This window comes from Streptomyces sp. NPDC054932 (assembly GCF_053610205.1).
The window spans coordinates 1-57671 of record NZ_JBSGXU010000033.1; the positions used below are offsets into that span (position 1 = coordinate 1).

Annotated in this window: 46 protein-coding genes and 1 riboswitch (1 of these 47 running past the window's edge); of the genes, 21 read left to right on the forward strand and 25 right to left on the reverse strand. The window is 73.5% G+C overall.

Features of this window, described 5'->3' with window-relative positions:
• Positions 1-91 precede the first annotated feature (91 nt).
• The gene (locus ACWGE1_RS12205) at positions 92-469 is read right to left on the reverse strand and encodes a hypothetical protein (RefSeq protein ID WP_453420421.1); all 378 of its coding nucleotides are present in this window, start codon (positions 467-469) and stop codon (positions 92-94) included.
• Between the two features lie 114 nt (positions 470-583).
• A complete protein-coding gene (locus ACWGE1_RS12210; RefSeq protein ID WP_453420422.1) occupies positions 584-1339 on the reverse strand; it encodes a hypothetical protein in 756 nt (251 codons plus the stop codon).
• A gap of 156 nt (positions 1340-1495) precedes the next feature.
• On the opposite strand from ACWGE1_RS12210, the gene ACWGE1_RS12215 reads away from it, so the two are divergent.
• Positions 1496-2341: an alpha/beta hydrolase family protein gene (locus tag ACWGE1_RS12215; protein WP_453420423.1), complete on the forward strand. Its 846-nt coding sequence runs from the start codon at positions 1496-1498 to the stop codon at positions 2339-2341.
• A gap of 54 nt (positions 2342-2395) precedes the next feature.
• Here ACWGE1_RS12215 and ACWGE1_RS12220 read toward each other — a convergent pair whose 3' ends face one another.
• From ACWGE1_RS12220 to ACWGE1_RS12230, 3 genes are all read right to left on the reverse strand, one after another.
• Positions 2396-3409, reverse strand: a complete 1014-nt coding sequence (locus tag ACWGE1_RS12220) for a TolB family protein (RefSeq protein ID WP_453420465.1) — start codon at positions 3407-3409, stop codon at positions 2396-2398.
• 2 nt (positions 3410-3411) lie between these two features.
• Positions 3412-4782, reverse strand: coding sequence for an MFS transporter (locus ACWGE1_RS12225; RefSeq protein WP_453420466.1), 1371 nt, complete (start codon positions 4780-4782; stop codon positions 3412-3414).
• Positions 4783-4916: 134 nt separating this feature from the next.
• Positions 4917-5819: a glycosyltransferase gene (locus ACWGE1_RS12230; RefSeq protein ID WP_453420424.1), complete on the reverse strand. Its 903-nt coding sequence runs from the start codon at positions 5817-5819 to the stop codon at positions 4917-4919.
• A 370-nt stretch (positions 5820-6189) separates the two neighbouring features.
• Here ACWGE1_RS12230 and ACWGE1_RS12235 point away from each other — a divergent pair, with 370 nt between their 5' ends.
• From ACWGE1_RS12235 to ACWGE1_RS12265, 7 genes are read left to right on the forward strand one after another with little or no spacing between them, the layout of a single operon-like run.
• On the forward strand, positions 6190-7290 hold the full coding sequence (locus ACWGE1_RS12235; RefSeq protein ID WP_453420425.1) for a Gfo/Idh/MocA family protein: 1101 nt from the start codon (positions 6190-6192) through the stop codon (positions 7288-7290).
• Positions 7291-7345: 55 nt separating this feature from the next.
• Positions 7346-8347, forward strand: a complete 1002-nt coding sequence (locus tag ACWGE1_RS12240) for an NAD-dependent epimerase/dehydratase family protein (protein ID WP_453420426.1) — start codon at positions 7346-7348, stop codon at positions 8345-8347.
• Positions 8344-9498 carry a DegT/DnrJ/EryC1/StrS family aminotransferase gene (locus ACWGE1_RS12245; protein ID WP_453420427.1) on the forward strand — a complete coding sequence of 385 codons (1155 nt, stop codon included), beginning with the start codon at positions 8344-8346 and terminating at the stop codon, positions 9496-9498. The genes ACWGE1_RS12240 and ACWGE1_RS12245 overlap by 4 nt, the downstream gene beginning before the upstream one ends.
• Entirely contained in the window at positions 9495-10262 is a 768-nt protein-coding gene (locus ACWGE1_RS12250; protein ID WP_453420428.1) for a NeuD/PglB/VioB family sugar acetyltransferase, read from the forward strand. Before ACWGE1_RS12245 ends, ACWGE1_RS12250 begins: the two co-directional genes overlap by 4 nt.
• Positions 10259-11374 (forward strand): DegT/DnrJ/EryC1/StrS family aminotransferase, encoded by a 1116-nt coding sequence (locus tag ACWGE1_RS12255; protein ID WP_453420429.1) that lies wholly within the window; start codon positions 10259-10261, stop codon positions 11372-11374. The genes ACWGE1_RS12250 and ACWGE1_RS12255 overlap by 4 nt, the downstream gene beginning before the upstream one ends.
• Positions 11375-11413: 39 nt before the next feature.
• Positions 11414-14713 carry a DUF4082 domain-containing protein gene (locus ACWGE1_RS12260; protein ID WP_453420430.1) on the forward strand — a complete coding sequence of 1100 codons (3300 nt, stop codon included), beginning with the start codon at positions 11414-11416 and terminating at the stop codon, positions 14711-14713.
• Entirely contained in the window at positions 14710-15759 is a 1050-nt protein-coding gene (locus ACWGE1_RS12265) for a glycosyltransferase (RefSeq protein WP_453420431.1), read from the forward strand. The genes ACWGE1_RS12260 and ACWGE1_RS12265 overlap by 4 nt, the downstream gene beginning before the upstream one ends.
• 17 nt (positions 15760-15776) lie before the next feature.
• On the opposite strand, the gene ACWGE1_RS12270 is transcribed toward ACWGE1_RS12265, so the two are convergent.
• Positions 15777-16472 (reverse strand): hypothetical protein, encoded by a 696-nt coding sequence (locus ACWGE1_RS12270; RefSeq protein WP_453420432.1) that lies wholly within the window; start codon positions 16470-16472, stop codon positions 15777-15779.
• 82 nt (positions 16473-16554) lie between these two features.
• Here ACWGE1_RS12270 and ACWGE1_RS12275 point away from each other — a divergent pair, with 82 nt between their 5' ends.
• Together ACWGE1_RS12275 and ACWGE1_RS12280 are read left to right on the forward strand one after the other, a co-directional pair.
• Positions 16555-18567 (forward strand): O-antigen ligase family protein, encoded by a 2013-nt coding sequence (locus ACWGE1_RS12275; RefSeq protein ID WP_453420433.1) that lies wholly within the window; start codon positions 16555-16557, stop codon positions 18565-18567.
• Positions 18513-19484 carry a glycosyltransferase family 2 protein gene (locus tag ACWGE1_RS12280; RefSeq protein ID WP_453420434.1) on the forward strand — a complete coding sequence of 324 codons (972 nt, stop codon included), beginning with the start codon at positions 18513-18515 and terminating at the stop codon, positions 19482-19484. The genes ACWGE1_RS12275 and ACWGE1_RS12280 overlap by 55 nt, the downstream gene beginning before the upstream one ends.
• A 16-nt stretch (positions 19485-19500) precedes the next feature.
• Here ACWGE1_RS12280 and ACWGE1_RS12285 read toward each other — a convergent pair whose 3' ends face one another.
• Positions 19501-20433, reverse strand: a complete 933-nt coding sequence (locus tag ACWGE1_RS12285; RefSeq protein WP_453420435.1) for a sigma-70 family RNA polymerase sigma factor — start codon at positions 20431-20433, stop codon at positions 19501-19503.
• A gap of 180 nt (positions 20434-20613) precedes the next feature.
• On the opposite strand from ACWGE1_RS12285, the gene ACWGE1_RS12290 reads away from it, so the two are divergent.
• Both ACWGE1_RS12290 and ACWGE1_RS12295 read left to right on the forward strand, forming a co-directional pair.
• Positions 20614-21765, forward strand: coding sequence for an amidohydrolase family protein (locus tag ACWGE1_RS12290; protein ID WP_453420436.1), 1152 nt, complete (start codon positions 20614-20616; stop codon positions 21763-21765).
• Positions 21766-21829: 64 nt separating this feature from the next.
• Positions 21830-22309, forward strand: coding sequence for a cupin domain-containing protein (locus ACWGE1_RS12295; protein WP_453420437.1), 480 nt, complete (start codon positions 21830-21832; stop codon positions 22307-22309).
• Here ACWGE1_RS12295 and ACWGE1_RS12300 read toward each other — a convergent pair.
• From ACWGE1_RS12300 to ACWGE1_RS12345, 10 genes are all read right to left on the reverse strand, one after another.
• A complete protein-coding gene (locus ACWGE1_RS12300) occupies positions 22306-23103 on the reverse strand; it encodes a glycosyltransferase family 2 protein (RefSeq protein WP_453420438.1) in 798 nt (265 codons plus the stop codon). The two genes, ACWGE1_RS12295 and ACWGE1_RS12300, sit on opposite strands and share 4 nt — an antisense overlap.
• Before the next feature lie 22 nt (positions 23104-23125).
• Positions 23126-24190, reverse strand: a complete 1065-nt coding sequence (locus ACWGE1_RS12305; protein ID WP_453420439.1) for a hypothetical protein — start codon at positions 24188-24190, stop codon at positions 23126-23128.
• A gap of 6 nt (positions 24191-24196) precedes the next feature.
• Positions 24197-25651 (reverse strand): oligosaccharide flippase family protein, encoded by a 1455-nt coding sequence (locus ACWGE1_RS12310; RefSeq protein WP_453420440.1) that lies wholly within the window; start codon positions 25649-25651, stop codon positions 24197-24199.
• Positions 25648-26415, reverse strand: coding sequence for a chain length determinant protein (locus ACWGE1_RS12315; RefSeq protein WP_453420441.1), 768 nt, complete (start codon positions 26413-26415; stop codon positions 25648-25650). Before ACWGE1_RS12315 ends, ACWGE1_RS12310 begins: the two co-directional genes overlap by 4 nt.
• Positions 26416-26437: 22 nt before the next feature.
• The gene (gene wecB, locus ACWGE1_RS12320) at positions 26438-27580 is read right to left on the reverse strand and encodes a non-hydrolyzing UDP-N-acetylglucosamine 2-epimerase (RefSeq protein ID WP_453420442.1); all 1143 of its coding nucleotides are present in this window, start codon (positions 27578-27580) and stop codon (positions 26438-26440) included.
• A 4-nt stretch (positions 27581-27584) separates the two neighbouring features.
• Complete coding sequence (locus ACWGE1_RS12325; protein ID WP_453420443.1) at positions 27585-28841, reverse strand: nucleotide sugar dehydrogenase; 1257 nt, start codon at positions 28839-28841, stop codon at positions 27585-27587.
• A complete protein-coding gene (locus tag ACWGE1_RS12330; protein ID WP_453420444.1) occupies positions 28841-29617 on the reverse strand; it encodes a WecB/TagA/CpsF family glycosyltransferase in 777 nt (258 codons plus the stop codon). Before ACWGE1_RS12330 ends, ACWGE1_RS12325 begins: the two co-directional genes overlap by 1 nt.
• Positions 29614-30783 (reverse strand): hypothetical protein, encoded by a 1170-nt coding sequence (locus tag ACWGE1_RS12335; protein ID WP_453420445.1) that lies wholly within the window; start codon positions 30781-30783, stop codon positions 29614-29616. Before ACWGE1_RS12335 ends, ACWGE1_RS12330 begins: the two co-directional genes overlap by 4 nt.
• A 435-nt stretch (positions 30784-31218) precedes the next feature.
• Complete coding sequence (locus ACWGE1_RS12340) at positions 31219-31818, reverse strand: acyltransferase (protein WP_453420446.1); 600 nt, start codon at positions 31816-31818, stop codon at positions 31219-31221.
• 174 nt (positions 31819-31992) lie between these two features.
• Entirely contained in the window at positions 31993-32808 is an 816-nt protein-coding gene (locus tag ACWGE1_RS12345) for an AfsR/SARP family transcriptional regulator (protein ID WP_453420447.1), read from the reverse strand.
• Positions 32809-32971: 163 nt separating this feature from the next.
• Between ACWGE1_RS12345 and ACWGE1_RS12350 the strand changes: the two genes are divergently transcribed.
• Together ACWGE1_RS12350 and ACWGE1_RS12355 are read left to right on the forward strand one after the other, a co-directional pair.
• Positions 32972-35230, forward strand: coding sequence for an MMPL family transporter (locus ACWGE1_RS12350; protein WP_453420448.1), 2259 nt, complete (start codon positions 32972-32974; stop codon positions 35228-35230).
• Positions 35231-35282: 52 nt separating this feature from the next.
• The gene (locus ACWGE1_RS12355; protein WP_453420449.1) at positions 35283-36176 is read left to right on the forward strand and encodes an ion transporter; all 894 of its coding nucleotides are present in this window, start codon (positions 35283-35285) and stop codon (positions 36174-36176) included.
• A 34-nt stretch (positions 36177-36210) separates the two neighbouring features.
• Here the strand turns inward: ACWGE1_RS12355 and ACWGE1_RS12360 are convergent, their stop codons facing one another.
• The 4 genes from ACWGE1_RS12360 to ACWGE1_RS12375 are packed head-to-tail and all read right to left on the reverse strand — an operon-like array spanning position 36211 to position 44237.
• Positions 36211-39780: an SAV_2336 N-terminal domain-related protein gene (locus ACWGE1_RS12360; RefSeq protein ID WP_453420450.1), complete on the reverse strand. Its 3570-nt coding sequence runs from the start codon at positions 39778-39780 to the stop codon at positions 36211-36213.
• Positions 39777-40871: an AAA family ATPase gene (locus ACWGE1_RS12365; RefSeq protein ID WP_453420451.1), complete on the reverse strand. Its 1095-nt coding sequence runs from the start codon at positions 40869-40871 to the stop codon at positions 39777-39779. Before ACWGE1_RS12365 ends, ACWGE1_RS12360 begins: the two co-directional genes overlap by 4 nt.
• Before the next feature lie 46 nt (positions 40872-40917).
• On the reverse strand, positions 40918-42981 hold the full coding sequence (locus ACWGE1_RS12370; RefSeq protein ID WP_453420452.1) for a VMAP-C domain-containing protein: 2064 nt from the start codon (positions 42979-42981) through the stop codon (positions 40918-40920).
• Positions 42978-44237 carry a hypothetical protein gene (locus ACWGE1_RS12375; protein ID WP_453420453.1) on the reverse strand — a complete coding sequence of 420 codons (1260 nt, stop codon included), beginning with the start codon at positions 44235-44237 and terminating at the stop codon, positions 42978-42980. Before ACWGE1_RS12375 ends, ACWGE1_RS12370 begins: the two co-directional genes overlap by 4 nt.
• Before the next feature lie 228 nt (positions 44238-44465).
• On the opposite strand from ACWGE1_RS12375, the gene ACWGE1_RS12380 reads away from it, so the two are divergent.
• On the forward strand, positions 44466-45431 hold the full coding sequence (locus ACWGE1_RS12380; RefSeq protein ID WP_453420454.1) for a trypsin-like serine peptidase: 966 nt from the start codon (positions 44466-44468) through the stop codon (positions 45429-45431).
• A gap of 114 nt (positions 45432-45545) precedes the next feature.
• Entirely contained in the window at positions 45546-46148 is a 603-nt protein-coding gene (locus ACWGE1_RS12385; RefSeq protein ID WP_453420455.1) for a TetR/AcrR family transcriptional regulator, read from the forward strand.
• 246 nt (positions 46149-46394) lie between these two features.
• Here ACWGE1_RS12385 and ACWGE1_RS12390 read toward each other — a convergent pair whose 3' ends face one another.
• Positions 46395-47342 (reverse strand): oxidoreductase, encoded by a 948-nt coding sequence (locus tag ACWGE1_RS12390; protein WP_453420456.1) that lies wholly within the window; start codon positions 47340-47342, stop codon positions 46395-46397.
• Between the two features lie 156 nt (positions 47343-47498).
• On the opposite strand from ACWGE1_RS12390, the gene cbiE reads away from it, so the two are divergent.
• Genes cbiE through ACWGE1_RS12410 form a run of 4 tightly spaced genes read left to right on the forward strand, consistent with a single transcriptional unit; the run spans position 47499 to position 50879 of the window.
• The gene (gene cbiE / locus ACWGE1_RS12395; protein ID WP_453420457.1) at positions 47499-48776 is read left to right on the forward strand and encodes a precorrin-6y C5,15-methyltransferase (decarboxylating) subunit CbiE; all 1278 of its coding nucleotides are present in this window, start codon (positions 47499-47501) and stop codon (positions 48774-48776) included.
• Positions 48773-49522: a precorrin-4 C(11)-methyltransferase gene (gene cobM / locus ACWGE1_RS12400; protein WP_453420458.1), complete on the forward strand. Its 750-nt coding sequence runs from the start codon at positions 48773-48775 to the stop codon at positions 49520-49522. The genes cbiE and cobM overlap by 4 nt, the downstream gene beginning before the upstream one ends.
• Positions 49512-50279 carry a cobalt-precorrin-6A reductase gene (locus tag ACWGE1_RS12405; protein ID WP_453420459.1) on the forward strand — a complete coding sequence of 256 codons (768 nt, stop codon included), beginning with the start codon at positions 49512-49514 and terminating at the stop codon, positions 50277-50279. Before cobM ends, ACWGE1_RS12405 begins: the two co-directional genes overlap by 11 nt.
• 36 nt (positions 50280-50315) lie before the next feature.
• Positions 50316-50879 carry a GNAT family N-acetyltransferase gene (locus ACWGE1_RS12410; RefSeq protein WP_453420460.1) on the forward strand — a complete coding sequence of 188 codons (564 nt, stop codon included), beginning with the start codon at positions 50316-50318 and terminating at the stop codon, positions 50877-50879.
• A gap of 95 nt (positions 50880-50974) precedes the next feature.
• Here ACWGE1_RS12410 and ACWGE1_RS12415 read toward each other — a convergent pair whose 3' ends face one another.
• From ACWGE1_RS12415 to ACWGE1_RS12425, 3 genes are read right to left on the reverse strand one after another with little or no spacing between them, the layout of a single operon-like run.
• Complete coding sequence (locus tag ACWGE1_RS12415) at positions 50975-52474, reverse strand: precorrin-2 C(20)-methyltransferase (protein WP_453420461.1); 1500 nt, start codon at positions 52472-52474, stop codon at positions 50975-50977.
• The gene (locus ACWGE1_RS12420; RefSeq protein WP_453420462.1) at positions 52471-53118 is read right to left on the reverse strand and encodes a precorrin-8X methylmutase; all 648 of its coding nucleotides are present in this window, start codon (positions 53116-53118) and stop codon (positions 52471-52473) included. The genes ACWGE1_RS12415 and ACWGE1_RS12420 overlap by 4 nt, the downstream gene beginning before the upstream one ends.
• Positions 53115-54461: a cobalamin biosynthesis protein CobG gene (locus ACWGE1_RS12425; protein WP_453420463.1), complete on the reverse strand. Its 1347-nt coding sequence runs from the start codon at positions 54459-54461 to the stop codon at positions 53115-53117. Before ACWGE1_RS12425 ends, ACWGE1_RS12420 begins: the two co-directional genes overlap by 4 nt.
• A gap of 265 nt (positions 54462-54726) precedes the next feature.
• Positions 54727-54858, forward strand: a riboswitch (cobalamin riboswitch).
• Between the two features lie 42 nt (positions 54859-54900).
• Between ACWGE1_RS12425 and cobN the strand changes: the two genes are divergently transcribed.
• Positions 54901-57671 carry the 5' portion of a cobaltochelatase subunit CobN gene (gene cobN, locus ACWGE1_RS12430; protein ID WP_453420464.1) on the forward strand. It continues 847 nt past the right edge of the window, so the window shows 2771 of its 3618 coding nt (coding positions 1-2771); the start codon lies at positions 54901-54903; its stop codon lies beyond the right edge, outside the window.

Below are 57671 nucleotides of genomic sequence, written 5' to 3' on the forward strand. Positions count from 1 at the left end.
GCCGTTGTACTGGACGTACTGCGGTGCTCCGACAACGCGGCGAGGTGCGGTGCCGGGCGGCGCGGGCCCGGCAAGATCCGAAAGAGACGGCCTAGTCGCCTTCCTCGATCCCGATGGACTCGGCCAGGTTCTTGTGGGCCCGGCCCGTCTCGCCCTGGCGCTCGCCCTGTTCCAGGAGAACGGCGGCGATCGCGTCGAGTTTGCGTTGGATCGCGTGCTCGGCCCGGCGTTCGGAGTTCTTCAGCAGGGCCAGGAGCAGCAGGGCGATCGCGCCCATCGCGTCGCCGAACAGGTGCTGCCAGCTCGTGTCCAGGTGGGCGAGGTGGGCGGCGACGAAGGCGGCCACCAGCAGGGCGCAGAACACGGAGAAGGCGGGCGAGCTGGTGAAGTTCGAGGCCAGCTCCGCCAGCTTCTCGAATGGTCCGAGCCGCCCCTGGCCGCCCTTCTTCGCGGGATGTTCGAAGGCCATGGTGTGCACGTGCCCGCTCGGGCCGCACCCCATCCCCTTCTGGCCGGTCAAGCACCCGACCGGCCCAGATCGGGGGCTGACCGTACGGTCACCTGGCCCACCCGGCCCCTACGGTCACTTCGCCCGTACCGGCGCCCACAGGCTGACGCTCCACACGTCCCCGTGCCCCACATGAGAGCCCCGCTCCTCTTCCTCGTCGTCCACGACGATCACCGAGACGTTGGACGCGGCCGCCCGGTATTCGAGGAAGCCGCCCTGGTCACCGACCGTCAGTTCCGGGGCTCCGGGGACGCGCCCGAGCTCCTCCCGCACGTCCGCCCAAGCGACGTGGCGGGGGAACCCGACCCCCGTCGTGCGCGCCCATTCCCGCGCCATGCCCCGGCCGGACGCGAGCCGGTGCAGCTCGATGGAGCCGCCGGACATGACCCACTCGTCGCCGGGGTTGAAGTAGAACTCGACGAATCCGTAGTCGCGGCGCAGCGACTCCCCTTCCTCGTCGACCACGTCGACGAAACGGTGGCGAATCGCCCGGTCGACCTCGCCGAGCGTGGAGCCGATGCCGATCCCGTGCAGACGGCCGGTCCTGAGGAACGAGGCGAGGAAGTCGATGCCGGTCACGGCCAGTTCTCCGATGTGTCGTGCAGGGCTTTGCTCCATTGTGTCCGGCGCACCGGCGACCGGGGTCGAGGGCTCGGCCAGGTCCTCCCGGTAGAGGCGCGCCTCCGGAAGCAGCAGGCGGACTCCTCGGTGGATCACCACGGAGAAGGCCGCCGCTTCGCCCGGTGGCACGATGCGTGCCGAGAGGTCCGCGGCCAGTTGGCCGAGCGGGCTCCTGAGCCGGTATCTGAACGTTCGTATCACTGCACTCACTTGACGAGCCTTCTGGACTGCGGGGTTCCGCCTTGGCTCTCCCCGCTCATTGCCGCGGCAGGCCGACGGGGCCGGAGACCGGAAACCGTTGAATGTGATCCGCGAAGTACGCAGGATGGCCCTGAGCGAGGGAGGTCCGTCATCACGTCCGTCGAAGTGACCACGCGGACCGTGCGCGCCGAGGACGGTGCCACGGCCCAGGTCCGGCTCCACCGCAGGCCCGGGGACCCGACGGCCCCGGTGCTGGTGTGTCTGCCCGCCATGGGCACCAGGGCCGTCTCCTACACCCCGCTCGCGGAGGCCCTCGTACGGGCGGGGTTCCAGGTGGCCGTCGGTGAGTTGCGGGGGCAGGGCACGAGCTCGGTCCACGTGCGGCGCGGGGTGCGCTACGGCTACCACGAGATGGTGACGTACGACTGCCCCGCGCTCTTCCGGGCGGTCGAGGACGCCTTCCCCGGGGCGCCGCGCCATCTGCTGGGGCACAGCCTCGGCGGGCAGCTCGGCACGCTCTACCTGAGTCAGGAGCCGCACATGGCCGCGGGCGCCGTCCTGGTCGGCGCCCCGTCCTGCCACTACCGCGGCTGGCCCTTCCCACAGAGCCTGGGCATGCTCGCGGGGTTCCAGCTCGCGGCCGCCTTCGCCTCGGTGTACGGGTACTTCCCGGGCCGGCGCATCAAGGTGCTGGGGAACGACTCGGCGCAGGTCCTGCGTGACATGGCCACCCAGGTCCGAACGGGCCGCTACGACGTGCCGTCCTCACCGGTGGACTTCGAGCCCTGGCTGGCCAGGATGGACCTCCCGGTGCTGGCGGTGGCCGTCAGGGGCGACGGGATGGCCCCGGCCGCCGGGGTGCGGGGGCTCGCCGACAAGCTCACGAGCGCGCGGGTGACGCACTGGGAGCTCGTACTCGGCGATCGCACGCTGGGCGGCAGGCACTACGGCTGGATCCGCGACAACGCCGCGCTCGTCGAACGGGTACGCGCCTTCGTGGACCGGGCCTGACGCCCTCCCCCGGTCCGTTCACCCGGTCCGTTCACCCGGTCCGCCCCCGGCGCGTCAGCCGAGGCGGGCCGGGGAGGAGGCCCCGGGGGCCAGCAGCCGCGGGGTGCCGCTGCCGTCGGCGGGCACGGTCCACAGGTCCGTGCTGTCGGCGGCGCCGTCGGTGGGCAGGCCGTAGGCGAGCGTACGGTCGTCGAGCCAGGCGGCCTGGTCGTCCACGCTGCGCTTCTCCGCGAGCGCGTGCTCGCGCAGCGTCCCGAGGTCCATCACGTGCTCGCGCCAGAGCGAGGCTCCGGCGCGGACGCGCTTCTTGTACGCGATGCGCGTCTCGTCCGGGGACAGGGACGGGCATTCGACGTTCTTGGCGAGGGTGGTGACCTTGCGCCCCGAGATCGAGCCCCTGACCAGGTGGGTCTCGCCGCCGGTGGAGAGGGTGGCGTAGAAGGTGTCGTCGTCCTTGGAGAAGGTGACGCCCCAGAAGTTCACGTCCTGGGCGCGGTGCTCCCGGCCGTCCATGGAGATGGCGAACTCCTCCAGGTTGGGCTCCAGCTTCCAGGTGCGGGTGTCCACGATCGCGGTACGGGTGGAGAAGAAGGCGGCGCCGTAGGACTCCCCGGACACGAAGACGGTCCAGGCGGCGAACCGGCCGCTGGGCGAGACACGGGCCCGGCTGGGGGTGCCCGCCAGGGGGAAGCTGCGCAGTGTGCGCAGCTCGGCGTCGACGATCACGGCCTTGTTGTCCTGGGCCAGCGCGCCCGGTGCGGAGCGCAGGCAGACCCCGGTGCCCGCGGCGGCGTGGAAGCGCTGGCAGCTCAGGTCGGACGCGGTGCGCTCGGAGTCGGGCGCGTCGGCGGGGACCGAGGCGAGGGCCCCGCGGTGCGGGCCCTGCCCGCCGTTGAGGAAGGCCAGGGAGCCGGGCCGGGTCAGCGTGACGGCGCCCGCGGCGACCGTCGGGCCGCCCGCCGACGGCTTGTCGTCGCGGGAGGCCGCGCGCAGCACCAGCGCGGCGGCGAGGCCGCCGAGCAGCAGCACCGCCACCGCGAGGACGAGCAGGCGGCGTGACTTCGACAGCGTCATCTGGGGGGCCTCACGGGCTTCGGGTTCGGGTTCGGGCTCGGTTCGCGTCGGGTGGTGTCGTCCGGCGCCGCCGGACGCAGGACGAAGCCGGCGACGGCCGCGCAGCACAGCAGGCCCGCTGCGGCGGCGGCCAGTGCCGGGCCGGTGCCCCACAGCGTCCACGCCCCGCCGAAGGCCAGCGAGCAGCCGAAGCGGGCCAGCGCCTGGCCGGTGCCGACCAGGGCCAGGCCGGTGGCGCGCAGTTCCCCGGGGACGGTGGCGGCTACGGCGGCGGGCAGCACGCCGTCGGTGGCGGCGTAGAACATGCCGTGCAGGGCGAGGACGAGGTAGGGCAGCGCCGGCCAGGCGGGGGCCCACAGCAGCAGCGCGTAGCCGGCCAGCAGGAGGGCGTGCCCGGCGAGGAACACGGTGCGCCGGCCGATCCGGTCGGCGAGGGCCCCGGCGGGTACGGCGAGCAGCAGGAACACGGCGGCCGTGCCCAGCGGCAGGAGCGGGAACCACTGGTCGCCGATGCCGGTGCGGCGTTGCAGGAGGAGGTAGACGAAGGCGTCGCTGACGGTGGTCAGGCCCAGCAGGACGGCGCAGATCGCCAGGTTGCGCAGCCGGGGCAGCCGCAGCAGGCCCAGTGCGTCGCGCAGCCGGACGGGGGTCGGCCGGTCCGGGGCAACGGCACCTTCCACGGCCCGGTCCGGCCGGGTCCGGGGCCGGGTCGAGGGCCGGGTCCCGGTTTCTGCGTCCCCGGACGGGACGAAGAGCATGAGCACCACGACGCCCAGCACCGCGATGCAGGCGCTGACGCCGAAGACGGCGTCGTACCCGTCGACCGCGACGCTCAGGATCAGGAAGGCGGCGAGCGGACCGAGCAGCGCCCCGGTGGTGTCCATGGCCCGGTGCACACCGAAGGCGCGCCCTTGTAACTCGGGTGGTGTGGACAGGGATATCAGCGCGTCGCGCGGGGCGGTGCGCAATCCCTTGCCGGTGCGTTCCAGGGTGAGGATCACGCTGATCGGGCCCAGGCTGTGGGCGAGGAGCAGCAGTGGCTTGCACAGGGCGGAGAGGCCGTAGCCGATGCCGGCGATCAGCTTGTGGTTGCGGACCCGGTCGGCGAGGTGGCCGCCGGTCAGCTGCACGAGCGCGCTGACCCCGTTGTAGACGCCGTCGAGCGCCCCGAAGCCGAGGGGACTGAGGCCCAGCCCGGCGATCAGGTACAGGGGCAGGACGGCGGTGACCATCTCGGAGGAGATGTCGGTGATCAGGCTGACCGTGCCCAGTGCGAGAACGGTCCCGGCGACGGCGGGAGCCCGGACGGGTCCCCGGTCCGGAGCGGTCTTCGCGCCCGCGGGCGCGGAGCGGTCCGCGAGGTACATGCTCTGGAGCTCCCGGTGCTGACGGACTGAGTTCACTCGAACGTGCGAGTGGAACCCTAATGGTTGTACGGGCCAACAGTGGGGCGTACGAAGGGATTCGGCCGCATCCCCCGAGGCCGGCCCCCTCGCCCCGCTCAGCCCTGCCGGCTGCTCTCGTCCCGCAGCCAGGTGGAGAAGTCCTGGTTGCGGATGGCCCTGCGGGAGCCCCGGCGGGCCGCGAGCGCGGCCACCACGAACACCACCACCCCGGGCAGCAGCGCCGGCCGTTCCTTCACCAGGGCGCGCAGATCGGCCGTGCCGGTGCGCGCGGACGGCGCGCCGGCCCCCTCCGGCGCGCGCTCCGACATCTGCTCCGCCGGCCGCGCTGCGTCCCGCTGCGACGCCTGGAAGCGCTCGAACTCGGCCGAGGAGGTCGCCGCACGGATCCGACGCCTGATCAGATCGGACCAGGTGCGGGGCGGGTGGACGACGACCCTCGCCTCCTCGACCACGCGCCGCTCCCCCGGCCCGAACGCCTGCGAGGCGGCCAGGTCGTCGGCCATCAGCGGGGGGAGCGCGGCGATCCGCGCGTGCCCCGCCTCGGACACGGCGATGACCCCCCGGCCGAACAGGCCCTCGCGGACGGCGGGCAGCCGCTGCCACACCCGGTAGTAGGCCCGGACCGGCCAGGCGCAGCCGGCCAGCGGGATGTCCCGGCCGGGGGCGGCGGCCAGGAGGGCCGGGCTCCGGTCGAGGGCGCCCGTGAGGGCCCGTACGTCGGCGGCCCCGACGACGACGTCGGCGTCCACGTACAGCCGGGGGAAGCCCCGCGCGTGCTCGTCGCCGACCCGGAGCGCCCGGTGTTTGGAGGGGGTCGGGATCTCCACCACGCGCACGCGGCCGCCGCGCTCGCCCGCCACCCGGGCGGTGTCGTCCGTACAGCCGTTGCACACCACGACGATGTCGGGTCCGGTCGCCGAGGTGTCGGCCAGGAGCGCGTCGAGGAGCCGGCCGATGACCCGGCCTTCGTTGTGGGCCGGGATCACGATGCTGGTCACCCGGGCAGTATGCACGGTCGAACACCCGCTCCAGGCGATTACGCCAACTCTGCCCGGGGGTAGGCCCGGTGGACTAGATTGAGCGGCGCCGACCGGATTCGGCACGCTTCGGCGACGCCTGGATCCGGAACGGGCAGGTGCGGTAGGCGGTACGGGTTCGGCTGCTTGTGGGGAACAGGCGGTCGGCCGGGGGGCGAAGCACGCGAATCACGTAGAGCATCGGTTGTGGGGGGCCATCACCGTTGAGCAGGTCACGCACGGGACGTGCAGACGTCCGGGCTGCCGTCGACGGCTTTTCCCTCCATCACGCGCGTCCCGGCCATGAGTTGTCGACACGCCGTCCGGCGTGCGCGGAAGGAAGGGGAACGCAGTGAAGGACACCGCGAAGGACGCGGGGCAGGGCGTCGGCGCCACCGGCCGGGGGCCCGCGGCCCCCTTAGGTGTCGCCGTGGTCGGTGCGGGCTACTGGGGCCCCAATCTCGTCCGCAACTTCCAGTCCAGCGAGCAGTTCCGGCTGCGGTGGCTCTGCGACCTGAACGTGGAGCGGGCCCGGCAGGTGCTCGGCGGGTACTCCACGGTCCAGGCGACCGGCGACTACGAGGCGGTCCTCGCCGACCCGGACGTGGACGCGGTCGCGGTGGCCACTCCGGCGGGCACCCACCTGGACGTCGCACTCGCCGCCCTGCGCGCCGGCAAGCACGTCCTCGTGGAGAAGCCGCTGGCCGCCACGTACGAGGACGGTCTGCGGCTGGTGAACGAGGCCGAGGAACGCGGTCTCACCCTGATGTGCGACCACACGTACTGCTACACCCCGGCGGTGGGCCGGATCCGGGAGATGGTCCGCTCCGGTGAACTCGGCGAGATCCACTACGTGGACTCGGTACGGATCAACCTGGGGCTCGTCCAGAAGGACGTCGACGTCCTGTGGGACCTGGCCCCCCACGACCTGTCCGTCCTGGACTTCATCCTCCCCGACCACGTCCAGCCCGTCGCCGTCGCCGCCCACGGCGCCGATCCGATCGGCGCCGGGCAGTCCTGCGTGGCCTATCTGACGCTCCAGCTGAGCACCGGCGCCATCGCGCACGTGCACGTCAACTGGCTCTCCCCGACCAAGGTGCGCACCACCATGGTCGGCGGGTCCAAGCGCACCCTGGTGTGGGACGACCTCAACCCCACCCAGCGCGTCGCGGTGTTCGACCGGGGAGTGGACCTGAGCACCCCGCAGGAGATCGGCGCGGACGAGCGCCGGGACATGCTCGTCTCCTACCGGACCGGCGACATGGTGGCGCCCGCGATCGGTGAGAAGGAGGCCCTGCGCAGCATGGTCGAGGAGTTCGCCGCGTCCATCAGGACGGGCCGGCCTCCGCTGACCGACGGCCGCGCCGGACTGAAGGTGCTGGACATTCTGGAAGCCGCCTCCCGGAGCCTGGAGTTCCGCGGAGCGGTCGTCGGACTGCGCACCGGACGTTGACCGTTCGCATTCCGATCACTTGCAAGACCGTGAACGATTCAGTGGGGGCAGGGCGTTGAGCAGCGTACGAGGCAAGAGGATTCTGGTCACCGGAGGGGCGGGCACGATCGGCTCGCACCTGGTGGACCTGCTGGTGGACAACGGGGCCCGCGAGGTCGTGGTGCTCGACAACTTCGTGCGGGGACGGAGGGCCAATCTGGCCCGTGCCCTGCCGAGCGGCGTGGTGGACGTCGTCGAGGGCGACATCCGCGACGTGGCCGCGGTGCGCAAGGCGACGGAGGGTGCCGAGCTGGTCTTCCACCTCGCCGCCATCCGGATCACCCAGTGCGCGGAGGAGCCGCGGCTGGCGAACGAGGTCATGGTGGACGGCACGTTCAACGTGCTGGAGGCGGCGGCCGCCGCCGGAGTGGGCAAGGTGATCGCCTCGTCCTCCGCCTCGGTCTACGGCCTGGCCGAGCAGTTCCCGACCACCGAGCGCCACCACCCGTACAACAACGACACCTTCTACGGTGCGGCGAAGGCCTTCAACGAGGGGGTGCTGCGCAGCTTCCACTCCATGTACGGGCTGGACTACGTGGCGCTGCGCTACTTCAACGTGTACGGCCCCCGGATGGACATCCACGGGCTCTACACCGAGGTGCTGATCCGGTGGATGGAGCGGATCGCCTCGGGCGAGCCGCCGCTGATCCTCGGCGACGGCCTGCAGACCATGGACTTCGTCGACGTCCGGGACATCGCGCGCGCCAACCTGCTGGCCGCCGAGTCGGACCTGACCGACGAGGTGTTCAACGTCGCGAGCGGCACCGAGACCAGCCTGCTCCAGCTCGCGCACGGCCTGCTGGAGGCGATGGGCGCCGACGGCCTGGTGCCCGAGCACGGCCCGGCCCGCGCCGTGAACGGCGTCACGCGGCGGCTCGCGGACACTTCTCGGGCCGCGCAGCGGCTCGGCTTCACGGCGGAGATCGACCTGCGCACCGGCCTGCGGGACCTGGTGGACTGGTGGCGGGCCGAGCGGGCCGCGGACACCGGCGCGGCGGCGGCGGAGGCGGGCCGATGAGCGCCCCGGACGCCGCTCCGGCCCGGATCCCGGTGATGGTGCCCTGGCTGGGCGAGGAGGAGGCGAAGGCCGCCGCCGACGCGGTGCTCTCCGGCTGGGTGGCCCAGGGCCCCCGGGTCGCCGAGTTCGAGCGGGCCTTCGCGGACCGGGTGGGTGCCGAGCACGGCATCGCGGTGAGCTCGTGCACCACCGCCCTGCACCTGGCCCTGATCGCGCTGGACCTCGGTCCGGGCGACGAGGTGATCGTCCCCTCGCTGTCGTTCATCGCCACGGCCAACGCGGTGCGCTACGTGGGTGCGCGGCCGGTGTTCGCGGACGTCGAGGAGGCCACCGGCAACCTCACCCCGGCCACCGTGGACGCGGTCCGCACGCCCCGTACGAAGGCGGTGCTCGCCGTCCACCAGGGCGGGGTGCCCGCGGACGTGCACGCGCTGCGCGCGGCGTGCGCCGGATGGGACCTCGCCCTGGTGGAGGACGCCGCCTGCGGCATCGGCGCGACGGTCGGCGGCAAGTCGGTCGGCCAGGGCGCGCTGCTCGCCGCCTGGTCCTTCCACCCCCGCAAGGTGATCACCACCGGCGAGGGCGGCATGGTGACCACGGACGACGCGCAGTGGGCGGAGCGGCTGCGCCGGCTGCGCGAGCACGGCATGAACGTGTCCGCCGCGCAGCGGCACGCCAGCAGCAAGCCGATCGTCGAGAGCTATCTGGAGGTCGGCTACAACTACCGGATGACCGACATCCAGGCAGCGGTCGGCCTGGTGCAGCTCGGCAGGCTGGACGAGATCGTGGCCCGGCGGCGCTCGCTCGCCGCCCGGTACGCGCAGCTGCTGGGCGGGGTCCCCGGTCTGCGCCCGGTCCGGGACCCCGCGCACGGCCAGGGCAACTTCCAGTCGTACTGGGTGCTGCTCGCGGAGGACTTCCCGGTCGGCCGGGACGAACTGCTCGCGGTGCTCTCCGAGGCCGGGATCTCGGCCCGGCGCGGAATCATGGCCTCGCACCTGGAGCCGGCGTACGCGGGCCACGGCGCGGCCCCGCTGCCGGTCACCGAGAGGATCAGCCGCGACTCCCTGATCCTGCCGATGTTCCACACCATGACGGACGACCAGCAGGACCGGGTGGTGACGGTGCTGCGGGAACAGGCCGGCGGATGAACGGGCCGCAGGGCACCGAGGACCTGCTGATCGTCGGCGCGGGCGGCTTCGCCCGGGAGACCGCCCAGGCGGTCCGGGACGTGGCCGCCGCCGACGTGGCGCGGGGCCGTCCGCCGCGGTGGCGGCTCGTCGGACACCTCGACGACGATCCGGCCCTGGCGGGCCGGGACGTGGACGGGGTGCCGGTGCTGGGCGGCAGCGAGCGGGTGCACGAGCTGTGGGCCGCCCGCGTGGTGGTCTGCGTGGGCAGCCCGCGCGACTACGCGGTACGCGCCCGTGTGGTGCGGCGCCTGGGACTGCCCGTGAACCGCTACGCGACGGTGGTCCACCCCACGGCGGTGGTGTCGGCGTCCTCGATGCTCGGCGCGGGCTCGGTGCTGCTCGCGCACTGCGTGCTGACCGCCGCCGTCCGGGTGGGGTCCCACGTGGCCGTGATGCCGCAGGTGGTCCTCACCCACGACGACGCGGTCGGGGACTTCGCCACGCTCGCCTCCGGGGTGCGCCTCGGCGGCGGGGTGCGGCTGGGCCGGGGGGCCTATGTGGGTGCGGGCTCGCTGGTCCGCGAGTGCACGACGGTCGGCGCCTGGTCGCTGACCGGTATGGGAAGCACGGTCCTGGCCGATGTGCCGCCCGGCGAGGTGTGGGCCGGGAGCCCGGCCCGGCGGCTGCGCGCGGCGGACGCCCCGGCGCTCGACGAGCTGCGGACCGATGGGGAGATGACCGGCCGGTGGCCGGGGACACGGATGGGGAGCACAGTCGCATGAACCAGATACCGCTCGTCGACCTCAAGGCGGCGCACGCCGAGGTGGCGGAGGAATTACGGGCAGGATTCGACCGGGTGCTCGCCGACACCGCCTTCATCGGCGGCGCGGAGGTCCGCGCGTTCGAGCGCGAGTACGCCGAGTTCGCCGGCGTCGGGCACTGCGTGGGGGTCGCCAACGGCACCGACGCCCTCGAACTGGCCCTGCGGGCCGGCGGGGTGGGCGTCGGCGACGAGGTGGTGCTGCCCGCGAACACCTTCATCGCCACCGCGGGCGCCGTCGCCCGGATCGGCGCCCGGCCGGTGCTGGTCGACTGCCTCCCCGACACCCTGCTGATGGACCCGCGGGCCGCCCTGGAGGCGGTGGGCGAAGCCACCCGCGCGGTCGTCCCCGTACACCTCTACGGGCAGTGCGCCGACACCGCGGCGCTCGTGGCGGGGTTGCCGGCGCACGTGCGGATCGTCGAGGACGCCGCGCAGAGCCAGGGTGCGACCCGGGACGGCCGCTCCCCCGGCAGCGGGGGCATCGCCGCGACCAGCTTCTACCCGGGCAAGAACCTGGGCGCGTACGGAGACGCGGGCGCGGTGGTCACCGACGACGAGGAGAGCGCGGACCTGGTCCGGGCCCTGGCCAACCACGGCGGCATCGCCAAGTACCGGCACGACGTCGCCGGGTTCAACAGCCGGCTGGACGGTCTGCAGGCCGTGGTCCTGCGGGCGAAGCTGGCCCGGCTGGCGGAGGGGAACGAGGCCCGCCGGGCCGCCGCCGCCCGCTACGACGAGCTGCTCGGCGAGCTCGCCGCCGCCGGGCGGATCACCCTGCCGGTCACGGCGCAGGGCAATGTCCACGTGTGGCACCTGTACGTCGTACGGGTCGCCGGAGCGGACCGCGACACCGTCGTGGGCAAGCTCAACGCGGAGGGCATCGGCGCGGGCGTGCACTATCCCGCCCCGGTCCACCTCACTCCGGCCTTCGGCCACCTCGGCCACGGCCGCGGCGACTTCCCGCACGCCGAACAGGCGGCGGACCGGATGCTCTCGCTCCCCCTCTTCCCGCAGATCACCGCTGCCCAGCAGCAGCGGGTCGTGGACACGCTCCGCGACGCCCTGCGCTGACCCCGCGCCCCGCGTGCATACGTAAACAATGAGGTCCAGATGAACAAACGGACAAGGTTGCTCCGGTACGGTCTCTTCACCGTCATCGCGGCCTTGATGGCCACGGTCCTGCCGCCGGCGGCGGTGGCCGGTGCGGCTGATCCCTGCGGTCCCACCACGAACGCGATCGTGTGCGAGAACTCCAAGCCCGGCACGCCGATGGAGGACTGGTTCGCACCCAGCGCGTACGGCGACATCAAGGGCTTCCCGGCCCAGACGAGTGTCCAGGCCGGCGAGACCGTGCAGTTCAAGATCCAGTCGCCGACGGCGTACAAGGTCTCGGTCTACCGCCTCGGCCACTACGGGGGCAGCGGCGCGCGCCTGATGTCGACCGCCGCCCAGGCGGCCCAGACGTACCCGGCGAACTTCCCGGCGGGCGGGAATCCGGCGACCTGCGCGAAGAAGGCCGCCACCGGCCTGGTCGACTGCGGCAACTGGCCCGTCACCGCGACGTGGACGGTGCCGGCCGATGCCGTGTCCGGGCTCTACGTCGTCAACTTCGACCAGGCGGACGGCAACGGCGTGATGCCCTACCCGTTCGTCGTCCGCAACGACTCCAGCCACTCCGACATCGTGGTGCAGACCAGTGACCAGACCTGGCAGGCCTACAACAACTACGGCGGCCAGGACCTGTACGACGGCGGCGGCCCCGCCCCGGACGGGCGGGCGTACGAGGTCAGCTACAACCGGCCCATGGACATCGGCGGGGACAACGGGATCTACGGGTCCGAGTTCCAGATGGTCGCGTGGCTGGAGCGCAACGGCTACGACGTGAGCTACATGACCGGCATCGACATGTCGGTCCGCGGCGCGACCCTGCTGCAGAACCACAAGGTGTTCATGTCCTCCGGGCACGACGAGTACTGGACCCAGGACCAGTTCACCAACGCGCTGAACGCGCGCCGCGCCGGGCAGCACCAGACGTACTTCGCGGGCAACGAGATCTTCTGGAAGACCCGGCTCGCCCCGAGCATCGACGGGGCGAACACCGCCAACCGGACCCTGGTCTCGTACAAGGAGACCAAGCTCTCCTTCCCCCAGCCGAACGGCATCCCCGACCCGAGCGGAATCTGGACGGGCACCTTCATGGACCCGGCCAGCGCCACGGGCGGACGGCCCTTCCAGCCGCAGAACCAGCTGACCGGCTCGATGTTCAGCGTCAACGGCTACCGCAGCGACGCGATCACCGTGCCCGGCACCTTCGCCAAGCAGCGGCTGTGGCGCAACACCACGGTCGCGAACCTCACCCCCTCGCAGACCGCCACGTTCCCGCAGGGCACGCTGGGCTACGAGTGGGACAGCGACGTGGAGAACGCCAGCCGGCCGGCCGGGCAGATCACGATGTCCTCCACCACGGTGGACATCGAGGACGGCAAGCTCCTCAAGGACTACGGCAACACGTACGGGAACGGCACGGCGACGCACAGCCTGGTCGCCTTCCGCGACCAGACCTCGCACGCGCTGGTGTTCGGCGCGGGCACGGTGCAGTGGTCCTGGGGCTTGACCAACATGCCCACGAGCAACCCGGACGACGCCGTGGTCACCGCGGACAAGCGCATGCAGCAGGCCACGGTGAACGTCTTCGCCGACATGGGCGTCCAGCCCAAGTCCCTGCAGAGCGACCTGGTCGCCTCCACCGCCTCCACGGACACCGTGGGCCCGGCGGTCACGGTGACCAGTCCCGCGGCGAACGCGACCGTACCGGCGCTGCGGCCCGTGACCATCACGGGCACGGCCGCCGACACCGGCGGCGGCGTCGTCGCCCGGGTGGAGGTGTCCACCGACGGCGGGACGACCTGGAAGGCGACCACCGGCCTGGCGTCCTGGAGCTACACGTGGACCCCGACCGTCCCGGGCGCCGCGCAGATCAAGGTGCGCGCGGTGGACGACAGCGTCAACATCGGCGCCACCACCACCGTGCCGCTGACCGTGGGACCCCAGCAGTGCCCCTGCACCGTGTGGCCCGCCGCGGCCGTCCCGGGCACCGTCAACGCCGGTGACGGCAGCGCCGTCGAGCTCGGCGTGAAGATCCGTTCCTCCGTGGCCGGTTCGATCACCGGCGTCCGCTTCTACAAGTCCCCCGCCAACACCGGCACCCACACCGGCAGCCTGTGGAGCAGCTCCGGCCAGCGCCTGGCCACCGGCACCTTCACCAACGAGACGGCCTCCGGCTGGCAGCAGCTGAACTTCGCCACCCCGGTCCCGGTCAAGGCGAACACCACTTACATCGCCTCCTACTTCGCCCCGCACGGCGGTTACTCCTTCGACACCACCTTCGCCGGCGGCGCCGCGGGCCTGGCCCCGCTCACCGCGCTCAAGAGCGGTACGGACGGCGGCAACGGCGTCTACCGCTACAGCGGCACGGGCGGCTTCCCGTCCACCGCCTCGTCCGGCAGCAACTACTGGGTGGACGCGGTCCTGGACACCGCCACCGCGAGCACGACCCCGCCCAGCGTCACCGCCACCTCGCCGCAGTCGGCGGCGACCGGCACCCAGATCACGGCGGCCGTGACGGCCACCTTCAGCAACGCCATCGACGTGGACACGCTGGTGTTCTCCGTCAAGGACTCCGGCGGCGCCACCGTCGCGGGCACCAAGGTGCTGGGCGCGTCGAACAGCGCGACCTTCACCCCGTCCTCCGAACTGGCCCTGAACTCCACCTACACGGCGTCGGTCCAGGCCGCCGACCTGTGGGGCAACGCCATGGCCGCGCCGGTCACCTGGAACTTCACCACGAGCGCGAGCCCGCCGACGGTGAACTGCCCCTGCACGCTGTGGAACAGCGCGGCGACACCGAGCACCGCCAACGTCGGCGACGATGCCAACTCCGTGGAACTGGGCACCCGTTTCCAGTCCGCGGTGAACGGCTACATCACCGGCGTCACCTTCTACAAGGGCCCCGGCAACACCGGTACGCACACCGGCAGCCTGTGGTCCGCCACCGGCACCCTGCTGGCCACCGGCACCTTCGGCAGCGAGACCCTGACCGGCTGGCAGCAGCTGCAGTTCGCCACCCCGGTGCCCATCACCGCGGGCACCACCTACGTGGCCTCGTACCACGCGCCCAACGGCAACTACTCGGTGGACGGCGGCTACTTCACCGGCGCGCACCGGTCCTATCCGCTGGTGGCCCCGGCCGACACGGCCGGGAGCGCCAACGGGCTCTACAAGTACGGGTCGGCCACGGCCTTCCCGTCGAACACCTTCGGCTCGGTGAACTACTGGGTCGGCCCGATCTTCTCCACCACCGCGCCGGCCGCCCCGCAGTCCGGGCTGTCCACGGAGGTGAGCGGGCAGTGAGCACGGTCAGCGTGGTGATCCCCTGCTACAAGTACGGCCACTTCCTGGCGGACTGCGTCAAGAGCGTGCTGGACGAGCAGGAGGGCGTCGACGTCCGGGTCCTGATCATCGACGACGCCTCGCCCGACGACTCCGCGGAGGTCGCCCGCGCGCTGGCGGCCGCCGACCCGCGGATCGAGGTACGGGTCCACGAGAGCAACAAGGGCCACATCGCCACCTACAACGAGGGCCTGCTGGAGTGGGCCGACGGGGACTACGTCGCCCTGCTGTCGGCGGACGACCGGCTGGTCCCCGGGGCCCTGGTGCGCGCCGCCGCCCTGCTCGACGCCCATCCGGAGGCGGGTTTCTGCTACGGCAGGCCGCTGCGGTTCCTGCACGGCGGGCCGCTGCCGGCGGCCCGCACCCGGAGCACCGGATCGGTCGTCTACCCCGGACGGTGGTGGCTGGACCGGCGGTTCCGGGAGGGCACCGGGTGCATCACCTCACCCGAGGTGGTCGTCCGCACCAGCCTGCAGCGCAAGGTCGGGGGCTACGATCCCGAGCTGCCGCACGCGGGTGACATCGAGATGTGGATGCGGCTCGCGGCGCACGCCGACGTGGGCTACATCCGGGGTGCAGACCAGGCCTTCTACCGGGTCCACGGCAACAACATGTCCACCACGGACTTCGGCGGACAGCTCGACGACCTGCGCCAGCGGCTCGTCGCCTTCGACTCGGTGCTCGACAAGTGCGGCGGGCTGCTGCCGGGTGCCGAGCGGCTGGCGCTGTCGGCGCGCACCCGGCTCGCCCGGTACGCGCTGCGGCGCGCCTACCGGGCGTACGACCGGGGACGCACCGCGGTGGTACCGGTGGACGAGCTCGTGGAGTTCGCGGCCGAGTGCCTGCCCGGGGACTACACGAAGCTGGCCGAGTACCGGGCGCTGCTCAGGCGCCGGCGCATCGGGGCGCGCACCATGCCCTACCTCCAGCCGCTCGTGCTCTCGGCCGTTGCCGACCGGGGGCGCGAGTGGCTGTGGTGGCGCTCCTGGAAGCGTCGAGGGATTTGATGATCGGACCGCTTCGTTCAGCGGGTCGCCCCGGCGAGGGGCGCCCGCTCGGGCTCCTCGGCCCGGATCACCGGACCGGCGTCGGCGGAGTTGCGCCGGCGCCGGCTCCGGCGTGTCAGGAGCCGGTCGGCCCACAGGGCCGCGACCACGCCGCCGACCGCACCCAGCAGGGCCGCTCCGGCGAGGCCGCGGCTCTTGGTGCCGGTCTGCACCACCGCGGTGGGCGGCACCAGGAGCGTCACGCTCATCCGCGCGGAGTCCGGGACGCCCTGCTGCGTCTGCATGTCCGTCAAGTGCTTCGTGTAGATCTCGATGATCTTCCGTACGGCCATGTCGGCTGCGGCCGGGTCGGCCTGCTCCGCCTGGATCTGGAGCGAGGGGATCAGATAGCGGGGGGTGACGCTGGTGCCGCTGTTCCGCGGGATCAGCCGGTAGGTGCCGTGCACTCCCGCGGCGCGGAGCTCCTCGGCCCCCGCGGGCGAGTCCAGCTGCTGCACGGCCGCGTAGGAGACGGCGGCCAGCGGTGGCTGCAGATTGGCCAGTTGGTTGGGCTGGTTGTCCGTCACCGGCGGCTTGAGCACGACGATCGCCGTACTCAGGTACGTCTGGGTGGGGTGCAGCACTTGCAGGGCCCCTGCGGCCGCGAGCACCGCCGCCACGACCAGGACGTACCAGCGCCGACGCAGCGCACGGACCAACTCACCAGGCGACACAGGGATATTCCTTCCGTTGTGACCGATCTTTCCAGGACACGGGTAGGTCCGCCATCAATTGCGTTTCCCTCGCGGGGTGTTCATGAGCATCGGTGAGATCGTCGCGGTGCTCCGGCGCCGCTGGTACGTGATGGTTCCGCTGACGCTGATCAGTCTGCTCGCGGGGGCTCACCTGTACCGTTCGGTGCCGGTGGCCTACCAGTCGCAGAGCTCGGTGGCGCTGCTCGACTCCACGGCGGTCGCCGAACTGGCCCCCGCCTTCGGCAACCCGATCGCGAACGCCGGCGGCTCCCTGGTGGTCACCGCGGACGTGCTGATCAGAACGCTGTCGGGGACGGACGCGGCACGTGACCTGCACGGCATCGGCGTGACCGACCCCTACACGGTCGGGTTCGCCGCGAACACCTCGGGTCCGATGCTCACGCTGACCGTGACCGGAACCGACCGTGACAAGGTGCTGGAGGAGACCAACAAGCTGACCGCCTTCGCCGGGGAGACGCTCAACGCGCTCCAGGTGGCGGCCAAGGTCAAGCCCGCGTACATGGTGCAGACGGCCCCCGTGGTGCTGCCGCAGACCCCGGTGCCGCAGATGAAGAGCCGCTACCAGCAGGTGCTGGGCGTCGTCATCCTGGGCACCACGGCCGCCTTCACCTTCTCCTTCCTGACGGACAGCCTGCTGGCGGCGCTGCGGCGGCGGCGCGCGTCAGCGGCGCCCGCCCGGGGGCGCGGCCGCCGTAAGCCCTGGGGGCGGCAGCTGGATGCGACCGCCCTGCTGAGCTGCTATCTGGCACTGGCCTTCTTCATCCCCTCGAACCTGACCCTGCCCGGGATGGGCGGGGTGGGCACCCCGGCCAACGTGTTCGCCCTCCTCGGCCTGTTCTGGTACCTGGCGGCCTGGATCACCGGCCGGATCCGGCCGGCCCCCGGGACCCGCCTGCCGCGTGTGGTGATGTGCCTGCTGGCCTTCTCGGTGCTGGCCTCGTACCTCGGGAACGCGATGCGCGGCAGCTCGCACAAGGAGGTCCTGGCGGCGGACCGCGGGCTGATCGGGCTGCTCGTCTGGGTGTCCCTGGTGGTGCTGGTCTCCGCCGGGATCCAGGACCGGGCGCGCCTGGACGTCCTGCTGCGCCGGGCCGTGGTGATGGGGTCGGTGGTGGCCGCCATCGGCTTCTACGACTTCTTCACCGCGACGAACATCGCCGACAGCATCAGCATCCCGGGCCTGAAGTCCAGCGTCGCCCAGATCACCACCCTGGACCGGGGCTCCTTCACCCGGCCGCGGTCCACCACGGCGCAGCCCCTGGAGTTCGGCGGGATGCTCGCCATCATGCTGCCCTTCGCCGTGCAGCAGGCCTTCGATCCGCTGCGGCGGCACCTGCGCGCGTGGCGGCGCTGGGGGCCGGTGGTGCTGATGGGCGGCGCGCTGCCGCTGACCGTGTCGCGTACCTCCATCATCGGGGCGCTCATCGTGATCCTGGTGATGGTGCTGCGCTGGAAGCCGGAGAGGCGGTGGGCCGCGATCGGTCTGCTGATGGGCGCGGTGGCCTGCTTCAAGGTGATCATCCCCGGGCTGATCGGCACCATCACCGCGCTGTTCGGCTCGTTCCTGGCGAACTCCGACAGCAGCACCCAGGCCCGGACGGTCAAGTACAGCGCGATCGTCCCCTATCTCCAGGAACGGCCGCTGTTCGGACGGGGCTTCGGCACCTTCCTGCCCGAGCTGTTCTTCTTCACCGACAACCAGTACATGCTCACTCTGGCGGAAATGGGCCTCGTGGGGCTGGTCGTGCTCCTGGTCCTCCTGTTCACCGGGATCCACCAGGGCGGTGCCATCCGCCGGCTGGCCCGCACCGAGTCCGACCGGGAACTGGGTCAGGCGTTCTTCGCCTCCGCCCTCGTCTCCCTGGTCATCGCCGCCACTTTCGACGCCCTCAGCTTCCCGATGTTCGCCGGGGTGTTCTTCCTGACGATCGCCGCCGGAGGCAGCTACCTCGGGTTCATCCGGCGCGCGGCGCCGGAGCCCGCAACCGTGGAGTTCCCATGCAGTTCACCCAGCCAGCAGACCGCCGACCGGAGCCGGGTGCCGGCCCCGTAGCGGTCCTCGTCGTCACCTGGAACAGTGCCCCGGTGCTGCCCGAGTTCCTCGCCTCGCTGCCCGAGGGCATGGCCGGGCTCGACTGGCGCCTGGTCGTCGCCGACAACGACTCGGCCGACGGCACCGTGGAACTGGTCCGCTCCCTCGCCCCGGACGCGACGGTCGTCCAGACGGGCCGCAACGCGGGCTACGCGGCCGGCGTGAACGCCGCCCTCGGGGCCGCGACCGCGTGGGAGGGCGGCTTCCGGGCGGCCCTGGTCTGCAATCCGGACGTCCGGATGAGGCAGGGCTGCGCCAAGGTGCTCGTGGACGCACTCGGCACGGGCGCACCCGGCGGCGGCCGGGTCGGGATCAGCGTCCCGCTGCTGTACGAGGAGGACGGCCGTACGCTCCTGCTCTCGCTGCGCCGCGAGTCGCGGGTGACCCGGGCACTCGGCGAGGCGGTGCTGGGCAATCGCCGGGCGGGGCGGTTCCCGCTCTGGAGCGAGCTGGTCACCGACCCGTCCGCGTACGGGCGGGCGACGGTCGCGGACTGGGCGACCGGCGCGCTGATGGCCCTGTCCGGGGAGTGCCTGGAGGCGTGCGGGCCCTGGGACGAGTCCTTCTTCCTGTACTCGGAGGAGACCGAGTACTGCCTGCGGGCCCGGGACCTGGGCTTCGTCACCCGGCTGGAGCCCTCGGCCACGGCCACCCATCTCGGCGGGGACTCGCAGGTCTCGCCCCGGCTGTGGACCCTGCTGACGCTCAACCGGGTCCGGCTGTACGGGCGCCGGCACGGGGCGGCGGCGACCGCCGCGTTCCGCGCGGCCGTGCTGCTGCGGGAGACCTCCCGGGCGGCGCTCGGCCGCCCGGCCAGCCGGGCGGCCGCCCGCGCCCTGGTCAGCCCGTCCGCACTGCGGGCCACGCCCGGGCCGTGACGCCTCCCGGGCCGCCTCAGGGGGTGGGCGGACGGATTCCGGTGAGCTTGTCGGGGTTGGTGACCGAGAAGACGCCGGTGATCCGGTCCCCCTCGGGGGACAGGTCCACCACGACGACGGCGAGCGGACTGCCGTCGGCGAAGACGAGCGCGCCGGGGTCGCCCGCCACCCGGCGGTAGCGCAGGTCGAGGCCCTCCGCCGGCAGGGCGCGCGCCACGGCCATGAACACGGCGGCGACGCGGTCGCGGCCGTGGACGGGGTGCAGGCTGACCGCGGGACCCTTGCCGCCGCCGTCGGTCCAGAGCGTCACATCGGGTGCGAGGAGTTCGAGGAGCGTGCGCAGGTCCCCGCCGAGGGCGGCCGCGGCGAAGCGCTCGGTGACCCGGGCGTGCAGGTCCGCCCCGGGCCGGTGCCGGGGCCTGCGGGCGTGGACGTGGCGGCGGGCCCGGGTGGCGAGTTGACGGACGGCGGTCGGCGAGCGGTCCAGGATCCGCGCGATCTCCGGGTGCGCGAATCCGAACACCTCGTGCAGGACGAACACGGCGCGCTCCAGCGGGGACAGCGTCTCCAGCACGACGAGCAGCGCCATCGACAGGGCCTCGGCGCGCTCGGCGCCGTCGGCGCCGTCGGCGCCGTGATCGTCGGCCGTCGTCAGCGGCTCGGGCAGCCACGTCCCCACGTAGGTCTCCTGACGGCGGCTCATTTCCGTGCGTCGGGCGAGTGCCTGGTTCACGGCGATCCGCACCAGGTACGCCCGGGCGTTCTCGACGGGCTCGGCTCCGGGCCTGCGATGCCGGGCGGACCAGGCCAGCCACACCTCCTGGAGCGCGTCCTCGGTGTCGGCGACGGTGCCCAGCATGTTGTAGACCACCGAGAACAGCAGTTCGCGATGGCCGAGGAAGCGGTCGGTGACGGAGTCGATCGGGTGGGGCTGCGGCGTGGCGGTCATGCGTCCTCCTTGTCTGCCGTGACCGAAGAGGTCCGCCGGGCCGGGAGTGTGACACGCAACGGCCCGGGTGTGAGCCGCGTCACGACGCCCTGCCCCGATGTCACAGCCGGAGCCCGCTTCGCCCTCTGTGGTGGCGTCCGGGGAGGAGCGGCCTTTCCGGCGCGCTGAGGAGGACCTTTCATGCGTACACGGATCCACGGCGTCCGCGTCTTCGACGGCGAACGCAGCCCCGGTGTCCGGGACGTGGTCCTGGAGGACGACCTCGTCGTGGCGGTCGGCGCCCCCGCGGCGGCCGGGCCCGCCGATGTCGAGGTCGACGGCCGGGGCAGGACCCTGCTGCCCGGGCTGATCGACGCGCACACCCATGTCTTCGACGGCAGTCTCGCCGAGGCCCTGCGCCACGGGGTCACCACCGAGCTCGACATGTTCTGCCTGCCGCGCCCGCTCGCCCGGCACCGGCAACTCGCGGCCGACCGCGACGACGTGGCCGATCTGCGGAGCGCCGGCACGGTGGCGACCGCGCCCGGCGGCCACCCGACCCAGCTCGTCGCCGCGCTGACCGGCACCCTGCTGGACCCGCAGGACGTGACGGAGATCGACTTCGTGACGGACCCGGAACGGGCCCCGGACTTCGTGAAGGCGCGGCTCGCCGAGGGCAGCGACTTCCTCAAGCTCGTCATCGACGACGGGACGGTGCACGGCACGGACCTGCCCGTCGTGTCACCGGAGGTCGCGGGCGCCCTGACCCGGGCCGCCCGCGCGGCCCGGCTCCGGGTCGTCGCCCACGCGGTCACCGCCGCCGACGTGGTCACCGCCCTCGACGCCGGCGTGGACGGGCTCGCCCATGTGTGGGCCGACCTCTCCCCGCAGGACCCGGCGGGTGGGCGTCTCGCCCGGCGCGTCCGCGAACAGGGCGTGTTCGTCGTGTCCACGCTGGCGTACTTCGAGGCGGTCGATGCGCAGGGGTCCGGTGCGGCGGGCTGCGTGCCCCCCGGCCGGTACCCGGCAGCCGTCGGCGCGCTCCGTGCGCTGCGCGAGGCCGGGGTCCCGCTCCTCGCCGGGACGGACGCCACCCCGTTCACGCCCGCCCACGGCGCGGGGCTCCACCGTGAACTGGCGCTGCTCACGCAGGACGGCGGCCTGCGCCCCGAGGAGGCGCTGACCGCCGCGACCGCCCTGCCGGCCCGCCACTTCGGTCTGGCCGACCGGGGCCGGATCGCCCCGGGCCTGCGCGCGGACCTGCTGCTCGTGGAGGGCGACCCGACGCGCGACCTCTCGGCCCTCGGCGCGATCGCCGCCGTCTGGCGCCGCGGGGTCCGGCAGACCCGCTGAGCCCCCGCCCCCGTCGGCCGCCTTCCCCTCCGTCCCGCACCCGTTCCTGGAAAGGACCACACCCATGTCCCACGACCGCTTCGTCCTCCTCGGCGAGGGAGAGGCCCGGCCGGGCCGGCTCCCGCTGCCGCCCGCCTTCTCGGTGAAGGCGACCACGGCGGACACCGAAGGGCGGTTCTCCCTCCTCGAAGTGGTGCTGGCCCGGGAGATCCCGCGCCACACCCACCACCTCGCGGACGAGAGCGTGTACGTGCTCGACGGCGAGCTGCTCGTCGACTTCGGGGACGACTGCCACACACTGACCGCCGGACAGTTCGTGCTGCTCCCGCGCGGTGTGCCGCACGCGCTGCGTCCCGGTGCCGGGCGGCCTCCGCGGGTGCTGCAGATCTCCTCGCCGGGTGGCTGGGAGTGCTTCGTCGAGGACATGATCGAGGCCGGGCCGCGGCTCAGCGTGAACGGCCGGCTGGATCCGGCCCGGCTGAACCGGATCGCCGGGCGGCACGGCATCACGTACGAGGAGACGGCCACCCGGGGCACCCCCTAGGGGGTGTCCCAACGGGTCCAGAAGCTCTCCGGGTTGACCAGGTAGCGGACGGTCGCCCGGGGCACGTGGCGCACCTCGTGGCGGCGGCCGTAGCGGCGGACCAGTTCCCAGTCCTCGCGGGGCAGTACCTCGGGGGTCCGGCGCAGCCGGCTGAAGTACAGGGACCGGTTGCGGCGCGCGACGAAGGCGTTGGTGTCGAGGAATGCCTCGCGGGCCGCCCGGCGGCGGTCGAACGGCACCGACAGGACGTCCCGGTCGGTGCCGTCGGGCAGCACCCTGCGCAGTGCGGTGTAGACGGCGTCGGGCCCGCCGGGGGGCTCCAGTACGGCCAGGGCCTGCTCCAGGTGGTCGGGCTCCCACAGGTTGTCGTCGTCCAGGAAGGCCACGTAGCGCGATCGGGTCAGCCGGATGCCGACGTTGCGCACGACACCGGCGGTCGCCGTGTTGCGGGCCAGGGACACCGCGAACAGCCGCGGGTCGTCAGGCAGTCCGGGCAGTCCGGCGCCGTCGTCCACGACGATGACCACCTGGTCGGTCACCGACTGGTCGAGGGCGGAGCGGACCGCCGCGCGCAGGGCCTCGGGGCGCCGGTGGGTGGGAATGACGGTGGCGACCAGGGCGGCCGGGGGCGCGCCGAGGACCGCGGCCAGCCGGCGGGTCTCGGCGTCCTCGAAGCGGCGCAGCCGCAGGGCGGAGGGGGCCAGCAGGACCTTGTTCCTGGCTTCGAAGAGCGCGAGCCAGCCGAAGGTCCGCTTGAGCAGTTCCCAGGGGGCCCGCGCGATCCGGCGCATCATGTCCTGTCGGTCCTCTCGGTGGTCAGGAGGCGGGTGGGGGGTCGACGGGCCTGCCGTCGGACATGCGGTTGCCCTTCCACACGTTCCCGGCGCCGCCCGCGTTCCAGGCGGTGGCCGCGCCGTAGGCCCCGCTCGCCGGGTGGTACTGGGTGGAGAAGACGTTGTTGGTGATCTGGATGCCGCTGGAGCCCGGGCCGCCGCCGTAGAGGGCGTACGCTCCCCCGGCCAGCCAGTTGCCGTCGACGACGACGGAGGAGACCACTCCGGTGTCGGCGAACAGGCCCACGGCCGCGGTGGCGCCCCGGTCGACGGCCGTGGGGTTCAGCAGGGTGTTGCGGCGGACGGTCAGCCGGCCCTTGTTGCCGCCTCCGCTGATGACGGCGTCGGTGTGCTGCCATTCGCCGCCCTGGTTGCGGAAGGCGACGAGGTCGTGCACGTAGTTGTCGTGCAGGTCGCCCTGGCCCATGGACAGGGCGTTGCCGAACACCGAGATGTCGCACCAGCCGACCTCGATCGAGCTGCCGCCCATGTTCGACACCGCGTAGTTCACCCCTCCGTTGTCGGGGCCCTTGCCCGGCACGGCGGTGATGGTGGTGTGCAGGACCTTCAGTCCGCTGTAGCCGGGGCGCAGGTTGACGCCCCACCAGTTGGTGGAGGTGATCCTGCTGTCGATGATCGTGACGTCGTTGGCGTAGATGTCGAGGGAGCCGCGGATGTCCCAGCCCTTGATGACCGTGCCGTCCTGCTTGACGGACATGTTCCCGGTGTCGTGCCGTTCCAGGTCGATCCGGGGGCCGGTGGTGCTGGCGTCGGGGAATCCGCAGGTGCCGGGCGAGGTGCAGGCGGGGGCGGAGGGCGAGGGCTCGCTCGCCCCCGGCGAGGGGGTCGGGGAGGGCGGGCCGGAGGTGGTCGGCGAGGCCGAGGGGGCGGGTGGGGCCGTGGCGGAGGGCGTGGCGCTCTCCGCGGTGCCGGGCGCCGCCGAGTGCTCGCTCACGCCGGTGCGGTCGGCCCGGTAGAGGGTGAGGACGACCGCCAGCAGAACTCCGGCGAGCAGCCACGCCCCCAGGCGCCTTCGGTGCTGGGTCACGACTGCCTACCCCTTGAGTAAGGCCCGGCCGGGCAGGAGGCACAGGACGTAGGCGAGGGTGCCGGCGGCTCCGGTCGCCAGGAGCGCGAGCACGCTGTCGCCCAGGTACCGCTCCAGGACGAGGAGAACGGCGGCCATCACCGCTCCGCCGAGGAGGGGCCAGGCGCAGGCCCGGGCGACGGTGCCCAGGCGGATGCCCCCGCGGTGCAGGGCGACGAGGAACACGGGGACGACGACGGCGCCGGCGACCAGGACGTGCCCCTGGGCCACCCCGACGATCCCGCCGGTGTCGGCACCGATCACGAGGACCGGAATCAGGATGATCAGCCAGAGTCCCTGGACGCCGATGAGCGAGCGGCGCCGGCCGATGGCCACCAGGCAGTCGTAGGCGAGTTCGCAGCCGATGCGGACCAGGCCGAGGGCCATCAGCCAGGGCAGGGCGGCTGCGGCGGGCAGCCAGCGCTCGCCGTAGACGAGTTCGACGATCGGGGCGGCGAGGGCGGCGAGCAGCACGCAGAGCGGGACGGTGCCTGCCACCACGACGCCCAGGGCGCGGCCGAATCCGGCGGCGAGTGCCTGTGGCGATTCGGCCAGCCGGGAGAAGCCCGCGAAGGAGACGCGGCGGGCCGCTTCGGAGATGATGCGCACGGGCCAGCCGGAGATGTTGAAGGCGAGCACGTAGAAGCCCAGGGCCAGGGGGTCCAGGGCCGAGCCCACCACCATGGTGTCCACGTTGACCACGCCGAGGGCGAGCATGCTGGCGCCGGCGAGCGGCAGTCCGAACTTCAGCAGCGCCCGGGCCTGTTCCCGGTCCCAGCCGAACTTCAGGGTGCCGGGTGCGGCGAGGCAGCAGCCGATGAGCGCGGCCACGTTGCCCACCACCGATCCCCAGGCGAAGCTCATGGCGCCCCAGCCCTCGACGGCGAGCAGCAGGGTCACGGCGGTGCTGAGGACGAAGTTGAGCCCGTCGACGGCCATCCGACGGCCCTGCGCGAACTCCCGGGTGAGGAAGCCGGCGGGCACCTGGGAGAGCCCGTCGAGGATCACGCACAGGCACATCACCCGCAGGACGCCGGAGGCCTCGGGCGAGCCGAGCACCTCGGCCACCGCGGGGGCGACCGCGAACAGCACGGCGTACAGCAGGCAGCTGGAGACCGCGCTGAGGGTGAGGACGGTCGGGGCGAAGCGGCGCGGGTCGCCCTCCCAGCGCACGATGGCCAGCGAGACGCCGAGTTCGTTGGCGGAGAGCAGGACCAGCAGGACGGTCTGGGCGATCCCGTACACGCCCCAGGCCTCGGGGCCGAGGAAGAAGCGGGCCAGGACGATGCCGGTGGCGAAGTTGCCGAGGCGCATGACGACGGTGTTGATCAGGCTCCACTTGGCTGCGGAGCCGACCTTGCGCCCCAGCGAGGGCGCCGCCGCCGGGGTGGTGCTCGCGGTGTCCGCCGCGGGGCCGGTCACGGCGATCCGCCCGTACGGGGGCCGGCCGCGCCGGAGCCGGCCGGGTGGGCGACCGTCATCTGCAGGGTGGCCGTCGGGTCACCGGCGCCGTCGGCGGCCGGTTCACCGCCCTCCCCGCCCTCGCCGCCCTCGCCGGGGGCGGGCCGGTGCTTGCCGGGCGACGGCCGCCGGCGCTTGCGGGCCTCCACGAAGAAGGTGGCCACCAGGCTGAGTACGAAGCCCGCCGCGCCCGCCATGATCAGGAACTGGAGCCGGGCCTTGGTCTGTGCCTCGGGCTTCTGGGGAGGCACGATCGTCGCCATCCGGATCATGGCGTCGGGCGTCACCGACTGCTGGGTCTGGAACTCCAGCAGCCGCTTCTCGGCGTACTTGGTCAGGATCTCGTCCGACTTCAGCACGGCGGCCCGGTCGGTCCCGACGACGCTGAGCCACATGTAGGGGCCCAGCGCGTTGTCGGCGATCTTCGCCTCGTGCACTCCGGTGACGCCGAGGGACTTGAGGTCGGCCTTGGCGTCGTCGGAGTTGAGGTTGCGGGCCAGGCCGTCGGCCATACCGGTGAGCGAGGCCTGGGTGCTCAGGAAGGGGTTGCCGTCGAAGGCCACCGTGGCCTTCTTCGAGTTCAGCAGCGTCACCGTGCTCTGCGACCGGTACTCCACCGGGACCAGCAGGTACACGGCGGCGGTGAGCGCCGCCGTGATCAGCAGTCCGGGCAGCAGCACGTACCAGCGTCTGCGCATGACCCGCCAGATCTCCGCGAGATCCATGGTCTTCCCCTTCGAATTGCGTTTACAGCACGTGCTGTTGATCGGTGGCCGCCCCGCGCGGGACGAGGTCGGTCGGGCGCGGCCGGGTGTGCGCGGGCGGGCCGTCCAGCAGGACCGCGGCGATGCGCTCGCTCGCCCGGCCGTCCCAGAGTTCGGGGCAGCGGGCGGCGGGCGGCCGGTCGAGGACCTGGTGGACGGTGGCCGTGATGCGCTCCGGATCCGTGCCCGCCAGCACGTTCGTGCCCTCCTCCACCGTGATGGGGCGCTCGGTGTTCTCCCGCAGGGTCACGCAGGGAACGCCCAGCGCGGTGGTCTCCTCCTGGATGCCGCCGGAGTCGGTGAGCACCACGCGGGCGGAGTCCTGCAGGGCGATGAAGTCGAGGTATCCGGCGGCCGGGACCAGCCGGATGCCGCCGGGCACGCCCAGTTCGGCCAGCCGCTCGGCGGCCCGCGGGTGCACGGGCAGCAGCAGCGGACAGCGGTCGGCGATCTCGCCCAGGGCCTTGAGCAGGCCGCGCAGCGCCCCGGGGTCGTCCACGTTGGCCGGCCGGTGCAGGGTGACCAGGCCGTATCCGCCGCGGGTCAGCCCGTACCGGTCCAGGACGTCCGACTGTCTGGCCCGGTCCAGGTTGGCGAGGAGGGTGTCGATCATGACGTTGCCGACGACGTGGATCTGGTCCTCGCGGTAGCCCTCCGCCCGCAGGTTCACGGCGGCGTCGGGCGAGGGTGCCAGCAGGTAGTCGCTGAGCCGGTCGGTGGCGACCCGGTTGACCTCCTCGGGCATGCTCCAGTCACGGCTGCGCAGGCCGGCCTCCACGTGGGCCAGCAGCGGGCCGGCCTTCGCGGTGACCAGGGCGCAGGCGAGGGTGGAGTTGATGTCGCCGACCACCACGACGGCGTCCGGGGCGAGTTCCTCGATCAGCGGCTCGAAGGCGGCCATCACCCGCCCGGTCTGCTGGGCGTGGCTGCCGGAGCCGGCGCCCAGGTACCGGTCCGGCGGCCGGATGCCGAGGTCGCGGAAGAACACGTCGTTCATGGACTCGTCGTAGTGCTGCCCGGTGTGGACGAGGATCACTTCGGCGCCGCGGCGCTCCAGTGCGTCCATCACCGGTTTGATCTTCATGTAGTTGGGCCGGGCCCCGGCCACGCAGACGATCCTGGTCACGGGGTCAGAGCACCTCCACGGTGGGTCCGGAGACCCGGTTGCGGCAGTCGAGGACGAAGGAGGCGTGCTCGGTGACCATCTGGTAGTCGAAGGAGTCGTGGTCGGTGAGCAGGACCACCACGTCGGCGGCCGCCAGTTCCTTGCGGGTCGGCTCGACCCGGACGAGGCGGGCGTCGACCTTGATGCTCTCCACCACGTGGGGGTCGGCCGCCCGCACCTTGGCCCCCATGTCGAGGAGCAGCTGCGCGATGCGCACGGCGGGCGACTCCCGGGCGTCGCCGGTGTTCTTCTTGTACGCGAGCCCCAGCAGCAGGACCTTGGAGCCGTTGACCGAGCGGCGCTTGGCGTTGAGCGCGTCGATCACCCGGCGCGTCACGTACTCGGGCATGTGGTTGTTGATGTCGTTGGCGAGTTCGACGAAGCGGAAGTTCTGGCCGAGCTCGCGCTGCACCCGCCAGTTGAGGTACGAGGGGTCGATCGGCAGGCAGTGGCCGCCGACGCCCGGACCGGGGGTGAACTTCATGAAGCCGAAGGGCTTGCTGGACGCCGCCTCGATGGCCTGCCAGACGTCGATGTCCAGATGGCGGGCGAACATGGCGATCTCGTTGACCAGGGCGATGTTCACGTGCCGGAAGGTGTTCTCCAGCAGTTTGGCCAGCTCGGCCTCCTTGGGGGAACGCACCGGCACGGTGGTGTCGACGAGGTCCCCGTAGAAGGACTCGACGGCCTTCAGGGAACGGGCGTCGACGCCGGAGACCACCTTGGGGGTCTGCTGGAAGCCCCAGACCGTGTTGCCGGGGTCGATGCGCTCGGGGCTGTAGCCGAGGTGGAAGTCCTCGCCCGCGGTGAGCCCGGAGCCGTCCTCCAGGATCGGCGCGAACAGCTCCTCGGTGGTGCCCGGGTAGGTGGTGGACTCCAGGATGACGGTCGCACCCGGGCGCAGGAAGCGGGCCAGGGTGTGCGCCGACTCCTCGATGTAGCGCAGGTCGGGGGCTCCGTCCTGTAAGGGCGTCGGGACGGTGACGACGGCGACGTCGAAGCCGCCGCAGTCCCGGGCCAGTTCGCTGGCGCGGTAGGTGCCGCGCGCCAGCGCGCGGGCCAGCCGTTCGGAGGAGACGTCCTCCACGTACGACTCCCCGGCGGCGAGGCTCTTGACCCGCCGGGAGTCCACGTCGTACCCGATCACCTGGTGTCCGACCTCGGCGGCGCGGATGGCCAGCGGCAGTCCGACGTATCCCTGTCCCACGACGACGACGCGCATCAGTGACTCCCCTTCGTGGAGACGGAACCGGCAGACGGTGTGCGGTTGATGAGTTCCCGGACCGTCATGAGGAGGAAGGCGGCATTGGTGGTGAGGTAGCGCTTGCCGAGACGGCGCGGCTCCTGCAGGGTGCGGTAGAACCATTCGAGTCCCATCCGCTGCCAGACCAGCGGGGCCCGCTTGGTGATGCCGGCGAGGATGTCGAAGGAGCCTCCGACGCCGTGGACCACGTGGGCGCCGGTGCGCTTGCCGTAGCCGGCGGTGAAGATCTCCTTCTTGGGCGAGGTCATGCCGAGGAACAGCAGCCGCGCGCGGCTGTCGGCGATGGCCTCGGCGATCGACTCCTGGTCGGAGTCGCCGAAGTAGCCGTTGCGGCTGCCGGCCACCCGGAGCTTCGGGAAGCGTTCGGAGATCTGGCCGAGCATCATCTCCAGGACGGACTCCTCGGCGCCGAGCAGGTAGACGGGGATGTCCGCGACCTCGGCGGCGGCGAGCAGCCGCATGAACAGGTCGATGCCCGCGACCCGTTCGGGCAGCCGGACGCCCAGGACCCGGCCGGCCCAGACCACCGCCTGGCCGTCGGCCAGGACGAGGTCGCAGCCGGCGACCGCCTCGGCGAGGAGGGGGTCGCGCCGCATGTTGACCAGTTTGGCGGCGTTGACCATGCCGATTTCGATCTGCTCGCCGCGCCGCACCGCGTCCAGGCAGCGCTGCACGGTCTCGTCCATGGTGAGGGGGTCGAGCGGGACCCCGAAGAGGGACTCTCGTCGCGTCATCTCTGGGGACCCCCGAGCCACGCGAACAGCATCCAGCCGAATTCGTACGGACGGCACTCGCGGTCCACCGCGCCGGGGCGGAAGATCCGGTCGAGCGGGGCGAGCCGTGCGTGCGGCGCCACCCGGGTGGTGAGCCCGCGGGCGGCCCGGACGGCCTTCTTGGGGTCGCCCCGGTGGACCTTGCGCCAGGTGACGCCGAAGTCCTCGCGGATCATCGGCTCCCGCGGGGTCCCGAAGGGGCTCGCCAGTTCGGGCACGTCGGTCATCCAGCGCAGTCCGCGGCGGATCGCCGCGGAGAAGTCCGTGCCGCCCGCCTCCGCCAGGTCGAACAGGGCGGTCGGGGCCATCGCGTGCTGGTGCACGCTGTAGACCGGGTAGCCCTCCACCACGCCGCCCTCGCGGGCGTCGTAGTGCCACCACCACTGTCCGCCGTCGCCCTGCAGTTCGCAGATGCGGGCGGCGCAGGCGTCGGCGGCCTCGAGGGCCTCCGGGTCGTCGCCGCTCGCGTGCAGCCGGGCCAGGGCCTGCAGCGGATAGGTCTGGTCGGCGAAACAGGCCACGTGGGACCGGTAGCCGGGGACCAGCCCGGGCGCGGTGGCGTGCGGGAAGATCGGGCTGCCCGCGACCCTCGCCGCCAGCAGTCGTACGCGGGCCGCCGCGAGGCGCTCCTCCACGTCCACCACGGCGCGCGCGGCCGTGAGGGCGGAGAGCACCCAGGCCGCCTCGACCGTGTACTGCGGCCGCCCGGGTACGTCCAGCGCGGCCACCCGGTCGAGGGCGTCGGACAGTTTGGGGTGTCCGGTCTCCGCGGCGGCCCAGGCGATGAGCGCCGCGTCGCCGAGGTTCACCACCCCCGGCAGCCGCTCCACCAGGACGCCCGTGAACTCCTCGGCGGAGCGTCCGCCGAAGAGCGCGCGCTGGCGGTCCTCGGGCAGGAACCGGGCTCCGAGCGCGGTGATCGCCGCGTACCGGGTGCTCGTTCCCCGCTGCTCCAGGCTGCGGGTGCCGTCGGGCGAGATCACCCCCGCCCTGGTGAACACGAAGGTCTCGGCATCCGGCAGGTACATCGCGGGAAGGCCCGCCTCCGCCAGTGCCAGCAGCCGCTCCGCGAGGGCGTGCAGCGACGCGTCCTCGTCGGCCAGTGCTCCTAATCGTGTGGTGTTCATCGGGTCCCCACCCCGAATCCCCTGGTGCTCCCCGCACCCCGTATGTCCGAGCTGTACGGCTCCAACACACCTACCCCCTCTGATCGCTCTCCTCGGACGGACCTTGCGGTCGTCACTCCGTGGAAGGGGGACTGCGCGTGACGGCGTCCGTGCCGGCGGCGATGTCACGCCGAAGGCACGAACCGTCCGACGGCTGCCGTCTGGATCCCCCCAGCGATGCCTCGGACCGGGACACGGGGGAACGGCTGTGCCTGCAGGCGCGGTGAACCCGCGCCGGCCATGGCTCCGCCCCCGGTGCCCTCGTCGTACACAACCCCCCACTGAGCATGGCCTGTTGCCTGCTCAGATCCCGTGTGCAGGGACACGTTATGCCCGCGGATGTTCGTTGATTGTGGTTTTGACGAAATGCCGGTGCCCTAAATTGCCGACATTCCGTCAGGTTCGCTCGATGAGCGTGCCGTCCTTCTCGTCGTGCAGCGTGCCGGTGCGCGGACACTCCCAGGTGCCCGGCTCGCCCTCCCGCTCCACCAGGCGGACGCCGGCCCGGCCCACCCAGCCGATCCGCCGGGCCGGTACGCCCGCGACGAGCGCGAAGTCCGGCACGTCCTTGGACACCACGGCGCCGGCCGCGACGAGCGCCCAGCGCCCCACGCGCACGCCCGCCACGCACACCGACCGGGCCCCCAGCGAGGCCCCCTCGGCGACCACGACCCCGGCGGGCTCCCAGTCGCCGTCGCGCTTGATCCGGCCCTCGGGGTCCACCGCACGCGGGTAGAAGTCGTTGGTGAGCACCGCCGCGGGGCCGATGAAGACCCCGTCACCGAGCTCCGCGGGCTCGTAGACGAGCGCGTAGTTCTGCAGCTTCACGTGGTCGCCGATCCGCACGCCGGGCCCCACGTAGGCGCCGCGGCCCACGATGCACCCGCGCCCGAGCCTGGCCTCTTCACGGATCTGTGCCAGATCCCAGATCGTGGTTCCCTCACCGAGTTCGGCGCTCCCGTCGACCTGGGAGGAGGGTTGGATGCGGACACTCACGGCGCGGTCCCCTTACGGCTGCGAGGCGTGCGGAAGCACGGATGCACGAATGCACCATGTACGGATGTACGGAGTTCTGGTGCACGAGGTGAGCATATGCGCCGGCGTCCCGCTCCACCCGTGGATCAACCGACTGTTCACGCAACGCACTTGGGACGGACCCGGTCGCCCGCCTCAGCCGTCCCGGCGCAGGACCGACATCACCGTCAGCGCGGGGTCCTGGCGCAGCAGCCGCTCCTGGAGCGAGCGCAATGCCTGCCCCGGCTCCACACCCAGCTCCTCGACGACCCGGCCGCGCCGCTCGGCATAGAGCGCCAGTGCCTCGTTGCTCCGGTCCGAGCGGTGGAGCGCCAGCATCAGCAGCCACAGGAAGCGCTCCCGCAACGGGTACTTGTGCACCGCGTAGTGCAGGTAGGGCACGGCGTTGCGGTGCCCGCCCAGCTCCAGCTCCAGCTCGGCGCGCACCTCCATGTCCGCGAGGAAGCGCTCCTGGCGGTAGAGCCGCTCGCGCTCCAGCATGGGCCCTTCCAGTCCCTCGCCGAGCGGGCCGGTGGACATCGTGCGCGCCTCCTCCAGCAGGCGGGCCGCCTCCACGAGTTCGCCGGCACGCGCTGCGGCGATTCCGGCCGCGGCGAGCCGTTCGTACGTGTAGAGGTCCACGTCCGCGCTCCCGACGTCCAGCCGGTACCCGCCGCCGGCCCACTCCAGCCCCACCCCCAGGGCGCGGAGCCCGGAGACGGACTTCTGGATCAGGTTCTTCGCGTACGCCGGGTACTCCTGGCCCCAGAGCCCCTCGATGAGCTGCTCCACACCGGTGTCGAGGCCGGGCCTGAGCAGCAGCACGGCCAGCAGGGCCTGCTGCTTGGGCGGGCCCGGATCCAGCAGTTGCGTCCCACGCCGCACCTGGAGCGGCCCCAGCAGGCGGAAGGTCAGTCCCGACGTGCCCCCGCCGCCCTGGAAACCGCGCTCGCGCAGCAGCACACCCGACATGTTCTCTCCCCCGTGCCCGTCCGTCGTACGGAGGCTAGGCATTACCGGCCGGTCTCGCGACAGGCAGTCCACAGGGTGGTCAGCGATCGTTCCAGCGGCCGGTGAAGGCTCCTGCGCCAGGGTGGGGCCCGCCCCTCCCCCGTCAGCCCACTGGAGAAGAACCATGACCGGTCCCGTGCGCCCCGCGCAACGTCCGCCCGCCCTGCAGCGGTGGGGGCGGGTGACCGCCGGCCGCTCGCGGCTCCTGATCCGGGCCGGTGCCGTCCTGGCCGTCATCGGCCTGGTGCTGGCCGCCGGAACCATGGACCGCCTCGTCCTCAGCCGGTTCGAGAGTCCCGGCTCCGAGTCCCTGGCCACCCGGGCCGTCCTGGAGAAGGAGTTCGGCACGGGCACGCCCGGCGTCCTGCTGATGGTCACGGCCGCGCGGGACACCGTGGACGGCCCCGGGGTCGCCGCCGAAGGACGGGCCCTGGAGCGGGAACTGGCCGCGCGGGAGGGGGTGGCCGAGGTCGCCTCGTACTGGTCGCGGGGCAACTCGCCCGCCATGCGCTCCGACGACGGCACACAGGCCCTCGTCATCGCGCGGATGGCGGGCACGGTGACCGAGGCTCGCCGCGCACTGGCGGACATCTCACCGGACTTCACCCGGGACGGCGCCCTGGTGTCGGTACGGGTCGGCGGGGGCGACGAAGTCTTCCGGCAGGCCGCCGAACAAGCCCGCAAGGACTTCCTGCGGGCCGAGGCGATCGTCTTCCCGCTGGTCCTGCTCCTGCTCCTCGCCCTCTACCGCCGCCCGTCGGCCGCCTTCCTCACCCTCGGCATGGGCCTGTTCTCGGTGATCACCAGCCTGGCCCTGCTGCGCGCGGTCACCTACGTCACCGACGTCTCCACCTTCGCCGCGAACCTGGCCCTGGTGATGGGCATCGGCCTGGGCGTCGACTACAGCCTCTTCGTCATCAGCCGCTACCGCGAGGAGCTGCGCGCCGGGCGCTCCGTCGCCGTCGCCGTCGAGCACGCCGTCGCGCGGGCCGGCCGCACCGTCGCCTTCAGCGGTCTCACGGTGGTCCTCTCCCTGGCCGCCCTGCTGCTCTTCCCGTTCCCCTTCCTGCGCTCCTTCGCGTACGCGGGCATCGCCACGGTGCTCACCTCGGTCTTCGCGGCCGTGGTGGTCCTGCCGGCCGCGCTGGCCCGGCTGGGCCGGCGGGTCGCCCTGCGGCCGGGCGACGACGCCCGCACCGGCGAGGGGTGGTGGCACCGCACCGCCCTGCACATGATGCGGCGCCCGCTGCGGTACGGGGTCCCGGCCCTGGCGCTGCTGCTGGGGCTGGCGTCGCCGGCCCTGGGGCTGACCTTCGGCGTCCCGGACGAGCGGGTCCTGCCCGCGGACGTGTCCAGCAGGGTGGTCCAGCAGCAGATCCGCGACCGCTTCGCCGCGGAGGAGATGGACGCGCTCCAGGTGCTGCGGCCGGGCCTGCCGGGGAACGCCGCGAACGGGCCGGCGATCGAGGCAACGGCCCTGGAGCTGTCCCGGATCTCCGGGATCCACCAGGTCGACGCGCTCACCGGTTCCTACGCGCAGGGCATCCGGATCGCCGGACCGAACGGCTCCGCCGACCGGTTCGCGGGCGGGCGCGGCACCTGGTACTCGGTGATCGCCACCCACCACGGCCTCGACCGGGACATCGACCGGGTGCTCTCCGAGATCCGCACGACCCCCGGAGTGCAGATCGGCGGCTATCCCGCCGAACTGAGCGACTTCCGCGATGACTTGACCGAACGGATGCCGTCGGTGCTCGCCCTGGTCCTGGTGGCCACCTTCCTGGTCCTGTTCCTCATGACCGGCAGCGTGCTGCTCCCGGTGAAGGCGATGCTCCTCAACACCCTCAGCATGGGGGTGATGGCCGGAGTCCTCGTGTGGATCTTCCAGGAGGGTCACCTGTCCGGCCTGCTGGGCTTCACCGCGAGCGGCTCCGTCGAACCGAGCATCCCCATCCTGATGTTCTGCGTCGCCTTCGGACTCTCCATGGACTACGAGGTCTTCATGCTGTCGCGGATCAAGGAGGAGTACGACCGCACCGGCGACACCCCGGGCGCCGTGGCGGCCGGCCTGGAACGCGGCGGCCCGCTGATCACCTCGGCGGCGGTGGTCCTCGCCGCCTCGTTCGCCACCTACGCGTCGTCCGGGATCGTCTTCCTCAAGATGCTGGGCATCGGCATGGTCGTGGTGATCCTGGTCGACGCCACGCTGATCAGAGGGGTCCTCGTACCGGTCTCGATGCGGCTGGCCGGACGGGCCAACTGGTGGGCACCGGCCCCGCTGCGGGCGTTTCACGCACGCTTCGGCCTTTCGGAGACCGTTTCCGCGGTGGAGGCGCATTGGCGGGCGGAAAGGGGTGAAACCCGATCGTCCCTGCGGCGTTAGAGGGGTGGGCCAACGTTTCGCCCGCGGCGCAGACGAGAGTACGAGGAGCACGATGACAGACCCGAAGCCGGCCGGACGCGGCCGGATGAAGCTGGCAGCCCGGTGCCGGGTGGCCACGGAGGCCCCCGCCTTCGGGATGGTCGTCTTCTGCGCGATCCTGTTCAATGCCGCGCTGATGGGGGTGGAGACGTACAGCGGGCTCGCCGCGGAGTACCGGCTCGTCCTCCAGGGGGCGGAGAACTGCTGCCTGGCCCTGTTCACCGTGGAGATGCTGCTGCGCATGGGCGCCTTCGCCGACCGGCCGAAAGCATTCTTCCGCGACCCGTGGAACCTCTTCGACCTCGCGGTCGTCGGCTCCGCCTTCGTCCCGCTGGTCCGCGAGAACACCACCCTGCTGCGGCTGCTGCGGCTGGCCCGCGTCCTGCGCACCGCCCGCTTCCTGCCGCACCTGCGCATCCTGCTGATCGCCGTCGGCCGCAGCCTGCCGGGCACCGCCAGCTTCCTGTTCGTCGGCGCGCTGGTGCTCTACGTGTACGCCATGGTCGGCTGGGTCTGCTTCGCCGGGTCCGACCCCGGACACTACGGCTCGGTGGGCCGCGCCATGCTCACGCTCTTCCTGCTGACCACGCTCGACGGCCTGACCGACGCGGTCCGGGCGGGACTGCAGATCTCCCGGCTGAGCATCATCTACTACGCCTCCTACGCGCTGCTCGCCTCCTTCGTGCTGGTGAACGTGCTCATCGGAGTGGTCCTCAACTCCCTGGACGAGGCACGCGAGATGGAGGACGAGGCGGCCCGCGCCCCGGCTCCGGGAACGGATCCCGACGTCAGGGAACGGATCGCCACGGCCCGCCGGGCCCTGGACGAGATCGAGGCGAGCCTGCCCCTGCCGGCCGACGGCGGGCGGCCGGAGCGGCAGCTGGAGGCCTCGCACACCGGGCCCTGAGAGGCCCGGCCGCCCGGCCGCCCGGCCCGCCCGGTCAGGTGTCGCCGCGGGTGACCAGCCGGATGTCCCGGGCGCCGTACGGAAGCACTTCGGCGCTCCAGCGGTCCGGCCAGCCGGGGAGAGGGGGCTCCGGGTACGTCTTGAAGCGCACGCCACGGAAGTGCGCCTCGCCCCGGAACGCGGCATTGCGGAAGTCGGCCGGCCCCTCGAACGTGGTGTCGGTGCTCATCAGTTCGCGTTCCCAGGCCGCGGAGGCGAAGGAGACGGACCTGACGAATCGGGTCCCGCTCAGCCTGACCCGGCCGCCGAAGACGGTGCGCGAGAAGTCGGCCGTCCCGGCCACGTGCATGGCGCTCAGGTCGGCCGCGTCCTCCAGCACGGCCCGCCCGAAGGACACCTCGTCGAGGAACACGGCGTTCGTGTAGGCCGCCGGGCCCCGGAAGACCGTTCGACGGAACCTGCTCGCCCCGTGGAACCGGCTCCGGTCGAAGGCGCTCCCGCCCTGGAACACCGCGCCGTCGAAGGAGACCGGCCCCGCGAAGGCCGCTCCCACGAACGCGGCCCGGCCGGCGAAGACGGCCCGCACGAAGGAGGCGCGGTCCGTGAACTCGACGTCCACCCGGTTCCAGTCGTCCACGAAGTGCGCCAGGTCGAAGGCGGCCGGTCCCAGCCGGACGGGTCCCGGGGGACGGAGCTCCAGCGCCGTGAGCAGTCGCGGGAGCAGACCGTTCGCGAAGGTGGTGCCCCGGAAGTCCAACGGCGCTCCCGGCCTCAAGCCCGCCAGGTAGGAGCTCTGCTGCTCCCCCTCCAGGTGTGCCAGACAGCGCTCGTACCCGGGCAGCCGGATGCCGCTGCAGGCCGCCGACTCCGCCGCTTCGAATCCGCAGGTCGGCCAGTCGACGGCCACGTCCAGGAGCCGGTCGGCCTCCATCAGCACCTGACCGAGCGGCTCGGCGACGGGTTCCGGGCCGACGCACACCCAGCCCCCGTCCGCGGCGCCCACCCGCTCCAGGGTGAGCCGGGCGGGGAAGCCGAACAGGCCTTCGAGATCCTCGTGCAGGCGGTGGGAGACGGCGAGGGCGAGACCCCCGGAGGTCGCCGTGCGCCGCAACAGGTCGAGGACCGCGGGATGCCGGACCAGCCGGCCGGCCTCCTGCGTCCCGATGCCGACGGCGACGGCGAGGGACGGGTGCAGGCCGTCCATGCGCCGGTTCCCGTACTCCAGCGTGGCCGCCCGCAGCAGGGACAGGAGCCGGCCCGCCTTGGCATGGGCGCCCGGCGCGTCCGGCACGACGAGGAGCGGCGCGTCCTCCTCGCCGCCGGTCAGCCGCCCGCCGACACCCGCCCCCCGCATGAGCTCGACCAGCATGTCGCGCGTCTCCGCGACCGGCGTGCTCCCGATCGGGACCATGCCGTCGTCACCGGGCCGTACCGCCAGGCACACCCCGGTGGCACTGTCCTGCGCCTGCCGCGAGTCCTCCAGCACAGCGCGGAAGCCCTCCTGTTCCATCAGGGCGTCGGCCAGCAGGAACACCAGGCGGTTGGGCCAGATCGTGTGGACGACACCGACCAGCGCGCCGTTCCGGGACACCGGTCCGCCCCGGAAGTGCGTCCAGGTCTCGGGTTCCGCGGAGAGCCGGACGATCTCACCGTTGCGGCCACCGTCGTACGGGACCACCTCACCCGTCAGCGCGACCGGGTCCCCCTGGTCGGTGCGGCCGTCGATCCTGACCCGGGCCGGGCCCCGGTCCGCGGACAGCCGGGGCAGCGGCCACGCCCGGACGGCCGGATCCACCAGGTCCTCGTCGGCCTGGAGCAGCAGCATCCGGGGCACCGCGTCGTCCCACCACACCGTGCGGCAGGGGATCTCCCGGTCGCCGGGGCGCACCCAGGCCACCGCGCCCGCGGGGGGCAGCAAGTCCCCCACCGTGAGGACGAGGCGCGGCGTCAGCAGGGTGCCGACCTCCTGCGGCTCCGGCATCCAGTCGTGGCGGACCCGTACGATCCGGTCCGCCGGGCCCGGATCCCGGGGCGGCCGCGTCGCGAACGGCAGGGCCTCCTCCGCCACCCCGCGGCGGCCCTCCCGGCCCGTGGTGACCCGGGTCGCGGAGAAGTCCGGGCCGACGCGCCGGTTGCGGGACATGAACTCCCAGACGCGGCGCCGGACCAGCTCCCGCACCGCGGCCACGTCCCCGCGCAGCTGCGAGCCGAGCAGGGCCTCCCGTACGCCGGGCAGGAACTGGAACTCCACCTCCTCCGGGTCCTGTTCGCCCTCCCAGGGCTCGAAGAGCCCGCCGAGGGCGACCTCCGCGAGGTGGCCGTGCTCCGAGTCGCGCAGCAGGGAGCGCCGGACCAGGTTCATCACCGGCAGGGTGAGCGGTACGGCGGCCAGGTGGGCGGCGAGCTGCTGGGCCGTCGGGGACGCGCTCGCCCGGAAGTGTTCCACCACCTCCAGCGCGCTGCGGCCGGCTGCCGGGGCGGGATCCTCCGGGGCACTCGCCCCGCCCGGCTCCGCGTCCAGGCGCAGGCAGGCCAGGCGCCGCCACCGCCCGTCCCCGGAGACCACCCGCACCAGCCGGGCCAGGCTCCCGGAGGCGACACCGACCACCGGGACGACGGCCGCGGCGGCGCCGCGCCATCCGGCGCGGGCACGGGCGCGCCGGGCGGCCGGGATCCGCTGCCAGGAGCGGGTGGCGGCGGCCGGCCGGTCGGCGCGGACGGAGAAGGGAACGGGTCGCACCGCGCCGCGGGTCCAGAGCCGTTCGGGCAGGACGTTCAGCACGGCCACGGCGTTGTGCGCGCACCAGTGCCGGAGCACGCCCTGCACCGGGGCCTCGCGCCAGCCGCCCGCCACGGTGTCGGAGAGGACGAGGATCAGCCGGCGGCCCGCGGGGTCGGCCAGTTCCAGGGGGTTGCGGGGCGGGCCGCCGTGGCCGCGGGTGACCATCGGGGTGGCGCCGGATCCGGTGCCGGTCAGCTGCCAGGTGCGGACGTCCCGGAAGACCCCGCTGCGGGTCAGGGCGCGGCGGAGCTCGTCCACGTGGTCCGACCAGAGCAGCATGGAGTGGTGGGTGTCCACGACCAGGGCGAGGTCCAGCCAGCGGCTCTCGGCGGGGCGCAGGACCGGGGTGGTCACCATCCGCTCGATGCTGCGTTCCACGGTGAGCTGCTCGTCCAGTTCCTCCCCCGGGCCGCCGATGGAGCGCCGGCCGACGGGCCGCAGGGTGCGCATCAGGGCGAGCGGGTCGTCGAGGGAGGCGGCCCGGGGCAGCCGCAGGGGCGCGCCCCGGCGTTCCGTGCCGGCGCCGGCCGGTTTTCCGGCGGGGTCGCGCGGGACGGCCGGGAAGAGCTGCACGGCCGGCTCGCCCCCGGCGGGGCCGGCCGGCCCGGGCGGGTCAGCGGGCCCGGGTGAGGGGGTGTCGGGGAGCGGTGGCGGCTCGCCCGGCGGGTCGGCGCCGGGCGCTGCGGGCGGGCGGTCCCCGCGGCCCGCGTCGACGCGGGCCGCGAGCCACAGGATGTCGGCGATCTCCTCGGCGCCGAGGCCGGTGTACGGGACGCTGTCGTCGGCGCCGTCGGCGAGGGCCGCGAGCAGCTTCTCGATCACGCCGTGGGCCCGGTCAGGTGCTGCATGACGGTGTCGAGGAAGCGTGCGCGGTCCGCGGGCGCGGACCAGGCACCGGCGAGGCGGAGCTGGATGGCGTTGAGGAGCTGGTCGGAGGCCAGGTCGCCGTCCTCGCCGCGGTCGAGGAAGGCCTGGACGAGGTCCTGGTACTCCTCGCCGGATTCGATGTCGACGCCGAGCCGTCGGCGCACGATGCGGGCGAGCTTGTCCGGTCCGGGCGGCTCCAGGTGGAGGCGGACGCAGCGGCGCAGGAAGGCGGGCGGGAAGTCGCGTTCGCCGTTGCTGGTGAGGACGACGACGGGGAAGTAGCGGCACTGGACGTGACCCTGGGTGATGCGTACGACGGCGTCGGGGTCGTCGTCGGTGCCGATGGCGACGGTGGGGTCCTCCTGGGCGAGGCGGGCGAGTTCGGGGATCAGGAAGCCGCCGTCCTCGAAGACGGTGAGGAGGTCGCCGGGGAGGTCGATGTCGCTCTTGTCGATCTCGTCGACGAGCAGCACGCGGGGGCGGTCCTGCGGGAGCAGGGCAGTGCCGAGCGGGCCGAGGCGCAGGTAGCGGGAGATCGAGGGGGCGGAGGGGGCGAGGGGGGCGGAGGGGGCTCCGGGGACGGCTCCCGCGGGCGGCCCGGCGGCGGTCGCGGGCAGCGCGCCTGGGGTGCGCAGCTGCTCCAGCCCGGCCTCCTGGAGGCGCCCGATGGCGTCGTACAGGTACAGCCCGTCCCGCAGCACGGTGCGGCTGGTGATCGGCCAGTGGAGTACGGGCCCCAGGTCCAGGTCGGCGGCGATGCTGTGGGCCAGGGTGGACTTGCCCACCCCCGGCTTCCCGGTGACGAGGAGCGGCCTGCGCAGGTGCAGGGCCGTGTTGACCACGTCCTTCTCCGGCTCGTCGGGGACGTAGCCCTCGCCGCGCTGCCGGGTGCGCTCCCAGGCCGCTCCCGCGCACCCGGGCGGCGCGTATCCCGGGTCGGGGGCGCCGGTGAAGTCCCGCCAGGGCGGCGGGGATCCGGCCTCCAGACGGGCGCGCCGGTCCGCGCCCGCGCCGCTCCCGTGGTACAGCCACCAGTCCTTCACCACTGCCTCTGCCTCCCTCTTCGGTCATGCCTTCTGTCAGTGGTCGGGGTCAGGCCAGGGACCGGAGGCCCGGCATGTCGTCGGGATCGTCCCACAGCAGCACCAACTGGTCTGCCCCCGAGGGCGGTTGATGGGCGCGCGCGGATCCCGTGGCGGCGCCGGCGGCCGCCCGGCGCACCTCCCGCACGCGTGCGGGCAGGGCCAGTACGTCCAGTGCGCCGGGGTCGGGGCGGCCGTCCGGCCCGGCCGGGACCAGCAGGTCGAGGAGTGCGGGTGCCGGTACGCCGCCCCCGCGCCGCCAAACGGCCACCGGGAGCCCGCCTTCGAGTACGGCCTCCAGCAGTCCGGCGTGCGGGGCGGCCGTGGTGTGCGCGAGGACGCAGGCGGGCGCGGGCCGCGCTGCCAGTTCCATCCCGAGCACGTCCGTGACCTCGGCGTCCGCCAGGACCCGTACGGCGTCGGGGTGCCGGCCTCCCCGGGCGTGCAGCCAGCGCCAGGCGCCGTGCCATTCGGCCCGGGTGTCCGCCCGCTCCTGCGGGCAGCGCACCACCACCTGGTGGAGCAGGCCGAGGGCGCGGCGGCGGCCGGCCGGGCCGCGGGGCACCGGCCACTGGTCGAAGTCGGCGTCGAGCAGCTCGTACGGCACGTGGAACTCGATGCGGTCCACGGCGGCGTACGCCGGCTGCCCGGTCTCGCCGCCGGCCCCCGGCGCGCCGCCGATCAGGGCGAGCTGCCGGACGAGTTCCTCCCGTACCTCCTCCAGCCGGACCGGTGCCCCCTCCGACTCCCATATGTGCTCGGTCCGTTCGCCCCGCAGCCACATCCGCGCCAGGAACCCGGACCCACCGCCCGGCGGGGCCTCCAGCCCGACGTGCACGACCGTCCGGCGGGCCGGGGGCGGGGGCGGGGGCAGCACCGGCAGGGCGAGGCGCTCGCGGGTGGCGCGCACCCAGCCGGAGAGCCGGTCCGCCCACTGCGCGTCGCCCGCGGCGGCGGCCCGGTCCGCGAGGAACCGTACGAAGGGCACCGCCAGCGGCATCCCGCCGCGCCCGCCCTGGCGCTCGTCGAGGTCCTGGACCACTTCCAGCAGCCCGTCACCGGGCAGGCCGCCGCGCGCCGGGGTGGTGCAGCCGGCCGCCGTGAACGCCCAGGCGTAGGCATCGTGGGCGCAGCGCGGCAGCTCGCGGCCCTCGAAGAGCTCGCCGAGCCCGTCCCAGGCCGCCTGGTCGAGGCGGGTCGCTGCGGACGTCCCGGCTCCGGACGGCACCTCGTCGAGGAAGGAGCAGGCGTCCCAGTTCCGGTCCACGATGAACTGCGGCAGCTGCCAGCCCTCGCCGCGCTCGCGCAGCTCCTGGAAGGTGCGGTGGATGCTGAGGGCGGCCACGAGCAGCCCGCTGACGCTCTCCCGTACGGACCGCCCGCCGAGTTCGCCGAGCAGGGCCTCGGTGAACCGGCCGGCTCCGCGCTCGGGATCGTTCTGGGCGACCTCGCCCTCGCGGGAGGCGTAGAGCCGGAACTGCCGCCGTCCCGGGACCGAACTGCCGCCGCCGTAGTCGGTGTTGCCGAAGTTCCACCGGGTGTCGCGGGGTGCGTCGACCCGGCAGGAGTCCACGAGTGCGGCCTGCAGCGGGAAGCGGCGCTGCTTGACCAGGTCGGTCCGCCACCAGCGCAGCGCCGAGTCGAGGTTGAGGTGTCTGATCTGGCTGGGGCGGGCGTCGGCGCAGGGCAGCATCAGCTCCTGGCGCGGCCCGAGGTAGCCGTGTCCGGCCCAGAAGATCCACAGCAGGTCGCCGTCGCACTGCGGGAGTTCGTCGAGCAGCGCCGATTTCACGTTCTCCTCGGTCGCCGGCCGGTACGCCGTGCGCAGGACGGTCATCGCCGGGGAGTCCGTCCAGTCGTGGTCGCCCGGCTCGTCGAGCGGGGACAGCAGCAGCCGGATGTTGCCGGGCGGCACCTCGGCGGGGCCGGTCAGCCAGCGGGCGAAGCGCAGGGCGTCGCGGGCGGGACCGCGCAGGTTCCAGCGGTGGCTGATGTCGTAGCGCTCGACCCCGGCGACGAGCGCGAAGGTGCGCTGCGGTCCGAGGGCCGGGGGCAGGAAGTCGGCGGGGGTCACCCGATCTCCGCCTCGGTCACCGCCTGTTCGATCCGCTCGTAGAGGGAGTGCTGTTTCCAGTACGCGCTGTGGCAGGCCGGGAAGGGCTGCCGGCTGCGGATCTCGTGGTCGGTGACGCGCGGATCGCCGGGGAAGACGGGCCCGGCGAGGTAGGCGAGGACGTCGTGGCGGTCGTAGACGTTGAGCCAGCGCGGAAAGCCGTAGGGGAGCTTCGCGCCGGGTTCGAGCGCGGTCAGCGCGCCGAGCTCGTGGAGGAAGGGGGCCTGCGAGCCGACGGTGACCAGGAGCTCCACCCCAGGGACGGCCTCACCGCGGGCGGCGGCGATGGTGAGGAGGTCCACCAGCGCGATCCCGCCGAGGCTGTGGCCGATGAGCACGGTCGGTCCGGGACCGGCGGTGATCCGGGTGTGCAGGAAGTCCCGCAGCTCGTGGCCGCGGGCCTGGTAGCGCAGGACGTCGCCGAGGACGGGGGTGGCGCCGACGGTGAGGGAGCCGCGCCGGGCGTCGAGCAGGGGCTGGGTGGTGACCCGCTGGGCGAGCCGGCCGAGGACGGCGGCCACGCGGGCGCCGGGAACACGGCCGTCACCGCCGAGGCGGCCCGTGAGCAGTTCGACGAGGCGGTCGCGTTCGGCGCCGGTGCAGTCGGCCTCGTCCCCGGCGGCGGCGAGGGCGGATGCGGTCACGGCCCGGGCGAGGGCGGTGGCCAGCTCGCGGGCCTGCGGCTCGTCGGCGGCGCGCGCCCCGGCCCGGGCCGCCTCGGCGGAGCGGGTGGTGGATTCCAGGGCGGCGGCGAAGCCCGCGGCGAGGCCGGTGCCGTGCAGCAGGGCGCCGAGCTCGTCCCCGGTGCGCGCCGGCTCGGGCGGTAATCCCTCCAGCAGTCCGAGGACGCGGGCTCCGGCGGCCTGCACGCCGGGCATCGCGAAGCCGTCGTCCCAGCCGCCCCCGCCGTCCGCGCCGTCCGCGGCCGCCCAGCCCGCCTCGGCCAGGACCCGCAGCTCGCACAGCGGGTCGGCGAGCAGCAGCGCCCACTCGGCCGTCTCCGCGTCCACGGGGTCGGGCGCCTCCTGCGTGCGGGGGCGCAGTCCCGGTACGGAGCGGCCGCCCGCGCCGAGGGTCGCGCCGAACCGGTCGCCCCAGTAACAGGACTCGACTCGGGCTCCGGCGAATGTGGCGGTCAGCCCCTCCCGGACCTGCGCGAACAGCCGCTCGTGCCGCTCGCGCCGCACCCCCGTACCGTGGACAAAGAGAAAACGCATCGCAGCCCGGCCCCCTCGCGCAATCGTCCCCCGACCCGGCACCATAGCCCGGCGGGGGTAACAGGGGCCATGGAACGTCGAGTTCGGCGTGCGCGCGCGGGTCCGGGCGGCGGCAGGGGGATCGGACGGCGAGAGCCTGTGAGCACGGACACGTGTCCCGTGCGGAACCCGGACCGCCGCTCCCCCATCGAACGAAGAGTCGGAAGGCGTATGGAGCGGGAGTACCACATGGTCGGCAAGGTTGACGGGCGGGAACGGGAGCGGGGCCGGATCGCCCCACGGGGCTCCGTGGCCGTCGGCCTGGTGTGCACCCTGGTGCTCGCGGGAGTCGGGTACGTCGCCTGGGAACTGCGCGGCATCGCCGCCAACCGCGCGGACGGCGATCCGGCTCTGGGGATCTACCAGCAGGACCCCGAGCGCGCCGACAGGACGGCGGCCGCGGTACTGGACGGGATCGTCCGGGAGGCGCCGGAGCCGCCGACGGACGGCAGGGTCTTCACCGACGGCGTCTCGGCGGACTGGCGCTACGCCGGATGGCAGCCCTCCGACCCCCTGGAGGCCCGGCCCGCCCCGGCCGAGCCCGCCATCGGCGCGCTCTTCTCCCCCGGCTCCGACGGCGACCCGGACCACCACTGCTCGGCGGTCGTGGTCCACTCCCCGGCGGGCGACCTCATCGCCACGGCCGCGCACTGCGTGTACGGCGGCGGCTTCCGCACCAACCTCGCCTTCGCGCCCGGCTACCAGGACGGTGTGGCGCCGTACGGCGTCTGGGTGCCCACCCGGATCGATGTGGACCCGCGCTGGACGCAGGGACAGGATCCCGACCACGACGTCGCCTTCGTCCGGCTGCGCCGCCCCGGCTATCCCGGCCAGCGGCTGGAGGACGTCACGGGGGCCGAGACCATGGGCTTCGGCGCCGAACTGCCTGCGCCCGCACGGCTCGTGGGCTATCCGAACGTCTCCGAGCAGCCGCTGGAATGCCGGAACACCGCCGTCCCGGCCGGGCCGACGCAGGTGCGGCTGGACTGTGCGGACGTCCCGAACGGCACCAGCGGCGGCCCGGTGCTGACCTCCCGCAACACCCTGATCGGGGTGATCGGCGGCCGCGACGGCGGCGGGGACGACGAGACCTCGTACAGCGTCCACTTCGGCGACAGCGTCCGCGTCCTGTACGAGCGCGCCACCAAGCCCTGACCCCTTCCGGAGGATCCTTCCCGAAAGGTCTCCCGTTCATCGGAGTTGCTAGGCTCGTCGGCACGGATTTCGCGCATCATCAGGGACGCAGACGCACACCGACGGGACCGCACCATGTCACCGAAGCAACAACGCGGCGAGGCCACCGTCGATCTGCTCCTGACCACCGCACTGCGGGTGTTCGCCGAGTCCGGACAGCAGGGCTTCACCGTGAACGCGGTCGTTTCCGCCAGCGGGGTCAGCCTCGGCAGCCTCTACCACCACTTCGGCAGCTTCGACGGCCTCGCCGCCGCCCTCTACATCCGGTGCATGAACGAGCTGTGCGACGACATGGTCGCCGCCCTCACCCGGTGCCGGACGGCCCGCACCGGTGTGCGTTCGTGGGTGACCTCCTACCTGACGTTCACACAGGAACACCGCGACGTGGCGCTGTTCCTGCACGCCTCCGCCTACTCCGGTTACCTGGTGGCCCACGCCGAGGAGATCGGCGCGGCCAAGGCGGAGAAGTTCGCGGCCATCATGCAGTGGCTGGGGGTGCGCATGCAGCGCGGCGAGATCGCCCCGCTCCCCGCCCCCGTGGTCGAGGTACTGGTCATGGGTCCACTGGCCGAGGCCGCCCGGCGCTGGCTGTCCAGCACGTACGAGATCGACCTCACCGAGGCCGCCCGCTACCTCCCCGACCACATCTGGCGTTCCCTGCGCCCGGATCCCGCCTGAACCCACCCGGTCCCCCGCCGGGACTGCCGCGGCCGGCGCGGCGGGCGCGGCGGGCGTCAGGAGTGCGAGGGGTGCGAGGGGTGTGACGATCGTGACGGGCGTGGGTTTCTGGGTGGTTGTCCGGCTCGTCGTCGTTCATGCCGCAGAGTCTGCTGCGCAGGGGGCGCTCGCGTCAGGTCCGAGCCGGGGCGCCCGGGGGCAACCCGGGGGCGGACGGACTCACTTCGGAGCGCCCCTGCGGCCGGTTCAGCGCGGCAGAGCGGCGTACGGGACTCCGGTCAGCTTCTCGGAGGCGGCCCAGAGGAGCTCGCCGGACCTGTCGTCCAGGGTCCACCGGGCCCGCCAGGACCGTGCGGGCGCCCCGCGCCAGCCGAACCGCGGGCCGATGAACGCGTCCGGCCGGACCCCGGGAGCGGTGGCCGCGTAGAGGGTGGGCAGCGCGCCCGAGGCGGTGGGCTGGGCCAGGACCGCGTTGCCGAAGGCCGCCACCCGCGAGTTGAGGGTCGCGCCCTCCAGCTTCGACGCTCCGGAGTGGAGGTTGCTGGAGGCGTATCCGGGGTGGGCCGCGACGGCGGTGATCGGGGAGCCGGCGGCCTCGAAGCGGCGGGACAGCTCGTGCGTGAAGAGCAGGTTGGCCGTCTTGGAGCGGCCGTAGGCGACCCAGCGCCGGTAGCCGTGCTCACCGCCCGGGTCGCCCTGGTCCGCGTCGGCGGGGTCGATCCTGCCCAGCACGTGGAAGCCGCTGGAGACGTTGACGATCCGGGCCCCGGGGGCGGCCGCGCGCAGTCCCGGCAGCAGCAGGCCGGTCAGGGCGAAGTGCCCGAGGTGGTTGACCCCGAACTGCGTCTCGAACCCGTCGGCGGTCCGCCCGTAGGGAAGGGCCATCACACCGGCGTTGTTGATCAGCAGGTCCAGCCGGGCGTGCCGCTTCCCGCAGGCGGCGGCGAACTCCCGTACGGAGGCCAGGTCGGCGAGGTCCAGGGGTATGAACTCCACCTCGGCGCCCGGTACCTGCGACCGCAGCCGGACCACGGCGGCCCGCCCGCGGGCCGCGCTCCGGCAGGCCAGCACGACCGAGGCTCCGCGGCGGGCGAGCTCGCGGGCGGTGACGTAGCCGATACCGCTGTTGGCCCCGGTGACGACGGCGGTCCGGCCGCTCTGGTCGGGGATGTGCGTGGCGTTCCAGCCGGGCATGGCGGCTCCCTCGCGAGACAGTGGGTTACCGAGGGTAGCCCGCGAGGGTCCCGGGAGTGTCGCGAGGGCGGGCGCGACCCCCGCAACCGCAGGCCAGTAGGCTGCGGGTCCGCCCTCTTTCCCCGTCCCGTCGGCCCGTCCCCGAGGAACCGCGCAGTGAGCTCCCCGCCGCCCCCCATACCCGTGTCGGTCGTCGGCCTCGGCGCAGACGGCTGGGCCGGACTGACCGCCCCCGGCCGGGCCGCGCTGTCCTGCGCCGAGGTACTGATCGGCGGGCCGCGCCAGCTGGACCTGCTGCCCGCCGCCGAGTGCGCCGGTGAGCGGGTGGCCTGGCCGAGCCCGCTGCGGCCCGCCGTGCCGAAGCTGATGGCCGAGCACGCCGGCCGCCGGATCGCGGTGCTGGCCAGCGGCGACCCCATGTTCTACGGCATCGGCCGCGCGCTCGCCGAGGAGCTCGGGCCGCGGTCCCTGCGGGTCCACCCGCACCCCTCGTCGGTGTCCTACGCCTGCGCCCGCCTGGGCTGGCCGGTGGAGGACACCGAGGTGATCACGGTGGTCGGCCGCCCGGTGGCCCGGCTCGCGGCCGCGCTCCACGACGGGCGCCGCGTGCTGGTGCTCAGCGCCGGAGCGGCGTCCCCGAACGAGATCGCCGCGACTCTGCGGGAGCGGGGCTTCGGCCCGACCCGGATGCGGGTGCTGGAACAGCTCGGGTCCGAGCGCGAGGACACGTACGAGGGCCACGCCGACGGCTGGGACCACGCACCCGGCGATCCCCTGAACGTGGTGGCGCTCGACTGCCGCCGGGACCCGGCCCACGCCGCACCCCGCCTCGGCGCGACGCCCGGCCTGCCGGACGCCGCGTACGAACACGACGGGCAGCTCACCAAGCGCCACGTCCGGGCCGCGACCCTGTGCGCGCTGGCCCCGGCCCCGGGCGAGCTGCTGTGGGACATCGGCGGCGGCTCCGGCTCCATCGGCATCGAATGGATGCGCACGCACCCCTCGTGCCGGGCGGTGGCGGTGGAGCGCGTCCCGGAGCGGGCCGCGCGCATCACCCGTAACGCGGCGGCGCTCGGCGTACCCGGCCTGCGCGTGGTCATCGGCGCCGCACCGGCGGCGCTGGCCGGTCTGCCGGCCCCCGACGCCGTGTTCATCGGCGGCGGGCTGACCGCGCCCGGCCTGCTGGACGCGGCCTGGGCCGCCCTGGCCCCCGGCGGCCGGCTGGTGGTCAACACCGTCACCCTGGAGTCGGAGGCGGTCCTCGCCGAGCGCCACCGGCGCCACGGCGGCGACCTGGTGAAGCTCGCCGTCGCGCACGCCGTGCCGGTCGGCGGTTTCACGGGCTGGCGGCAGGCGATGCCGGTCACCCAGTGGTCAGTGACGAAGTCGGACGGACCGGCCGCCGGGCCGGCCGGGGAGAAGGATCAAACATGACCGTGTACTTCATCGGTGCGGGCCCCGGCGCCGCCGACCTGATCACCGTGCGCGGCGCCCGGACCCTGGCCGCCGCCCCCGTCTGCCTGTACGCGGGCAGCCTCGTGCCGCGCGAGCTGCTGGCCGAGTGCCCGGCGGACGCCCGGCTGGTCGACACCTCGCAGCTGAACCTGGACGAGATCATCGCCGAGTGCGTACGGGCCCACGCGGCGGGCCAGGACGTGGCGCGGCTGCACTCCGGCGACCCGTCGATCTTCAGCGCGGTCGCGGAACAGATGCGGCGGCTCGACGCGGCCGGCATCCCGTACGAGGTCGTCCCCGGCGTCCCGGCGTTCGCCGCGGCCGCCGCCGCCCTCAAGCGGGAGCTGACCGTCCCCACCGTCGGGCAGACGGTGATCCTGACCCGGATCGCCCAGCAGGCCACCCCGATGCCGCCCGGCGAGGACCTGGCCACCCTCGGCCGCAGCGGCGCGCTGCTGGTGCTGCACCTGGCCACCCGCTACGTGGACCGGGTCGTCGACGAGCTGCTGCCGCACTACGGGGCCGAGTGCCCGGTGGCGGTGGTGGCGATGGCCAGCCGCCCCGACGAGCTGATCCTGCGCGGCACCCTGGCCGACATCGCCGCACAGGTGAAGGAGGCGGGCCTGGTGCGCACCGCCGTCATCGTGGTGGGCCGCACCCTCGGCGCGGAGCAGTTCCGCGACAGCCACCTGTACTCGCCCGAGCGCGACCGGCATGTCTGCTGACGGGCCCGCGGCGCACGTCCTGATCCTGGGCGGCACGACGGAGGCCCGGCGCCTCGCGGAGGCACTGGCCCAGGACCCCTCGTACCGGGTGACCACCTCGCTGGCGGGGCGGGTCGGCTCGCCCGTGCTCCCGCCGGGCGAGACCCGGATCGGCGGCTTCGGCGGGCCCGAGGGGCTGGCCGCCTGGATCGGCTCCCACGGGGTCACCCGTCTGGTCGACGCCACCCATCCGTTCGCGGAGCGGATGAGCTTCAACGCGGCCGCGGCGGCGGCGCTCTCGGGCGTCCCGCTGCTGGCGCTGCGCCGCCCCGGCTGGACACCCGGCCCGGGGGACGCGTGGACCTTCACCGACTCCCTCGCCGGGGCGGCCGGTCTGCTGCCGGGGCTGGGCGGCCGGGTGTTCCTGACCACCGGCCGGATGGGCCTGCACACCTTCGCCGAACTCACCGACACCTGGTTCCTGGTGCGTTCGGTGGACCCGCCGGCGCCGCCGGTGCCCCCGCGCCTCGAAGTCCTGCTGGCCCGGGGCCCGTTCACCCTGGACGACGAGCGGGATCTGCTCGCACGGCACCGGATCGACGTCCTGGTGACGAAGGACAGCGGCGGCTCGGCCACCGCCCCCAAGCTGACGGCTGCCCGCGAGGCGGGCATCCCGGTGGTGGTCGTGCGCCGGCCCCCGGTTCCGGCGGGAGTCGAGGAGACCGGCTCGGTCGAGGCAGTCCGCGACTGGCTGCGCGTAAGCTGTCAGGAAAAGTGATTGCCCCGGGGGCCGGGCTCACGTTGGGTGGGCGGCATGACCGAACTGCACACCGACCGCCTCGTCCTGCGCCCGTGGCGGGACTCCGACCTCGAACCCTGGGCGGCGATGAACGCCGATCCCGAGGTGCGCCGACACCTGGGCGACCTGCTCACCCGTGAGCAGAGCGAGGCCTCCATCGTGCGGTTCCGGGCCGCCTTCGACCGGCGGGGCTACGGCTGGTGGGCCGTCGAGGTCCGCGCCACGGGTGAGTTCATCGGCTTCGCGGGCATGGACCACGTGGACGACGGCATGCCGTTCACCGGCGTGGAGATCGGCTGGAGGCTCGCCCGGGCGGCCTGGGGACAGGGCTACGCCACCGAGGCGGCGCGTGCGGTGCTGGCCCACGGCTTCGACGCGCTCGGGCTGCCCGAGATCCTCGCGGTGACGACGGCCGGCAACCTCCGCTCCCAGGCGGTGATGCAGCGGATCGGGATGACCCGGGACCCGGCCGACGACTTCGACGACCCCGACGCGCCCGAAGGCCCGCTGCGGCCGAACGTGCTGTTCCGCCTGGCCCGCGGCGCGGCCGCGGGAGCCGGCACGCCCGCGGCCGACTGAACAGCCGCAGGACATCCGGCTCCGGAACGCGGGGAAGGCCCGGTGCGGTCGTCGCACCGGGCCTTCCCCATGTTCCGTTCTGCCTCACCCGGTCATCACGGGTACCGGCGCGGCGTCCAGGTGATCCTCGACCCGTCGGCCCGCTCGGTGACCTGCGTCTGCGAGGAGCCGATCAGCAGGAGCGTGCGCATGTCCACCTCGGACGGCTCCAGTTCGGCGAGCGTGACGATCCGTACCGACTGCCCGGGGCCGCCCACGTCGCGCGCCACGACCACCGGGGTCCCGGGCGAGCGCAGCTCCAGCAGCAGCTCGCGGGCCTGGGCCACCTGCCAGGTCCGGCTGCGCGAGCCGGGGTTGTAGAGGGCCAGCACCAGATCGGCCGCGGCGGCAGCCCGCAGCCGCTCCGCGATGACCTCCCAGGGCTTGAGCCGGTCCGAGAGGGAGATGGTGGCGTAGTCGTGGCCCAGCGGGGCGCCGGCCGCGGCGGCCGCCGCGTTGGCCGCGGTCACCCCCGGCATGACCCGTACCGGCACGTCCTTGTACTCCGTCTGCCCGGCCACCTCGAGGACCGCCGTGGCCATGGCGAAGACGCCGGGGTCGCCGCCGGAGACCACGGCCACGCGCTTGCCGCGCCGGGCGAGGTCGAGGGCGAACTCGGCGCGCTCCGACTCCACCTTGTTGTCGGAGCCGTGCCGGATCTGCCCGGGCCGTACGGGCACCCGGTCCAGGTAGGTCGTGTAGCCGACCAGCACCTCGGCGTCGGCCAGCGCGCGCCGGGTCTGCGGGGTGAGCCACAGCGGGCCGGCCGGGCCGGTGCCCACGACGACGACCTCGCCGGGGCCGGACGGCACGCTGCCCGGGTTGCCGATGCGGCTGGGGACCACGGCGACGGCGAAGTACGGCACGCTGTCGGCGTCGGTGTCGGCGAGGAGGCCGGTGCGCTCGCCCTCCATGGTGGCGCGCTCGACGTAGCGGGCCTCGGCGAGCCGGCCGCTGTTCTCCATCGCGCCGCGGACGGCGGGGAAGGTCCGGCCGAGCTTCATCACGACCGCCGAGTCGGTGGCGGCGAGGCGGGCGGTGAGCTCCTCCTCGGACAGGGTGCCGGGGAGGATGGTCAGGACCTCCTCGCCCTCCACGAGCGGGGTGCCGAGCCGGGCGGCGGCGGCGCTCACGGAGGTGACGCCGGGGATGACCTCGGTCTCGTACCGGTCCGCGAGCCGCTTGTGCATGTGCATGTACGAGCTGTAGAAGAGCGGGTCGCCCTCCGCAAGCACGGCGACGGTCCGGCCGGCGTCCAGGTGGGCGGCGAGGCGGGCCGCGGCGGCCTCGTAGAACTCCTCCATCGCGCCCTGGTAGCCGCCGGGGTGGTCGGTGGTCTCGGTGGTGACCGGGTAGACCAGCGGTTCCTCGACGTGGTCCGCGCGCAGGTGCTTCGCGGCGATCGAGCGGGCGATGGAACGGCCGTGGCGGGCGCTGTGGTAGGCCACGACGTCGGCCTCGGCGATCACCTCGACGGCGCGCAGGGTCATCAGCGACGGGTCGCCGGGGCCGAGCCCGACCCCGTACAGCCGCCCCTTGGGCTCGGCGACGCTCATTCGGCCACGCTCGCAATGGCGTTGACGGCGGCGGCGGCCATCGCGCTGCCGCCGCGCCGGCCGCGCACGATCAGGTGGTCGAGCCCGGAGGGGTGGGCGGCGAGGGCGTCCTTGGACTCGGCGGCGCCGATGAAACCGACGGGAACCCCGATGACGGCGGCCGGGCGCGGGGCGCCCTCCTCGATCATCTCCAGCAGCCGGAACAGCGCGGTCGGCGCGTTGCCGACGGCGATCACCGAACCCTCCAGCAGGCCGCGGTCGCGCCACACCTCCAGGGCGGCGGCGCTGCGCGTGGTGCCCATCCTCGCGGCGAGCTCCGGTACGGCCGGGTCGGAGAGCGTGCAGATCACGTCGTTGTCGGCGGGCAGCCGCTTGCGGGTGACACCGCTGGCGACCATCTGCACGTCGCACAGGATCGGCGCGCCCGCCTCCAGTGCGGCGCGGGCGCGCAGCACGACCTCGGGGGTGAAGCCGAGGTCCTGCGGGAGGTCGGTCATCCCGCAGGCGTGGATCATGCGCACCGCGACCTGGGCGACCGTGTCGGGCAGCCCGGAGAGGTCCGCCTCGGCGCGGATCGTGGCAAAGGACTGGCGGTAGATGGCCGCGCCGTCCTTCTCGTACTCAAACACGGTGTACTCGCTCATTTCTTCACTACGTCGGGGTCGGTGCGGGCGTCCGCGAGTGCCGCGGCAAGTTCGGAGGGCGGTACGTCGTCGCGTACGGGGCGGCCGGGGGTGGCGATCCGGTATCCGGTCCCGGTGGCGACCAGATCCACCCAGGCGGTGCCGCGCGGATGGCCGCAGCGGCGCTCGCAGCCGGACCAGTGCACGGGCAGCGGTCCGCGCGCCCGCTCGGCGACGGCCCGCGCGTCTGCGCGTACGTCCGCGAGGGATTTCGCGCAACCCGGCTGCCCGGTACAGGCGGTGACGGACTCCCAGGGGCTGCCGGGGGCGAGGACCAGCCCGGCGGCCTCGATGCGGGCGGCGCCGTTGATGGGCCTGCGGGCGCTCGCCGAGGGCAGGATGACGCTGCGCCAGGGGGTGACGCGCAGCTGGCCGCTCCCCCGGTCCGCGACCTGCAGCAGGACCCGCCACTGGGCGGAGGTGAGCCGGCCGAGCGGGGGCAGGACGCACAGGGTCTCACGGTCGTGCACGCCCGCGCCCCACGGCCGGGGCGGCGGAGCGTACGGCCATTCCACCGCGCCAGTGGTCTTCGCGTCGATCCCCCCGGCTGCCAGGCGCAGGGCGAACCCGGCCGCGTGCAGCGGGTGTTCGGCGGGCAGTTCGGACACCCGCCAGGCGCGGGTGCCCGCCGCCGCGGCGGCGTCGAGGAAATAGCGGGCGGCCAGCAGCGCCGCCTGCGGGGCGTCCTGTCCGGCCAGCTCGACGGCGTCGGCGGCCCGGCCGAGGCGGACCAGTGCCCGGCCGCCGGGGCGGCCGAGGACGGTCACGTCGGGGCCGAGTGACGCCACGTCACCGCGCCCGTCGTCGAAGGCGAAGAGGAACCGCCCGGACAGCGCGGCGGCCCAGGGGCTCGCGCACAGCAGCCGGTCGAAGTCCACGGCCCAGGCCAGTGCGTCGGGCCGGTCCGCGGCCGCCGTCCTGTCCACCGCCGTTCCGTCCGGCCCGTCCGGTCCGTCCAGTCCGGACATCGGTGTCGCCACGATGTTCCGTACCCGCTCATGGCTCGGCGCGGGCAGCAGCCCCGCTCCGTCCAGCAGCCGGGCGAGCCCGGCGACGCAGCCGTCGGCCAGGCCGCGCAGCTGCACGTTGCCGCGCGAGGTCAGCTCCAGGTGCCCGTCGCCGAACCGGTCGGCGGCGAGCGCCAGTACCGAGGCCTGCCGGACGGTCAGCAGCCCGGCCGGTACCCGGACCCTCGCCAGGAACCCGTCGTCCGCCGCGTGCAGTCGCAGCGCGCCGGGACAGGCGTCACCACGATCCCGTATGACGGGTTCGTCCCGCGATGCGGCGGAGGGGGGCTGGGGCATGGCCGCGAGCATACCCACGATTGCGGCCCCCCGACCTGTGTCCGTCACCACCCCGACCTGCGATTCCCCGCCGCCCCTCCAGCCCCGCAGCCCGCCCTTCCGGCCCCGCCGGCGTTTGAGGCGCGGGGTCCGGGGCAGAGCCCCGGCAACGGCGCCGCACCCGGAAGCGCACACCCGCCACCCCGGCGGGAGCGTCCGGCGCACCGCCACCACCCCACCCACCCCGGCCGGAGCGACCCGCCCCTAAGATGACCTTCCGGCGGACCACACGGTCCGCCGTCGCCGAGGACGGCGACATGGGAGGAAGCCCGGTGCGATTCCGGCGCGGTCCCGCCACTGTGAACCCCGCGGAGCGATCCCGCGCCCGGGGTGAGTCAGGAACTCCCGCTGTCCTCACACTGCCCGGGGCGCGGAAACCCCGAGGAAGGCCTGCCGCCGCATGATTCTGCTGCTGTCGACGTCCGACACCGATCTGCTCAGCGCCCGCGCAGCGAACACGGCGGACGGCCCCGTCCCGTACCGGTTCGCGAACCCCTCCCGTCTTCCCCTCGACGACCTCCCCGGCCTCCTCGACGGGGTCGACCTGGTCGTCGTACGTCTCCTCGGCGGCCTCCGCGCCTGGCAGGACGGCCTCGATCTGCTCCTGGCCCCGGGCCAGACCCGCCCGGTCGTGGTCCTGACCGGCGAGCAGGCACCGGACGCCCAGCTCATGGAGGCATCCACGGTCCCGATCGGCATCGCCGCCGAGGCCCACGGCTACCTCGCGCACGGCGGCCCGGCCAACCTGGAACAGCTGGCCCGCTTCCTCTCCGACACGGTCCTGCTGACCGGTCACGGCTTCGAGCCGCCCGCCGCCGCCCCCACCTGGGGCCCGCTGGAGCGCACGCCCGGGACCACCACCGGCCCGCGGATCGCCGTGCTCTACTATCGCGCCCACCAGATGAGCGGCAACACCTCCTTCGTGCACGCCCTGTGCGACGCGATCGAGGGCCATGACGCCCAGGCGCTGCCCCTGTACGTGTCCTCCCTGCGCACCCCCGAGCCGGAGCTGATCGCCGCGCTGGAGTCGGCCGACGCGGTCGTCACCACCGTCCTCGCGGCCGGCGGCACCAAGCCCGCCACCGCCTCGGCGGGCGGCGACGACGAGTCCTGGGACGCGGGCGCCCTCGCCGGGCTCGGCGTGCCGATCCTGCAGGCCCTGTGCCTGACCGGCTCGCGCTCCGCCTGGGAGGAGAACGACGAGGGCCTCTCCCCGCTGGACGCCGCCACGCAGGTCGCGGTGCCCGAGTTCGACGGCCGCCTGATCACCGTCCCGTTCTCCTTCAAGGAGCTCGACGAGGACGGCCTGCCCGCCTACGTGGCCGACCCCGAGCGGGCCGCCCGGGTCGCGGGGATCGCCGTACGCCACGCCCGGCTGCGGCACATCGACCGCCGCGACAAGAAGGTCGCGCTGGTCCTCTCGGCGTACCCGACCAAGCACTCCCGCATCGGCAACGCGGTCGGCCTCGACACCCCGGCCAGCGCCGTGGAGCTGCTGCGCACCCTCATCGCCGGCGGCTACGACTTCGGTCCCACCGAGAACATCCCCGGTCTGGTCTCCGGCGACGGCGACGAGCTGATCCGCGCCCTGATCGAGGCCGGCGGCCACGACCAGGACTGGCTGACCGAGGAGCAGCTGGCCCGCAACCCGGTCCGCATCCCTGCCGCCGACTACCGGCGCTGGTTCGCCGAGCTCCCGGCCGAGCTGCGCGACAGCGTCACCGAGCACTGGGGCGAGGCCCCGGGCAACATGTTCGTGGACCGCTCCGCGAACCCGGAGGGCGACATCGTGCTCGCGGCGCTGCGCCGCGGGAACCTCCTGATCCTCATCCAGCCGCCGCGCGGCTTCGGCGAGAACCCGATCGCGATCTACCACGACCCGGACCTGCCGCCCTCGCACCACTACCTGGCCGCGTACCGCTGGATCCAGGCGCGCGCCGAGGACGGCGGCTTCGGCGCCGACGCGATGATCCACCTGGGCAAGCACGGCAACCTGGAATGGCTGCCGGGCAAGAACGCCGGCCTGTCCGCGGCCTGCGCCCCGGACGCGGCCCTCGGCGACCTGCCGCTCATCTACCCCTTCCTGGTCAACGACCCGGGCGAGGGCACCCAGGCCAAGCGCCGCGTGCACGCCACCCTGGTCGACCACCTGGTGCCGCCGATGGCGCGCGCGGAGTCGTACGGCGACATCGCGCGGCTGGAGCAGCACCTGGACGAGTACGCCCAGATCTCCGCGATGGACCCGGCGAAGCTGCCCGCCATCCGCGCCCAGATCTGGACGCTGATCCAGGCCGCGAAGCTCCACCACGACCTGGGTCTGGAGGAGCGCCCGGACGACGAGGGCTTCGACGACTTCCTGCTGCACGTCGACGGCTGGCTGTGCGAGGTCAAGGACGCCCAGATCCGCGACGGCCTGCACGTCCTGGGCGGCGCGCCGACCGGTGAGTCCCGGGTCAACCTGGTCCTCGCGATCCTGCGCGCCCGTCAGATCTGGGGCGGTACGACGGCCCTGCCGGGTCTGCGCGAGGCGCTCGGCCTGGACGAGTCCAAGGCCACCCGTACCTCCGCGGACGAGGTCGAGGCCCAGGCCCGCGGCCTGGTCCAGGCGATGGAGGACGCGAACTGGGACCCCTCGGCCGTCTCCGCGGTCGCGGCCGGGCACTGCGCGGACGTGACCGCCGTCCTGACCTTCGCGGCGAACGAGGTGGTCCCGCGCCTGGCCGGCACCACGGACGAGATCGCGCACGTGGTCGCGGCCCTGGACGGCCGCTTCATCCCGGCGGGCCCCTCCGGCTCCCCGCTCCGCGGCCTGGTCAACGTCCTGCCGACGGGCCGCAACTTCTACTCGGTCGACCCCAAGGCCGTCCCCTCGCGCCTCGCGTGGGAGACGGGCCAGGCCCTGGCCGAGTCCCTGCTGAACCGCTACCGCACCGACAACGGCGAGTGGCCCGCCTCCGTGGGCCTGTCCCTGTGGGGCACGAGCGCGATGCGCACCTCGGGCGACGACGTGGCGGAGGCCCTCTCCCTCCTCGGCATCCGCCCGGTCTGGGACGAGGCCTCGCGCCGCGTCACCGGCCTGGAGCCGATCCCGCTCGCGGAGCTCGGCCGCCCCCGCATCGACGTGACGCTGCGCATCTCGGGCTTCTTCCGCGACGCGTTCCCGCACGTCAT

Coding starts and splice junctions, on each gene's coding strand:
- ACWGE1_RS12205 (WP_453420421.1), bottom strand. CDS start 469: ATGGCCTTCGAACATCCCGCGAAGAAGGGCGGCCAGGGGCGGCTCGGA.
- ACWGE1_RS12225 (WP_453420466.1), bottom strand. CDS start 4,782: ATGTACCTCGCGGACCGCTCCGCGCCCGCGGGCGCGAAGACCGCTCCG.
- ACWGE1_RS12245 (WP_453420427.1), top strand. CDS start 8,344: ATGAGCGCCCCGGACGCCGCTCCGGCCCGGATCCCGGTGATGGTGCCC.
- ACWGE1_RS12250 (WP_453420428.1), top strand. CDS start 9,495: ATGAACGGGCCGCAGGGCACCGAGGACCTGCTGATCGTCGGCGCGGGC.
- ACWGE1_RS12255 (WP_453420429.1), top strand. CDS start 10,259: ATGAACCAGATACCGCTCGTCGACCTCAAGGCGGCGCACGCCGAGGTG.
- ACWGE1_RS12260 (WP_453420430.1), top strand. CDS start 11,414: ATGAACAAACGGACAAGGTTGCTCCGGTACGGTCTCTTCACCGTCATC.
- ACWGE1_RS12275 (WP_453420433.1), top strand. CDS start 16,555: ATGAGCATCGGTGAGATCGTCGCGGTGCTCCGGCGCCGCTGGTACGTG.
- ACWGE1_RS12280 (WP_453420434.1), top strand. CDS start 18,513: ATGCAGTTCACCCAGCCAGCAGACCGCCGACCGGAGCCGGGTGCCGGC.
- ACWGE1_RS12285 (WP_453420435.1), bottom strand. CDS start 20,433: ATGACCGCCACGCCGCAGCCCCACCCGATCGACTCCGTCACCGACCGC.
- ACWGE1_RS12290 (WP_453420436.1), top strand. CDS start 20,614: ATGCGTACACGGATCCACGGCGTCCGCGTCTTCGACGGCGAACGCAGC.
- ACWGE1_RS12295 (WP_453420437.1), top strand. CDS start 21,830: ATGTCCCACGACCGCTTCGTCCTCCTCGGCGAGGGAGAGGCCCGGCCG.
- ACWGE1_RS12300 (WP_453420438.1), bottom strand. CDS start 23,103: ATGATGCGCCGGATCGCGCGGGCCCCCTGGGAACTGCTCAAGCGGACC.
- ACWGE1_RS12315 (WP_453420441.1), bottom strand. CDS start 26,415: ATGGATCTCGCGGAGATCTGGCGGGTCATGCGCAGACGCTGGTACGTG.
- ACWGE1_RS12325 (WP_453420443.1), bottom strand. CDS start 28,841: ATGCGCGTCGTCGTCGTGGGACAGGGATACGTCGGACTGCCGCTGGCC.
- ACWGE1_RS12330 (WP_453420444.1), bottom strand. CDS start 29,617: ATGACGCGACGAGAGTCCCTCTTCGGGGTCCCGCTCGACCCCCTCACC.
- ACWGE1_RS12335 (WP_453420445.1), bottom strand. CDS start 30,783: ATGAACACCACACGATTAGGAGCACTGGCCGACGAGGACGCGTCGCTG.
- ACWGE1_RS12345 (WP_453420447.1), bottom strand. CDS start 32,808: ATGTCGGGTGTGCTGCTGCGCGAGCGCGGTTTCCAGGGCGGCGGGGGC.
- ACWGE1_RS12350 (WP_453420448.1), top strand. CDS start 32,972: ATGACCGGTCCCGTGCGCCCCGCGCAACGTCCGCCCGCCCTGCAGCGG.
- ACWGE1_RS12355 (WP_453420449.1), top strand. CDS start 35,283: ATGACAGACCCGAAGCCGGCCGGACGCGGCCGGATGAAGCTGGCAGCC.
- ACWGE1_RS12375 (WP_453420453.1), bottom strand. CDS start 44,237: ATGCGTTTTCTCTTTGTCCACGGTACGGGGGTGCGGCGCGAGCGGCAC.
- ACWGE1_RS12380 (WP_453420454.1), top strand. CDS start 44,466: ATGGTCGGCAAGGTTGACGGGCGGGAACGGGAGCGGGGCCGGATCGCC.
- ACWGE1_RS12385 (WP_453420455.1), top strand. CDS start 45,546: ATGTCACCGAAGCAACAACGCGGCGAGGCCACCGTCGATCTGCTCCTG.
- ACWGE1_RS12390 (WP_453420456.1), bottom strand. CDS start 47,342: ATGCCCGGCTGGAACGCCACGCACATCCCCGACCAGAGCGGCCGGACC.
- cobM (WP_453420458.1), top strand. CDS start 48,773: ATGACCGTGTACTTCATCGGTGCGGGCCCCGGCGCCGCCGACCTGATC.
- ACWGE1_RS12405 (WP_453420459.1), top strand. CDS start 49,512: ATGTCTGCTGACGGGCCCGCGGCGCACGTCCTGATCCTGGGCGGCACG.
- ACWGE1_RS12410 (WP_453420460.1), top strand. CDS start 50,316: ATGACCGAACTGCACACCGACCGCCTCGTCCTGCGCCCGTGGCGGGAC.
- ACWGE1_RS12415 (WP_453420461.1), bottom strand. CDS start 52,474: ATGAGCGTCGCCGAGCCCAAGGGGCGGCTGTACGGGGTCGGGCTCGGC.
- ACWGE1_RS12420 (WP_453420462.1), bottom strand. CDS start 53,118: ATGAGCGAGTACACCGTGTTTGAGTACGAGAAGGACGGCGCGGCCATC.
- ACWGE1_RS12425 (WP_453420463.1), bottom strand. CDS start 54,461: ATGCCCCAGCCCCCCTCCGCCGCATCGCGGGACGAACCCGTCATACGG.